Genomic DNA, 57,671 nt, shown 5'->3' with positions numbered 1-57,671 from the left:
CGTTGACCAGCGAGGCGGTGTCGTCGGCGGGGCGGCGGGCGAGCAGCCAGGTGTAGCCGTACGCGTCCTGGCTGAACTCGACCGGCCGCCCACCGCCACCGCGCCGGCTATCCGCGTCGAGGAGTTCCCGTACGTCCTCCTGGAGCCCGGCGAAGGCACCGCCTTCGACGCTGGCGAAGCACACCGAGCCGACGCCGGTCGGAGTGAACCCGGCACCCGCCTCAAGGGTGATCGCGGCGGTGGGCAGGCCGAAGAGCCGGTCGAGGTCGGGTGGTACCGGCTTGCTGCGGCCGAGGATGGTGTCGAGGAGTCCCACGGGAAGAACCTCCGCGTACCCGGTCAGGGACGGCCGAGCTGCGCCGCGATCCGGCCCAGCCGGTCCAGCCGCTCCTCCAGTGTGGGGTGGGAGGAGAGCAGCCTGCTCAGGCTCTCCTTCGAGGAGAACGCGGGCGCGAACCAGAACGCGTTGAACGGCTCCGCCTTGCGCAGGTCCCGGCTCGGGATCCGCGCCATCTCACCGGTCACCTTGGTGAGCGCGGAGGCGAGCGCCGAAGGACGGCCGGTCAGCAGTGCGGCGGCGCGGTCGGCGGACAGCTCGCGGTAGCGGGACAGCAGCCGGGTCAGCAGGAAGCTGATCACGTAGACGACGGCGCTGACCAGGGGGATCAAGAGCGCCACGACGGCGGCGTTGCTGTCGCGGCTGTTGCGGCCGAGTCCGCTGTACAGCGCGATACGGGTCATGACTCCCGCGAGGACACCGAGGAACGACGCGATGGTCATCACCGCCACATCGCGGTGGGCGACGTGCGACAGCTCGTGCGCGAGCACACCCTCCAGCTCCTCCGGCTCCAGGCGGCGCAGCAGGCCGGTGGTGACGCAGACCAGTGCGGTGCGCTCGTTCCGGCCGGTGGCGAAGGCGTTCGGTACGTCACTGTCGGTGATCGCCACGCGCGGCTTGGGCAGGTCGGCGAGGGCGCAGATCCGGTCCACGGCGCCGTGCAGCTCGGGCGCCTGCTCCGGGGTGACCTCGCGGGCGCCCATGCTGAAGGCCGTGATCCGGTCGCTGAACCAGAACTGCGCGATGAACAGGCCGCCCGCGACCACCAGGATGGTGGGCCACGAGCCCCGGAGAAGGGCCAGCAGCGCGCCGACGAAGACGACGTAGAGCAGCCCGATCAGGAACATGGTCGTCACCATGCGGGTGGTGAGTCCCCTGTCGGGGACATAGCGGGAACGAGACCGGGTCCCGGGCATCTGTCCGCCCTCCAGCCGGAGCACGGACGCCGCGCTCCTCACCCTCGATTGTGCCGCCTTCCCCCCCGCTGTGCGGAGGGTGCCGTCCTCGTCGAGGGTGATGCGGGTGCCGAAACAGAGGCGGGGGAGCGCCGCGGGCCGCCGCGCCTCGTCGAGGTCCCGTCCGGCGCCGGCCGTCGCCGGCCCCGCGGCGGCGAGCGAGTCGAGGGTCTCGGCCAGTCCGCGTCAGCCATGCCCGGCGTGCCCGCGTGGTGTGTGTGGGGGCACCCTGGAGGCATGGCCCGCGCGATATCCCGGGCGTCGGCAGGTCGGTCGCCGACAAGATCCTTGAGTACCTGAGGACCGGCCGCATGTCCGTCGTCGACGAGGCCAGGGCCTCCGTACCGGCCGGAGTGCGCGAGCTGATCGCGATCCCGGGTCTCGGTCCCCGCAAGGCCATGATCCTCTACGAGGAACTGGGCATCACCTCCGTCGACCAGCTGCGGGACGCCATCCACGAGGAACGGCTGCGCGACCTGAGGGGCTTCGGCGAGCGGACCGAGGAGAGCGGCGAGAGCATCACCTCCGAGACCGAAGAGGCGATCTACGCCAGGCTCGGACTGCCCTGGTGCGACGTCACTGAGCCTGGGCGGTTTGACCAAGCCGGGGGACGCGCTGGCGGAGGATCCCGGCGCGCTGGTGAGTCGTACGTTCCACATCGGTCAGGAGGACGTGGAGGTCCACACCATTGCTACGCGCAAGCCGCAGGCAAGCGCTCCGCTCGCACCAGTGGTCCAGCATCTGGCCGGTCCAGCTTCCCAACCGGGGCCCTGGAACGGCCCGCACACAGGATGAGGAACCCCAGCCGATGCGCGGCCGGGGTTCCTCGGTGCGGTGAGTGTCGGTCAGAAGACGGAGTTGCCCACGCCGTAGACCGCTCGTCTACGCGTCGGCGGACCGCATCACATCGCGATCACCGTGGATCAGGCGGGTCAGCGCTGCAGGGTCAGCACGCCTGGCCGGTAAGGCAGGAGGCCGTAGTCCATGCCGTCGGTGCTGGGGTCGCGCCCCTGGTACAGGAACTGGAGGTTGCAAGGGTCGATGGTCTTGGTCTGGTCGGGGTTGGTGCGCACCAGATCGCCGTGGCTGATGTCCTTGGTCCAGGTGGCGCCACTGTTGGCCTTGCCGGCGAAGGGGTTGCTCTCGGTGTCGGCCTGCGGTGTCCACATGCCGTCCAGGCTGGTGGCGGTGAACGAACGGAAGAAGCGCCCGTTGCCCTGCGCCTCGACGATCATGAGGTACTGGTTCTGACCCTGGACCTTGTAGACCTCCGGCGCCTCGAACAGGTTGGCCGCCGAGTCGCTCATGATCTTCGTGGACGACGAACCGAAGCTGCTCGGGAAGTTGCCGATGGGCATGCTGGCGCGGTAGATGCCGCCGTTGTCGTCGGCGAAGAACATGTGCATGTTCGTGTCGTCGCCGATGAGGGTCACGTCAAGGGGGCCCCCGACCGGGAGGGTGCCCGTGAACAGCTCCTGCTGCGCGGACCAGCCGTTGGGGTTGGTGGGGTCGCTCGACGTGCGGTAGGAGAAGGTGTATGGCCAACCCCCGTTGTAGGCGAGCACCCAGATGTTCTTCGGGGCGAAGTAGAACAGCGTCGGCGCGATGGCAGCGAAGGGCATCGCGTTCTGGGGGGCGGTGGCCATGTCGGACCAGTTCGTGAAGGGGCTGAAGCCCATCACTCCCCAGTCCCCGTTGACGCGGGTGTCGTGCGTCGTGCCGTAGACGAGGTGCCGGCCGTTGTAGTCGACGCTGGTGAAGTCCTTGAGCGAGACCCACCCCGACTTCGGCTGCGCCAGCGGGCCAGTCGATGTCCACCGGTAGGTCGACGGAAGAGCACACGCGTTGCTCGCCCCGGACAGGCCGGTCCACTTCTGGTTGCTGCCACCGTGGCACGACCAGATCTGCACCCCCGTGCCGTTGGCCGTACCCCAGCCCGAGACCTCCAGGCACAGCCCGGACCGCACGCCGACGATCGTGCCGTCGGAGTTCACCCGCCACTGCTGGTTCTCACTGCCGTTGCACGTCCAGATCTGCACCGGGGTCCCGGGCGCGGTGGCGCCGCCCCGGACGTCCAGGCACTTGTTGCCGTACACGGTCAGCTGGTTGCTGTTCGTCAACGTCCACTGCTGGTTGATTCCACCGTGGCAGTCCCAGATGTGCACGTTCGCGCCGTCGGTCTGGCTGAAGCCCGCCACATCGAGACACCGGCCGGAAGCAACACCGCGCAAGTCGCTGGTGGTGGCCGCCTGAGCCGGGCTGGCGACGAGCAGCGCCGCCAACGCGGCCAGGGCCGCAACCGCGGCGGCGAGCACCGCGGACAGGCGTCCGCGGCTGGAACTTCGTCTGCGCATTGAGATCTCCTTTGTGACCGGATGAGCCGTCACACGGTTCAGGCAGGGGCGACCCGTCCTCGGCACCCGCGGATCCGGCTGGATCGGGCACGGCGCGTCGGAGCGGCGACAAGGTGTGGCCCCTGTGGCGGTGGGGGACGCCGGAGTGTTGTTAGCGCTAACAATTCGCAGCTGGTACATCGGCGTTGGAGGCAGGAGACCAGGGGCCTGAGTGACTGTCAAGATCTTCTGCAAGATCCGTCGGACCGCACTGGCGGCGCGCTGTGCGTCGCGGTCGGCCAGGGCCCGCCAGTGTGCGGCTTCAGCCGCTCGGCCGCCGTGGGGGTGGTGCGCGACCGGGTCTCGGCGAAAAATGATTGAGATGGCAACCTTTTCGCTCTGAGTGGCCACTTGGGGGTGTACCGACGAGGGCGAGCCGTGATCAGCGGCGCTTCGCCCTCCGCGCCAGCACCCGATCGGAGCCCCACGTGTCACCAGACGACCCGAGATCCGCCGAGCAGCCGATGCCCTGGGATCGCACGCACCGACGTAGCCGGATGCGCCGGCGCTTTGTCGCGGGGGCGGTGGCGGTGCTGGCCGCCTCGGTCGGCCTCGGCGCCCTGGCGCCCAGCGCGGGCGCCGCGCCGACCGTCGACATCAGTGTGAATGCCGGTGCCTCCCTGGGCACGGTGCCCAGCAGCGGCGTCGGCCTCAACACGGGTTTCGGCGACGAGCACATGGGGGACGCCAAGGTCACCTCGCTGATGAAAGCCGCGGGAGTCCGGCAGCTGCGCTATCCCGGCGGCTCCGGCGCGGACGACTACCACTGGAAGACCCACACCTCCGGCGACGGCAAGGGCTGGATCCCCTCCAACACCGACTTCGACCATTTCATGGCCACCGCGAAGACGGTCGGCGCCCAGCCGATCCTGACCGCGAACTACGGTTCCGGCACCCCCCAGGAGGCCGCCGACTGGGTCAAGTACGCCAACGTCGACAAGGGCTACGGCGTGAAGTACTGGGAGATCGGCAACGAGGTCTACGGCAACGGGCACTACGGCGACGGCAAGGGCTGGGAACTTGACAAGCACGCTGACAAGAGCCCGACGGCGTACGCGAAGAACCTGATCGCCTACGCGAAGGCGATGAAGGCCGTGGACCCGAAGGTGAAGATCGGAGCGGTGCTCACCACCCCCGGCGGCTGGCCGGATACGGAGAAGGCTCCCGGTGACAGCGCCGACTGGAACAACACGGTGCTCTCCATCGCGGGAAGCTCGATCGACTTCGTCATCGTCCACTGGTATCCGGGCGGCGCCACCACGGCAGACCTGCTGAACACCCCCTCCCGGATCGCCGGTGTCACGTCCTGGCTGCGCTCGCTGATCGCCAAGTACGCCGGCTCGCGCGCCGCTTCGGTGGAGATCGCGGTCACCGAGACCGACGCCGTCGGCTCGCCCGCCCTGACCAGCCAGGCCGCAGCCCTGTTCGCGCCGGACACCTACATGACCTGGTTCGAGCAAGGCGCCACCCACGTGGACTGGTGGAACCTGCACAACGGCACGGACCAGGCACCCACCACCGTCAACGGCCAGACCGACTACCAGGACGGGGGTGTTCTCTCCGCCGCAACCTGCGCCGGAGGCAAGTGCCAACCGCCGCGCGAGACACCCTTCCCCACCTACTGGGGCATCCGCTCGCTGACCGCACTGGCCCAGCCCGGCGACACCATGGTCAAAGCGTCCTCGGGCAACCCGTCGGTCGCCGTGCACGCGGTGCGCAGCACCAACGGCGCTCTGAACGTCATGCTGATCAACAAGAGCCCGCAGAACGCGGCGCAGGTGTCCCTCTCGTACGCCGGATACACCCCGGCCGCAGGGCCGGTCACGACCGTTTCGTACGCCACCGGAGGCACCGCCCTGACGACGGCGGAGCGGGGCACAGCGGTCGCACAGACGCTGCCGCCGTACTCGATCACGACCCTTCAGCTGAAGCCCGCGTCGGGCACCGCGGGCGCTGACAAGCCGACGCCCGTCCCCACGCCGACCGCCACCACGCCGGTTGCCTCCGCCTCCGGCACGACCGGCACCCGCGCGCAGGCGGAGATCGGCGCACGCGTCGGCCAGCCGGCCCCGAGCAGCACGTCCGGCGGCCTGGCTTCCACCGGGGTGAGCAACGCTGCCATGTACAGCGCCCTCGGCGGCCTGCTGGTCCTCGCTGCCGGCGTCGCGCTGGTGCTTCGCGGACGTCGCCGCAAGGCGTTGCACGGGAAGTGAGACCGCGTGAGTAATTGACGGCCCGGCAGCAACACCACCCACCCGTGGCGTGCGCACCGGGCCGTCGGCCTCCACCTCGGCCTCCACCTCGGCCTCCACCTCGGCCTCCACCTCGGCCTCCACCTCGGCCTCCACCTCGGCCTCCACCTCGGCCTCCGCCTCCGCCTCCGCGTCGGCGTCGGCGTCGGCGTCGGCGGTGAGGAAGGGACGGGGTCAGGGAGCCCTGCCGGAATTGCATCCGCGCGCTGGGCCAGGCCGTCGGTGGGCCGAGGAGGGCTTCGGCGGTCGGCAACCTTTGGCGGAGCTGCGGCGACTGAGGGGCGACCCCAAGACGATCACACCCACGGATCGTCCGATCACACCGCCGCGTACTGCTGCGCACCGCTGACCTGAGCGGGTGTGCGAGGCAGGTCCGGAGCAAGGAGCACCCCCCCCATGAACGAGACGGATCCCACCGCGCACGGTCGCGGTCGGCGCACGCACGCGGCCGGTGGCGAGCGGCGTACGCGGGGACGCCACCGCCGGCGCTGGACGACGATGGGTCTGGCGCTGGGCGTGCCCGGTGTGCTCGGCCCCTACCTGCTGTTCGTGCAGGCCGACTCGGAGGCCGCGACATTGGATACCGACGCCTACTACGAGGTGGTGTCCGTGCGCAGCGACAAGGTGCTGGACGTGCCCGGGGCGGACACGTCGGACGGCGTCTGGACCCGGCAGCAGAGCCGCGTGGCCGGCGCGGCGAGTCAGCAATGGCGGCTGAGGCCGACGCGGGACGGCTACTACGAGCTGGAGAACCGCAGCAGCAAGAAGGTCCTCGGAGTGCGGGGTGCTTCCGGACAGTCGGCGGCCGCCGTCGAGCAGCAGTCCGACCACGGCGGCGCCGCGCAGCAGTGGAAGATGGACGACGTCGGCGGCGCGGCGGTGAAGATCGTCTCCCGGAGCAGCGGCATGGTGCTGGACGTGTGGGGCGGCTCCAGCGGCGACGGCGTGCCGCTCGTCCAGTACGCGGACCAGGGCGGCACCAACCAGCGGTGGAAGCTGGTGAAGGCGGGCGGCTCGGGCAGCAGGTACACCTGGCACAACGCGCAGATAGTCGGCGGCGGGTTCGTCACCGGGCTGGTCTTCAACCCCGCCCGCAAGGACCTGCTGTACGCACGGACCGACATCGGCGGTGCCTACCGCTGGGACGCGACCGCCGCCCGCTGGACCTCCTTGACCGACTGGATCGGCGGAGCCGACTGGAACCTGCTGGGGACGGAGAGCCTGGCGACCGACCCGGTCGACCCGAACCGCCTGTACCTCGCGAGCGGCACCTACACCAACGACTGGGCGGGCAACGGCGCGATCCTGCGCTCCACCGACCAGGGCAGGACGTTCCAGCGCACCGACCTGCCGTTCAAGCTGGGGGGCAACGAGGATGGCCGGTCCATGGGTGAGCGGCTGGTGGTGGACCCGTCCGACCACCGCACGCTCTACCTGGGTACCCGCAAGAACGGGCTCTGGCGCAGCACCGACTACGGCGTGACCTGGAGCCAGGTCGCCGGTTTCCCCGTGAAGGACGGTGCGAGCAGCGGCGTAGGCCTCTCCTTCGTGACCTTCGGTCCGTCCGGCAGCCGGACGATCTACGTCGGGGTGGCCGACAAGACCACCTCGCTGTACCGCTCCACCGACGGCGGCAGCACCTGGCAGGCCGTGCCCGGCCAGCCGAAGGGGGAGCTGCCGCAGCACGGTGTGCCGTCCGGCGACGGCTCGCTGTACCTGACGTACACCAACGCGCCGGGCCCGAACGGGGTGACGGCCGGTTCGGTGTGGAAGTACACCCCGTCCAGCGGGGGCTGGAAGAACATCTCGCCGTCCAGCGGCGGTTACGGATTCGCCGGCCTGGCGGTCGATCCGAAGCACCCGTCCACGGTCATGGTCACCACGCTGGACCGCTGGTGGCCCTCGGACGAGATCTACCGGTCCGCCGACGGTGGCGCCTCCTGGAAGGCGCTCGGCGCGACCTCGGTGCGGGACAGCTCCGCAGCGCCCTACGTGGGCACCGGCATCGGTCACTGGATGGGCGCCCTGGCCATCGACCCCTTCGATTCGGGGCACGTGCTGTACGGCACCGGATCGGGGATGTGGGGCAGCAACGACGTGACCGCGGCGGACACCGGTCGGGCGACGCACTGGACCGTCCCGGCCAAGGGCCTGGAGGAGACCGCGACCCTCGGGCTGATCAAGCCCCCCGGTCTTCCCCTGATCAGTGCCCTCGGCGATGTCAGCGGGTTCCGGCACGAGGACCTCACCAAGGTGCCCGCCAAGGCGTTGTCCGGACCGCTGTTCACCAACACCACGGGTATCGACTTCGCCCAGTCGCAGCCGCGGTTCATGGTGCGGGTCGGTCTCGGCGGGGCGCAGCACGGCGCCTATTCGACGGACGGCGGAGCCGACTGGGCACCCTTCGCCGCGGCGCCGGTGCGCGAAGCGGGCGGCGGTTCCGCGGCCGTCTCGGCGGACGGCGGCACGGTGGTGTGGACCCCCGACGGGCAGGTTCCGTACTCCTCGACCAACCGCGGGTCGTCCTGGACGGCGGCCTCCGGTCTCCCCAAGGACACGGCCGTGGTGGCCGACCGTTCGGCGGCGGACACCTTCTACGCCCTCAGTGGCGGCACCCTGTACGCCAGCACCGACGGAGGGAAGCACTTCGGCGCCCGGGCCACCGGCCTGGGCGACGGGCAGCTGAAGGCGGTTCCGGGCATCGCCGGTGACCTGTGGATCACCGGTGGGGGCAACGGACTCCTGCACTCCACCAACGGTGGGACGAGCTTCGGCAAGCTCGGCGGCGTGGAGCGGGCGAGCGCCGTCGGCTTCGGCAAGCCGGCCCCGGGTGCCGGGTACCAGGCGCTCTACCTCAGCGGGAAGGTGAAGGGCGTCGCCGGGCTGTTCCGTTCCACCGACGGCGGCTCGGTCTGGGTCCGGATCAACGACGACCAGCACCAGTTCGGTGGGAACGCCGTCAACGTCATCAGCGGCGACCCCGACGTGTACGGCCGGGTCTACCTGGGCGGCTACGGCCGTGGCGTGGTGTACGGCGACCTGTCCTGATGCTCCTGGCCCGTGGGCGGGCGGCGGTCCACGCCGTTCCACCCACGGGCCGGCCTCGTGGCACGGCCTCATCGTGGCGGGGTGAATCCGCCCCAGACCGAGAGGGCGCCGCGGGGACCGCCGGCGTCGACGCGGTAGCCGTCGTGCCCGGCCTCGCGTGCGCCGGTGGCGTGGTTGTACTGGCCGGCGAAGACATGCTGTCCGGCCGGTACCGTGCGGCCCGGCTTGAGGATCCAGCGGTAGACCACTGCCCCGCCCTCGTTCTGCACGGTGACGGTGAAATCCTCGGCCGGCAGCGTCCGCCAATTGCCGGTGCTCTGCACCGCTCCGGTCTGCGCGATGCGCAGTTCCACGGTGAGCGCGCTGAGCGGCTCCGTGGACGTGAGGGTGACGTTGCTCTGCGCCCAGAAGCCGTTGCTGTTCGCGCCCAAGGCGCCGGCCGACGACAGAGGCCCGTCCTGGACGTGCGCGCTGCCGGGCGGGGCCGAGTCCGCGGGGCTCGGCGCCGAGGGGCTGGGGCCCGGCGGGGACGAACGGTCCGGCGTGGTCGGGCGGCCGGTGGCGGGCGCCGATGGTGTCGGCGGTGTCGCCGGTGTTGGTCCGGGGGGCCTGGACGGCGCCGACGGCGCGGCGGGGGTGGCCGAGACCTCCGGCCGGGCCGGCGGTGACTGGACGATGGCGGCCACGGCGAAACCACCGACCGCCAGAGTGCCGACCGCGGTGAGGGAGGCGAGCGCGACCCTGGGCCAGGGCCTCACGCCGGACCGCTCGCGGTGGCGGGCGGGGGCGCCGGACATGCCGCGTTCCACGCGTGCCAGGATCCGGGCGCGGTCGGGCTGGTGGGCCTCGGCGGCTGCGCGCAGCCGCTCGGCGAGCTCCTCGTTCAACGACTCCTCCTCCCCGCCAGAAGTTCCCCGGCTGATCCCGTGCCGTCCAGCATCCGTTCCAGTTCGGCCAACCCCTTCGAGGTCTGGCTCTTCACCGTACCGACCGATATCCCGAGCGCCAGCGCGGTGTCCTTCTCCGACAGGTCGAAAGCGTGCCGCAGGACCACGCACGTCCGCTTCCGGAACGGCAACCGGGCGAGAGCGGTCCGCACGTCCACCACTGCGGCCACGTCCGGACCGTCCAACGGCTCCGCGCCACGGGACCAGAACAGGGCGATCCGGCGGCGCTCGCGCACCGCGCTGCGGATCCGTGACCGTGCCAGGTTGGCGACCACGCCACGGGCGTAGGCGAGTGGGTGTTCGGCCTGGCGCAGCCGGTCCCAGCGCTGCCACAGCGCGGTCAGGGCGTCCGCGGCCAGATCGTCGGCGCCGTCCGCCTCGCCCGTCAGAAGATGGGCGAACCGGGCGAGTTCCGCGTAGTGGCGTTCGAAGAAGTCGTGGAACTCCGCGGACGCGTCATCGAGGACCATGTCCGACGGTCGCCCCTTTCGAAAATGTGTGCGCTAACATCCGGGCGGCAGCGTATCAGCGCCCGGTACGGCCCAGGACGCTCCGATCCGCCGAACCGGAGCGGCCACCCGGCCGCCGTGTGGTTTCAGTGCGGGGCGAACTGGACCCGGGTCGGTTGTGCGACGTCCGGGAGCAGCGCGGTGCCCTCGACCGTCAGCTGCTCTCCGTAGATGTCGGTGATCCTCATCGCGCCGCCGCACCCGCTGCCGTCGGCGGAGAGGAAGTAGTTGTAGTCGGTACGGGGCAGTCTCCGCCAGCCCGCGGCGGTGCGTACCTCCAGCCGCGCGACCGGATTGCGGTGGTCGATCACCTGGATGCCGCACCAGTGCGGGCTGGACCCGGTCTTGTACCGGATGGAGAGAGCTCCGGACGTCTGGGGACTCAGCAGGCTCCAGGTGATCGGGATGCGGCCGAGCGTGGGGTCGGCCAGTTTCGCGAAGGCCTGCTGACTGAGGTCCAGTTGTCCGGGCGCGCAGGGCAGCGGGCATTCGTTGGTGATCCGGACCGTGATCGAAGCGCCGTTCGCGGCGCGTACGCGCACGTACGCGCCGCACGCCCTGGACGACTCGTAATCGGTGGTGTTCATCGCCGCGACCATGAGGTCGTCGCTCGGGCCGAACAGGCAGGCGCCGTTGCCGTCGCCGGCGGCGTAGGCGGTGGCGACGCCCTTGTAGGTGGTCCCGGGCTGGATGCGTCCTGCCGACAGTGCCGGGGTGGACGCCGCTGGTGGGGTTTCCTTCGCCGAAGGCTGTGGTGTCCGCGTGGTGGCCGTCGCGCCGGCCGCGCTCGGGGTCGCCGAGGCGGGCGAGCTGTCCGCCGGGGACGGGCTCGTCAGGGCCGAGGGCGCGGCTCCCGCCGGGGTGGCGGCGGAGGCGGCCACGTGGGCCGGGGACCCGGCCCCGGCCTTGGGGCCGGGGAGCATGGCCGTCACCAGGCAGAAGAGGACGCCCGCGGCGGTCAGTACCACTGCCGTCCCCAGCATCAGCCTGTGTCTACGCCTGCGCTGCCGCGCGGCCTGCCGTGCAGTCTGCATGTCCGTCCGTTCGGAGATTCGAGTCGAGGTGCACTGCCTGGTCGCCGCAGGACGCGAAAAGGTTGCCGCCGTTGTGGGAAACGGGCTGGGCGCCGCGGATGCCGCGCGGCGAAGCTCCGAGCGCGCGGCGACACGCCTTGTTGAACACCTGGAGGTCGGGAATGCCGACCGATGCGGCGACGGCGGGGATGGAGAGGGTGGTGGCCTGCAGGAAGTGGCGCGCCCGTTCCATGCGCCGGGCCCGGATGTAGCCGACGACCGTTTCCCCCGTCGCGGCGCGGAAGAGGCGCGTCAAGTGGTTGTGGGAGACACCGGCCGCCGCCGCGATCTCCGGGACCGTCAGGGGTTGCCCCAGCCGCGCCTCGATGAGGGCCACGGCGGCTGCGACCGCCGGATGGCCGGCCTGTGTGTTCCGCTCCCTCGCGGGCGCGAGCTGGGCGACCCGCCACAGGGCGGCCCACACCTCGGCCGCGGCCCGTGCGGGGGTGTTCGGCCAGGCTGCCAGTGCCTGTCGCAACTGGGCTGTGAGCCAGGTGAGTTCGGGGCCGACGTGCTGGATCACCGGAATGCTGCGGGGGGTTCCGCCCGAGCCCAGGTGGAGGTGGACGTAGAGGTGTGAGGACCGGCCCCGGTAGCGATAGCGGACCTCGGCGCCGGGCGGTACGAGGCTGACCCGGCCGGGGCGGATCGCGTACTCCGTGCCGTCGACCGTCACATCGGCCTCGTAGTCGTACAGATGGAGCTGCCAGAGGTCCGGCAGGGAAAACACGTCCACGTGGCCGGCAGGGCCGTGCACGCCGATGCCGACGGCGGCGAGCGTGGGCGGCTCGTCAAGATGGGCGAGTGTCGTGTGCACGGTCACCTTTCCTGTCGGCGCGTCAGTGAGCCGCTCCAGGACCACCACCCTCCCACCCCGCGTGCCGGGCACGGTGGTGAGAATCGACCAGAGGAGGGTGAACGTGGCCCACGCGGCGCGCGGCCGCCGGGCCTAGCGTGGCCGCCGTGGAGAACACGCGAGAACTACTCGATTCGGTGCGGATGGCGCGGTTCGTGGCACGCGGGTCGCTGCGACTGGACGCGGTGGTCCCGGCGGAAATGAACACCGAGGGTTTGGCGGTACTGGCCGACGGGGTGCCGCCCGTGCCGTATGGGACCCCGCTGTCCGAGGCCTACGCTCGGGCGTCCTTCGTCCGTCGGCTGCTGGAACTTCCCCAGGTGGCGGGGGCCCTGCACAGCCTCGTGGGCCCGGAGCCGTGGGTGGACCACCACTTCGTGCACACCCGCGAGCCCCACGGCGGCGACGCGCAGCCGCTGCACGGGGACGCCATCATCGACGTCCGGCCGGACGCCTTCGACGTGCAGCTGATGTACTTTCCGCAGGCGGTGACGCTGGAGATGGGCGGAACGCTCACCGTGCCGGGCAGCCACCTGCGGCGGATCAACGAGTCCGACACCGGCCGCTACCAGAACCTGCGCGGCCAGGACCGGCTGGTCTGCCCGGCCGGGACGGTGGTGTTTCTGCACCACGGCCTCTGGCACGGGGGCCGGCGCAACGACAGCGGCACGATGCGCTACATGTTCAAGATCCGCTTCAATCCCAGGGTGCGCCAACAGCGCCTGTGGAACACCTCGGATCTCGAAGACCCGCAGGTGGCCGTGGAGTTGGACACCATGTTCCCGTGGTACGAGGGGGCGACCGGCCGGCTGGAGCGGTACAACCGCATCCTGTTGTGGCGGGTACTGACCGGCGACGACCACTTCGACCTCGACCACTGGGTGACCAGGGTGTCCAACCGCCCCGCGGAGGTACGGGCATGACGACCGAAGCAATCCACTCCGAGCGGGCGGAAGGCGCCGCGTCGGTGCCGCGGCAGCAGGTGCTGGTCCTGTACTCGGCCACCTCGGCGCTGGATTCCCCTGTCGTGGGCTGGTCGCTGTACGACGGCACGGGCCGCACCTCGCCGACCACGGGCGACAGCGACGAGCCGCCGTACGCGTCGGGGGTGGCGGCGCTCCGGGCGGGCTGGCGGCTGATCCAGGCCGCGCAGCTGCTCCCGCCCCACCCGGGTCATGAGTACGACGTCTCCTTCCTCAAGCACGAGTTCTTCTTCGAGCGGATCGTCGACGCGTGAGCGGAGCCGAGGAGGGGCAGGGTCAGCCTCCGGCCTTGCGCTTGTTGTAGACGTCGAAGCCGACGGCCGCCATCAGCACCAGGCCCTTGATCACCTGCTGGTAGTCGGTGCCCACGCCGACCAGCGACATGCCGTTGTTCAGCACGCCCAGCACCAGACCTCCGGTGAGCGCACCGAGGACGGTACCCACACCGCCGCTCGCGGAGGCGCCGCCGATGAAGGCCGCGGCGATCGCCTCCAACTCGAAGTTGACGCCGGCCTGCGGCGTACCGGCGTTGAGCCGGGCGGCGAAGACCATCCCGGCCAGGGCCGCGAGGACGCCCATGTTCACGAAGGCCAGGAAGACGACCCGCTTGCTCTTCACCCCGGACAGCCGCGCCGCCGCCTCGTTGCCGCCGATGGCGTAGGTGTGCCGGCCGAGGATCGAGTTGCGCATCACGTATCCGAAGCCGACCAGCAGGACGCCGAGGATCAGCAGGACGATCGGCACGCCGTGGTAGCTGGCCAGCAGCAGCGTGAACGCCACCACGGCCGCGGTGATCGCGCCGAGCTTCACCAGGAACAGCCCGGCCGGGAGCGGTTCCAGCCCGTACGAGGCGGCCTGCCGCCGTCCGCGCACCTCCTGCAGGATCGCGACGGCCAGCACCGCGAGGCCCAGCAGGAGGGTGAGGTTGTGGTAGTTGGTGTGGGGGCCGACGGCGGGGAGGAAGCCGCTGCTGATGTTCTGGAAGCCCTTGGGGAACGGCGCCACCGACTGGCCCTGCAGGAGGATCTGGGTCCCGCCGCGGAACAGCAGCATGCCGGCCAGCGTGACGATGAACGAGGGGATCCCGAGATAGGCGATCCAGAAGCCCTGCCAGGCTCCGGCGAGGGCCCCGATCAGCAGCGCGGCCACCAGCGCCACGGGCCACGGCGCGTGGTGTTTGACCATCATCACCGCGGCGGCGGCCCCGACGAAGGCGGCGAGCGACCCGACCGACAGGTCGATGTGCCCGGCGATGATGACGATCATCATGCCGATGGCCAGGATGAGGATGTAGCTGTTCTGCTGGATCAGATTGGTGATGTTGAGCGGCTGGAGCAGGATGCCGTCCGTCCAGAACTGGAACAGCAGCACGATCAGCGCCAGCGCGAGCAGCATCCCGTACTGGCGCAGGTTGCCGCGCAGCGCTCGGGCCAGTACGGCACCGGCCGACGCACGTCGGCCGGTCTGCGGTGTGCCGGGCGTGGTCTCTGGGGTGGTCTTGGTCTGGGCCATGCCTCACACCTGCTTGTCGGGGTATGCCGCGCTCATGGTCATGAGCCGCATGAGGGATTCCTGGGTGGCTTCCGCGCGGTCGACCTCACCGGTGATCCGGCCTTCGGCCATGGTGTAGATCCGGTCGCACAGGCCCAGGAGTTCGGGGAGTTCGGAGGAGATGACGAGTACCGTCTTGCCCTGGGCGGCGAGTTCGGCGATGACGGTGTAGATCTCCGCCTTGGCGCCGATGTCGATGCCCCGGGTGGGTTCGTCGAGGATCAGCACCTCCGGCTCGGCGAAGATCCACTTGCTGAGGACGACCTTCTGCTGGTTGCCGCCGCTGAGCTTGCCGGTCTCCGCGAACACCGAGGGGGCCTTGATGTTCATGGTCCGCCGGAACGATTCGGCGACCCGGGCCTCCTCGTGCCGGTCGACCCAGCCCCGCCGGGCGACCTTGCCGAGGGCGCTCAGCGAGATGTTCCGGCTGATGTCGTCGCCCAGGTTGAGGCCCAGCTGCTTGCGGTCCTCGGTCACGTAGGCGATGCCGTGCCCGATCGCCTCCGGCACCGTCCGGGTACGGATCTCCCGGCCGTCCAGCCGCACCCGGCCGCCGGTCCACCGTCCGTACGAGCGGCCGAAGACGCTCATGGCCAGTTCGGTGCGGCCGGCGCCCATGAGGCCGGCGATGCCGACGATCTCGCCTCGACGGACGTTGAGCGAGACGCCGTCGACCACCTTGCGCCGGTGGTCGATCGGGTGCTGGACGCTCCAGTCCTCGATCTCGAAGGCGACCTCGCCGATCTCGGGGGCGCGCTCGGGGTAGCGGTGTTCCAGGTCGCGGCCGACCATGCCACGGATGATCCGCTCCTCGGAGATGCCCTCGGGACCGATCGCGATGGTCTCGATGGTCCGCCCGTCGCGCAGGATGGTGACGGAGTCGGCGACCCGGGCGATCTCGTTCAGCTTGTGCGAGATGAGGATGCAGGAGATGCCCTGGGCCTTGAGTTCGAGGATCAGGTCGAGCAGCTTGCGGCTGTCCTCGTCGTTCAGGGCGGCCGTCGGCTCGTCCAGGATGAGCAGCTTGACCTTCTTGGCGAGCGCCTTGGCGATCTCGACCAACTGCTGTTTGCCCACGCCGAGATCGGCGATCCTGGTGTGCGGGCTCTCGTCGAGTCCGACCTGCCGGATCAGCGCGGCGGCGTGGGTCAGCGTCTTGTGCCAGCTGATGACGCCCCGGGTGGCGTGCTCATTGCCGAGGAAGATGTTCTCGGCGATGGACAGGTAGGGCACCAGCGCGAGTTCCTGGTGGATGATCACGATGCCGCGCTGCTCGCTGGCCCGGATGTCCCGGAACCGGCAGGGCTCGCCCTCGAAGTAGATCTCGCCCTCGTAGTCGCCGTGGGGGTGGACCCCGCTGAGCACCTTCATCAGCGTGGACTTGCCGGCGCCGTTCTCGCCGCAGATGGCGTGCACCTCACCGGCGGCGACGGTCAGGTTGACCTCGGAGAGGGCCTTGACACCGGGAAACGTCTTGCTGATCGACCGCATTTCGAGAACGGGTCGGGCCATGATTGTGCATCCGTATCGTCGGGGCGGTGCGGTGGCGTCCGGTCTCCCGGACGTCGCACCGCCGTTTCGTCGTCGCCGGACCCGCCGGTCGGGCTCCGCGGGCTACTTCAGCTGGTCCGCGGTGTACTGGCCGCTGTCCACCAGGACCTTCTGGTAGTTCTCCTTGTCGACGCTGACCGGCTGGAGCAGCTGCGCCGGCACGACCTTGACGCCGTTGTTGTACTGGCTGGTGTCGTTGACCTCGGGCTTGCCGCCGGTCAGCAGCGCGTCGCCCATCTGGACGGCGGCCTTGGCCAGTTGGCGGGTGTCCTTGTATACGGTCTGGGTCTGCTCGCCCGCGATGATCGACTTCACCGAGGCCAGCTCGCCGTCCTGGCCCGTGACGACGGGCAGTGGCCGGCCGGCGCCGTAGCCGACGCCCTTGAGCGAGGAGATGATGCCGATCGAGATGCCGTCGTACGGCGAGAGCACGGCGTCGACGCGGGCGGCTGTGTACGACTTGCTCAGCAGGTTGTCCATCCGGGACTGGGCGAGACCGCCGTCCCAGCGCAGTGTGGCGATCTGGTTGAGGGAGGTCTGGCCGCTCTGCACGACCAGCTTCTTGTCGTCGATGTACGGCTTGAGGACGCTCATCGCGCCGTTGTAGAAGAAGGCGGCGTTGTTGTCGTCCGGCGAGCCGGCGAACAGCTCGACGTTGAAGGGGCCCTTGCCGTCCTTGAGGCCGAGCTTGTCGACGATGTAGCTGCCCTGGAGAACGCCGACCTTGTAGTTGTCGAAGGTCGCGTAGTAGTCGACGTTCCCGGTGCCGCGGATCAACCGGTCGTAGGAGATGACGCGGACGTGGGCGTCCGCGGCCTTCTGCAGCACGTTCGTGAGCGAGGAACCGTCGATGGCGGCGATCACCAGCAGCTTGGCGCCCTTGGTGATCATGTTCTCCACCTGGGAGACCTGGTTCTCCACGACGTTGTCGCCGTACTGGAGGTCGGTCTTGTAACCCTTGGCCTGGAACTCCTTGACCATGTTGTTGCCGTCGTTGATCCAGCGCTCCGACGACTTGGTCGGCATCGCGATGCCGATGAGGCCGCCCTTGGCGTCCCCGCCGGTCCCGCCGGCCCCGGCGTCGCCCGTTCCGTTGGCGCTCTGGCCGCAGGCTGCCAGCGACAGCGTCAGGCCCAGAGTGACAAGGCCCGCTGAAAGCTTCCGCACAGTTCCTCCAGTGATGTTCCGCGACCGGCACAGTGCGACCCGGCTGGGAGAACCGGAAGCGGTCGAGCGGGGTGGCCGGGAGTCGTTCCTCGCGCTGTTGCGAAGTTCAGGTTTGCAGCGGCTCCGGCCTGGCGATACCTGAGTGTTAACGCTCACAAGTGTGTCGTCAAGGGTCTGTTCAGATCACCATTGGGCAACATCGCCGCAGGCGGGCAGCCTCCTCGCCGGGGCGGCTCCTCAGCGGGACGTCCGGGCGCGCCGACCGCGGACGGCTTCCGCGGTTTCTGCGGCTTTGTCGAGCGCGGTGACATGGTGGAGTCCGCCTGCCTCACTCGCCTCCAGGGTCCCTTCACGGCAAGATTGTGAACGCCCACAATTTGCCTCATCGAGAGAGGTGAAGCTTCAACTCCGCAGGAGCGAACGCCGGTTCCCGTGTGAGGGCCGAGGAAGCGACCTGATCCCTGCCGTCCGGCGCACCGTTTCTTCCGGCGGTCCTCGCCGTCGCCGTCGTTGATCCCACCCCAGGCCGACTGTCGAAGCGCTTGGACACCTTGGACCGGGCGAACGGCGTGTGGCGCGTTCGGGGGGAACCTGAACAAATACGGAAACTGGTTTCACGAGGGACAGTTGACACTGGCAGTGGTTCATGTCAGCGTCGAAGCGCTTCGACAAATGATCGTAACGCCCGACCCGCCGAGGGGTGTCCACGTGAGTTCCCTGCTGCTCGAACGGCTCACGCTCGACGAGCGGCTCGCGATGCCGCACCAGTGCCTACCAACCGTCCCGCGCCTCGGCATCGGCTCCTTCCGAACCGGCGGCGAGGCCCTGCTCGGGGCCTCCTGGGCGGGGGTGGCGACCCGTCTTCCCGCAGGTCGTCGGTCTCGGCGCCGCCTGGGGCCAGGGCCTGCTTCCATCTGGCCGCCTTCGGCTTCACCGCGTCCAGCGGGACCGGCTGAGGTCAGCGGGACCGGCTGAGGCCCGCACCCGCGAGACCGGCGGCCCGCCGCAGGGGGGCGGGCCGCCACCCCCTTCCCCGTGCCCGCTCCCGCACCACCGCCCGGACCTGCGAGGCAAGGCCCCCTGGGGCCGCCGAGCTCCGCCACCCCGTCACCTCTCCGACCGGAGGAAGCCCCCATGCCGCTCACAGACCTCGGCGAGGACGAACTCATCAGCTACCGCCCCGAGTTGTCCGATCCGACGGATTTCGACGACTTCTGGCGGCGGACCCTCGCCGAAGCCCGGTCGCACGACACGGCGATCAAGGTGGAACGGGTCACCGCCCAGCACCTGCTGCACACCGTCGAGGTCGACGACGTGCGCTTCCCCGGCTGGAACGGCGAACCGGTGGCCGCCTGGCTGCTGCGCCCGCGCGACGCGGCCGGACCGCTGCCGGTCGTCATCACCTACATGGGCTACGGCGGCGGTCGCGGACTGCCCACCGAGCACCTGCTCTGGTCCGCCGCGGGCTACGCCCAACTCGTCGTCGACAGCCGGGGCCAGGGCCACGACACCCCGGACCGGGGCGTGGGCGACGGCACGCAGTGGGTCGAGGGCTTCATGACCCGCGGCATCGACTCTCCCGACACCTACTACTACCGGCGGTTGATCACCGACTGCGTGCGCGCCGTGGACGCGGTCGCGGAGCTGCCCGGACTCGACAGCCGCCGGATCGTGGTGGCCGGAGGAAGCCAGGGGGGCGGTCTGGCGCTCGCCGTCGCCGGTCTCGCCGGGGACCGCGTGGCGGCCGCGATGCCGGACGTTCCGTTCCTGTGCCACTTCCGCCACGCCACCGCGATCTGCGGCGAAGGCCCGTACCAGGAGATCGCCAAGTACCTGCGCCGGCACAGCCCTCACCGCGTGGAGCCGGCCTTCGCCACCCTCGACCACTTCGACGGCGTCCACTTCGCCCGGCGGGCCACCGCGCCGACGCTGTTCAGCGTGGCCCTGATGGACCCGGTCTGCCCGCCCTCCACGGTCTACGCCGCCTTCAACCGGTACGCGGGCGAGGACCGCACCATGACCGTGTGGCCGTTCGGCGACCACGGCGGCGGCTACGGCTCCAACCCGCCCGTGCAACTGGCCTGGCTGCGCGAGCGCGGCCTGGGACCGGAGCTCTGACCGCCCTGTACGCCCAGCCCGACAAACCCATGAGGTACCGCCCATGAGCACCCCGGACTTCCCGGAACTGCCCGCCGGGTTCCGTTTCGGTGCCGCGACCGCCGCCTACCAGATCGAGGGTGCCCACGACGAGGACGGCCGCGGCCCGTCCATCTGGGACACCTTCAGCCACACCCCCGGCCGTACGCTCGACGGTGCCACGGGCGACACCGCCTGCGACCACTACCACCGCTACGGCGAGGACGTCGCCCTGCTGCGCGGGCTCGGCGTCGACGGCTACCGCTTCTCGATCGCCTGGCCCCGCCTGCTGCCCGGGGGCACCGGACCGGCCAACCCCAAGGGGCTGGACTTCTACGACCGCCTGATCGACGAGCTGCTGGCCGCCGGAATCGCCCCCGCCGTCACCCTCTACCACTGGGATCTGCCCCAAGCCCTGGAAGACCGCGGTGGCTGGCGCGTCAGGGAGACCGCCGAAGCGTTCGGGCAGTACGCAGCCCTCGCGGCCGAGCGCTACGGGGACCGGGTGGAGCGCTGGATCACCCTCAACGAGCCGTACTGCTCCGCATTCGTGGGCTACGGCGAGGGTCGGCACGCACCCGGCGGCGAGGAGGGCCGCGGCGCGCTGGCGGCCGCACACCACCTGCTGGTCGCCCACGGTCTCGCGGTACGGGAGCTGCGCGCCGCGGGCGCCCGGGAGGTCGGGATCACCCTCAACCTCGACCGCATCCATCTCGCCTCCGCCCTCCCCGAGGACCGGGCCGCCCTGCGCCGTGCCAAGGTCCTCCACAACGAGGTCTGGACCGAGCCGCTCCTCGCCGGCCGCTACCCCGCGCACGAGACCGAGACCTGGGTCGGCCTCGCCGACGGCCCCTGGAGGCTGCCGGGCGACCTGGAACTCATCGGAGTCCCGCTGGACTTCCTCGGCGTCAACTTCTACCGCCCGGTGACCTTCGCCGCCGCCCCCCACCGCGAGGCCGACCCCGAAGCGCGCACCGCCGTGGACATCGGCGTCACCGAGGTGGACCGGTACAGGGTCCGGCACACCACCATGGGATGGCCCGTCGTCCCGGACGCACTCACGGAGTTGCTGCGCGAACTCCACGCCCGCCACCCGCGGCTTCCGCCGGTCTGGATCACCGAGAACGGCTCCGCCGAGGCCGACACCATCGGCCCCGACGGCCGGGTCCGTGACGCCGCGCGCATCGGCTACCTCACGGACCACCTCTCCGCCGTCGCCGACGCCATCTCCGCAGGGGTGGACGTGCGCGGCTACTACGTCTGGTCGCTGCTGGACAACTTCGAGTGGGCGCGCGGCTACGGCCAGCGCTTCGGCCTGGTCCACGTCGATTACGACACGCTGACCCGAACGCCCAAGGACAGTTACCACTGGTTCCGGGCCCTGATCACCGCGCACCGCGCGCGGACGGAGGAAACCACCCGATGAAGTTCACCGATGGCTACTGGCTGATGCGCCCGGGCGTCACCGCGCGCTACGCCGCCGAGGTCGCGGACGTCCGGGCCGACGAGCACCGGATGACCCTCCACGCGCCGGTGAAGCACGTGCTCAGCCGTGGCGGCACGCTCAACAGCGCGCTCCTGACGGTCGATTGCTGGTCGCCGGCCGAGGGTGTGATCGGGGTCCGCGTCACCCACCACGCCGGTTCGGTGCGGCGGGGGCCGGAGTTCGCGCTGCCCGGCGCCGGGCCGGACGCGGGGAAGGTCCACCGGGACGGCGCGGTGGTCGAGCTCCATGCGGGCGAGCTGTCGCTGCGGGTGGACACCTCCCGGCCGTGGCGCCTGGAGTTCACCGCCGGCGGGCGGACGCTGACCTCCGTGGACGAGCGCGGCACCGGCTTCGCCACCGACGGCGACGGTCGGCACTTCATGCTCGGGCAACTCTCCCTCGGGGTCGGCGAGTCGGTGTACGGGCTGGGGGAGCGGTTCACTCCGTTCGTCAAGAACGGGCAGGTCGTGGACATCTGGCAGGCCGACGGCGGCACCAGCAGCGAGCAGGCGTACAAGAACGTCCCCTTCCACCTGACCAACCGGGGCTACGGCGTCTTCGTCAACCACCCCGGCAAGGTCAGCTACGAGGTCGGCTCCGAGTCGGTCGGGCACGTGCAGTTCAGCGTCGAGGACCAGTCGCTGGAGTACTTCGTCGTCCACGGCCCGACCCCGAAGCAGATCCTGGAGCGCTACACCGCGCTCACCGGCCGCCCCGCCCTGCCGCCGGCCTGGGCGCTCGGCCTGTGGTTGACCACCTCTTTCACCACCGACTACGACGAGGTCACCGTCAACCGCTTCGTCGACGGCATGGCGGCCCGCGGCATCCCGCTGAGCGTCTTCCACCTGGACTGCTTCTGGATGCGCGAGTACCAGTGGTGCGACTTCGAGTGGCACCCGGACACGTTTCCCGACCCGGCCGGCATGCTCGCGCGCCTCAAGCAGCGGGGACTGCGGATCAGCGCCTGGATCAACCCCTACATCGCGCAGAAGTCGGCGATGTTCGAGGAGGGCATGCGCGAGGGCCACCTGGTGCGGCGCCCGGACGGCAGCGTGTGGCAGTGGGACCTGTGGCAGCCCGGCATGGCCCTGGTGGACTTCACCAACCCGGCCGCCCGCGACTGGTACACCGGCAAGCTGAAGACGCTGCTGGACCAGGGCGTGGACTGCTTCAAGACCGACTTCGGCGAGCGCATCCCCACGGACGTCGTCTGGCACGACGGCTCCGACCCCGAGCGGATGCACAACTACTACACCCACCTCTTCAACCAGGCCGTCTTCGACCTGCTCCGAGTGGAACGCGGCGAGGGCGAGGCGCTGCTCTTCGCCCGCTCCGCCACCGCCGGCGGCCAGCAGTACCCCGTGCACTGGGGCGGCGACTGCGAATCCCATTTCAACGCCATGGCCGAGTCGCTGCGCGGCGGGCTCTCCCTCGGCATGTCCGGCTTCGGCTTCTGGAGCCACGACATCGGCGGCTTCGAGGGCACCCCGACCCCCACCGTCTTCAAGCGCTGGGTGCAGTTCGGCCTCCTCTCCTCGCACAGCCGCCTGCACGGCAGCAAGTCCTACCGCGTCCCGTGGGACTACGGGGAGGAGGCCGTCGAGGTCACCCGGGAGTTCACCCTGCTCAAGCACCGCCTCGCCCCGTACCTCCAGCGGGCCGCCCAACAGGCCCACGCCACCGGCATCCCCGTCATGCGCACCATGGTGCTGGAATTCCCCGACGACCCCGCCGCCGCCGTGCTCGACCGGCAGTACATGCTCGGCGACGACCTGCTCGTCGCCCCGGTCTTCACCGACGACGGCACGGTCGAGTACTACGTGCCGGAAGGGACGTGGACGAACGTTCTGACCGGTGCTCAGATCACGGGTCCCCGCTGGGTCCGCGAACAGCACGGCTTCCACACCCTGCCGCTGCTGGCACGCCCCGACTCCGTCATCCCGCTCGGCGCCGACGACCAGCGCCCGGTCTCCGCCTGGGCGGACGGCGTCGAACTGCGGGTGCACGCCTTCGCCGACGGCGCCGAGCGCACCGTGGTGATCCCGCGCTCCGACGGCCCCGGCGAGGTGGCCCGCTTCCATCTGCGCCGCCAGGGCGACCGCCTCCACGTGACCACCGACAGCCCGCATCCCTGGCAGCTCCGGTCCGGCGGGCCGGCCGGAACCGTCCACGCCTGGTCCGCCGGCACCCTGGAGGCCGGCCTCGCCTTCCCGGCCTGAGCGGGGCGAAGCCTTCGGCCACCTTGTGGCGGAGCCGGGCCGTGGAACCCCACGGCCCGCCTGCGCACTCCGGCTCAGCGGGCGCCGAGGAGGTGTTCGAGGGCGAGCTGGTCCAGCTGCTCGAAGGCCATGCCGCGGCGGGCGGCGGCATCGACGTCGAACTCGTCGAAGGCGGACCGGTCGGCCAGGAGACCGGCCAGGCCGTCCTCGGCGGTGGGCAGGGCCAGCTCGGGCAGCCGGGAGGCGGCGAGCGCGGCCCGGACCTGCGGATCGGACCGGAAGGCGCGGGAACGCTCCGCCAGGAGCAGGTAGTTGCGCATGCAGGCGGCTGCCGAGGCCCAGACGCCGGCGGAGTCCTCGGTGCGCGGCGGCTTGAAGTCGAAGTGGCGGGGGCCGTCGTAGCCGGCCGACTCCAGCAGGTCGACCAGCCAGAAGGCCTGGCGCAGGTCGCCCGCGCCGAAGCGCAGGTCCTGGTCGTACTTGATGCCGGTCTGGCCGTTGAGGTCGATGTGGAACAGCTTGCCGTGCCACAGGGCCTGGGCGATGCCGTGCGGGAAGTTCAGCCCGGCCATCTGCTCGTGGCCGACCTCCGGGTTGAGACCGACCCGGTCGGGCCGGTCCAGCTCGTTGATGAACGCCAGGGCGTGGCCGATGGTGGGCAGCAGGATGTCGCCGCGCGGCTCGTTGGGCTTGGGTTCGATCGCGAAGCGCAGGTCGTACCCCTGGTTCTCGACGTACTCGCCCAGCAGATCGAAGGCCTCCTTCAGCCGGTCGAGGGCGGAGCGTACGTCCTTGGCCGCGCCCGACTCGGCGCCCTCGCGGCCGCCCCAGGCGACGTAGACCGAGGCGCCGAGTTCCACGGCCAGGTCGATGTTGCGGATCGTCTTGCGCAGCGCGTACCGGCGCACGTCCCGGTCGTTCGCGGTGAAGGCGCCGTCCTTGAACACGGGGTGGGTGAAGAGGTTCGTCGTGGCCATCGGCACTTTGAGCCCGGCCGTGTCGAGTGCGGTGCGGAAGCGCTTGACCGTCTGCTCGCGGGCGGCGTCGCCGGCGCCGAAGGGGATCAGGTCGTCGTCGTGGAACGTGACGCCGTAGGCGCCGAGTTCGGCCAGCCGCTCCACGCTCTCGACGGGGTCGAGGGCGGGCCGGGTGGCGTCGCCGAAGGGGTCCCGGCCCTGCCAGCCGACGGTCCACAGGCCGAAGGTGAACTTGTGCGCGGGGGTGGGGACGAGCGGGTCGCTGGTCATGAGGCGCTCCGGATCTGGGCCGAGGGCTATTTGTAATGACGAAAAACAAATTAGTATGCCGAGACGCCAGAAGGAACCCCACCGGAGGAACGCATGTCTGCTCAGCGTGTCGTGATCGGTGTCGACAGCTCGACCCAGTCCACGAAAGCCCTCGCCGTCGACATCGACACAGGCGCCGTCGTGGGCGAGGGCCGCGCCGCACACACCGTCAGTGAGGGCGTCGGACGCGAGAGCGACCCCGAACAGTGGTGGCGGGCGCTCGGCGAGGCCATGGCCGCCACCGGCTGGGCGGACCGCGCCGCCGCCTGCTCGATCGCCGGCCAGCAGCACGGCCTGGTCACCCTCGACGCGGCCGGACGGCCGGTGCGCCCGGCACTGCTCTGGAACGACGTCCGCTCCGCCCCGCAGGCCGCTGGACTCGCAGCCGCGTTCGGCGCGGCAGAGCTGGCCCGCCGCACCGGAAGCGTCCCCGCGGCCGCCTTCACGGCCGCCAAGTGGGCCTGGCTGCGCGCGAACGAGCCTGCCGCCGTCGACCGCGTCGCGGCCGTCCGGCTTCCCCACGACTTCCTGACGGAGCGGCTGACCGGTGAGCCGGTGACGGACCGCGGCGACGCCTCGGGAACCGGCTGGTGGGGCCCGGACGGCTACGACCAGGACGTCCTCGACCGGATCGGCCTCGACTACGGGCTGCTGCCGCGGGTCCTCCCGCCGGGAGCCCGGGCGGGCGTCGTCCGAGCCGGGATGCCGTTGCGCGAGGGCGCACTGGTGGCGACCGGGACCGGTGACAACATGGCCGCCGCCCTCGGGCTGGGCCTGACCCCCGGGCGTCCGGTGCTGAGCCTCGGTACCTCCGGCACCGTCTACGCCGTCGGCCGGACCCGGCCCGCCGACCCGAGCGGAACCGTCGCCGGCTTCGCCGACGCCCTCGGCGGCTGGCTGCCGCTCGCCTGCACGCTCAACTGCACCCTCGCCGTCGACCGCTTCGCCGCCCTCGTCGGCCGCGACCGCGAGGACGTCGAGGCGGGCGGCACGGTGGTGGTCCTTCCCTACCTGGACGGCGAGCGCACCCCCGACCTCCCGGGTGCTTCCGGGCTGGTCCACGGCCTGCGCCACGACACCACACCGGGACAGCTGCTCCAGGCCGCCTACGACGGCGCCGCCCACGCCCTGCTCGCGGCCCTGGACGGCGTACTGCGCGCCGGAGGCGAGAGCCCCGCCCCCGACGAACCACTGCTGCTGATCGGCGGCGGTGCCCGCGGCGGGGCCTGGCAGCGGACCGTCCTGCGGCTGTCCGGCCGGGCGGTCCAGGTGCCCGAGGCCCGGGAACCGGTCGCGCTCGGGGCCGCCGCCCAGGCCGCCGCACTGCTCACCGGCGAGCCCGCCGACGCCGTCGCCCGGCGCTGGGGGACCGCCGGGGGCCGGGTGCTGGACCCCGTACCCCGTGACGACGACACGCTCGAACGGATCACCAGTACGCTGCGGCGGGCGCGGGCCTTGCAGGAGGTTTCGCCGGAAGAACGATAGGAGGGCCGGGCCAATGACGGGGATCGGCAGGGCGGGCGGGGGCGTGGAGACCGCGCCCGCCTCGCAGCAGGGGATGCGTCGGCAGAACCTCGCGGCGGTGATCGGCGTGGTCGCCGCGCACGGCCCGCTCTCCCGGGCGGACGTCGCCGGGCACACGGGCCTGACCAGGCCTGCCGTCTCCTCCATGGTCGACGAGCTGATCGGCCGCGGGGCGCTGACCGAGACGGAGACCGCGCCCAGCGGTCGCGTCGGCCGCCCCGGGCGGGCACTGGCCCTCAACGACCGGGGTCCCGCGGGCCTCGGCCTGGAGATCGGCGTCACCCATCTCGCCGCATGCGTCGTGGACCTGCGCGGTGAACCCCGCGTGTGGCGCCGGGTGGAGCGGGCCAACGCGGGCCGGCCGGCCGGGCTGGTGCTGGCGGAGGCCGCCGCGCTGGGCGCCGAGGCGGAGTCCGAGGCCGCGGCCCTCGGCCTGCGCGTCGAGGGACGCGTCCTGGCCGTGCCGGGGGTGGTGCCGAACACGCCGAGCGGGCTGGTCGCGAACGCGCCGAACCTCGGCTGGCAGGCAGTGCGCCCCGCCGACCACTGGCCCGACCCCGACACCGCGCCCGAGCCGGAGAACGAAGCCAACCTCGGGGCGCTGGCCGAGCAGTGGCACCGGGGCAACCCCGCCGAGACCTTCGTACACGTCTCCGCCGAGGCCGGAATCGGCGCCGCACTGGTCATCGGCGGGCAGCTGTTCCGCGGCGCCCGCGGCTTCGCGGGCGAACTCGGCCACCTGCCCGTCCACCCGGAGGGCGCCCGCTGCGCCTGCGGGGCACGCGGCTGCCTGGAGCAGTACGCGGGCGAAGCGGCGGTGCTGCGCGAGGCCGGGCTCGCGCACGTCGGCGACCCGGTGGCCCTGCTCGCCGAGCGGGCGGCCGCCGGGGACGCCGCGACCCTGCGCGCCCTGGACCGCGCGGGGCGGGCCCTGGGCCTCGCCCTGACCTCGGCGGTGAACCTGATCGACCCGGACGGCCTCGTCCTGGGCGGCGCCTACGCCGAACTCGCCGACTGGCTCCTCCCTGCCATCCGCGCCGAACTCGCCGCCCGGATCACCGTCCGGCCCTGGACCCCGGAGGCGGTACGCCCCTCCGCCCTGGGCCGGCGCGGACCGGTGCTGGGCGCGGCGTGGTCGACCGTCCGGCAGATCATCGCCGATCCCGCCCGCCTGCCCGCACGCTAGTGCTGTGGCCGGAAAGGTTTGCCGGGTCGCGGTGTTCGGTGCGGTGCATCGCAAGGCGGAGGGCCGCGACTCGTACTGGACGTACCGTCGTGGTCCGACAACGCGGCGAGGTGCCGTGCCGGGCGCCGTGACACGGTGAACCTTTCCGGCCACAGCACTAGTGCTGTGGCCGCCAGGGCGACCGGGTCAGTCGTCGATCGCTCGCAGCGGGTCGTCGCTCAGGCTGGCGGCCAGCCACTGCTCCACGGCCGTGATGTGGACGGTCGTGGCGGCGGTGGCCAGCAGGGCGTCGCGTGCCTGGAGCGCGCCGAGGATCTGCTCGTGGTCCTGGTGGGCGTTGTCCAGTGCGTGACGGGTCCGGCTGCCGCGGACGATGCGGACGCGCTGGGTGCGGGTGGAGAGCACCTGCAGAAGCATCGACAGCACGGGGTTGCCGACGGCTTCGACGATCCTGAGGTGGAAGGCGATGTCGTGGGCGACGAACTCCTCCACGGTGGTGGCGGCCCGGGACCTGTCGAGGATGTCGCGCAGTTCCTGGAGGTCCTCCTGCGTCAGCAGGGCAGCGGCCAGCCCGGTCGCCTGCGGTTCCAGCAGTCGGCGTACCTGGAGCAGTTGCAGTGCCGTGCGGCCCTGGGAGACATCGGCGGCGAAGGACAGGCTCTCCAGCAGGAGATGGGGCTCCAGGCTGGAAACGTAGGTGCCGTCGCCCTGACGGGTGATCAGGATCCGCATGGCCGTCAGCGCCCGGACGGCCTCGCGCAGCGAATTCCGGGACAAGCCGAGCTGTCCGGCGAGGACCTCCTCCTTGGGCAGACGGGAGCCGGGCGCGAGTTCTCCGTCGAGGATCATCGCCTTGATCTTGTCGATCGCCTCGTCCGTCAGTGCCACTAACGTGCCTCTCCGTGCCGGGTGCGTGCGGGGTGGTGGCTCCGCCGGACCCGGACCGGGGCCTGCGGAGCCGCTTGCGGGACGAGGCTATTCCTGCTTCTCACCGGACGCGAACCGGGAGATGACCAGGGCGACAATGATGATGGCGCCGTTCAGGAACTGGTTCCACAGGGGCGGAACGCCCGCCAGCGTCATGACGTTGACGACGAGCTGGAGGGTGAGGATGCCGGTGAGGGCGCCGAAAACGGAACCCTTGCCGCCGTTGAGGCTGACTCCGCCGATGACGGTCGCGGCGAAGACCTGGAAGATCCATCCGCTGCCCTGTGTGGCGGAGATGGAGCCGTAGTGCCCGCTGTAGAGGATACCGGCGAACGCGGCCAGTACGCCGCCGAGGACGAGGACGACCCACACGGTGCGGTCGACGCGGATGCCCGCGGTGCGGGCGGCCTCGGCATTGCCGCCGATCGCGTACAGCGCCCGGCCGTGCCGGAGCCAGGCCAGGGCACTGCCGCCGATCGCGAAGAGCAGCGCGCACACCCAGATCGCGGCGGGCACGCCCAGCCAGGACGCCCTGCCCAGGTAGGTGAAGGACGAAGGCAGCTCGACGATGGACTGGCCTTCTGAGAGGGCGACTTGCAGTCCGCGGAGCATGGTCAGGGCGCCGAGGGTGACGATGAAGCCGTTGAGGCGCAGCTTGAGGATGAGGAAGCCGTTGACGGCGCCGATCAGCGCCCCGACCAGCAGGCAGAGCGGGATCGCCATCCACTCGGGGAAGAGGCCGAGTCCGGTGAACCGGCCCCCACTGGCGGGCAGGATCAGCCACACGGCGATGACGGGCGCCACGCCGATGGTGGACTCCAGGGACAGGTCCATCCGGCCGGAGATCAGGACGAAGGTCGTGGCGAGCACCAGCAGGCTCAGCTCGGTGGACTGCTGGGCCACACCGATCAGGTTGTCGGCGGTGAGGAAGGCCGGCGAGACGATGAACCCGATCAGGCCCAGGACGAGGATCGCCGGGACCAGGGACAGTTCACGCAGGCGCCCGAGGCCGGCTCCGCGGCGGGCGGTGTCCGCCGCGGCCGGCGCCGCCGTGCCCGGTGCGTGCTCGGTGAGATCTGAGGTGGCGGACATGACTACCTTCCGTGCTCGTCTGCGCCGGATGAGGCGCAGGAGGCGGGTAGGGCGGACGGGGGAGACGGGGTGGCAGGAGCCGGGTGGCCGGCGACGCCCTCGATGGCGGCGACGACGTCCTCGTCCTTCCATCCGTGGGCGAACCCGGCCACCACCCGCCCGTGGAACATGACGACGACCCGGTCGCAGACCTTGAGGTCGTCCAGCTCGTCGGAGACGATCAGCGCGGCCCTGCCGCCGTCCGCGACCTGCCGGATCCTGCCGAGCAGGAACTCCTTGGACTTGACGTCCACACCGTTGGTGGGGCGGATGGCCACGAGCACGTGCGGATCGGTGGCCAGGGCGCGGGCGACGACGACCTTCTGCTGGTTGCCGCCGGAGAGGGCGGAGACCGGGGTGGCGCCGCCGGGGGTCTTGATGTCGAGGTCCCTGATCATGCGCTGCGCGAAGGCCCTGGTACGGGCGGGCAGCACGATGCCGAACGGGCCGAGCTGGTCGGTGACGGTGAGCGTGGCGTTCTCCGCCACGCTGCGGTTGTTGACCAGCCCCTGGTGGTGGCGGTCCTCGGGGACCAGGCCGACGCCGGCGGTGAGCGCGGAGGGCACACTGCCGGTGCGCACGGTCTTGCCGCCGACCGAGATCCGTCCGGCCTTGGCGCGGTGCAGACCGGCGACCGCCTCGCCCACCTGCACGTTGCCGCTGGCTGTGGCGCCGGCGAGCCCGACGACCTCGCCGGAGCGTACGGAGAGGGAGATGTCCTCGCAGGCACCGGGGAGCGTCAGGCCGTCGATCGCCAGCAGTTCCGTCGCGTCGGCCCGCGTGGCCGGGGGGCGGCCCGCGGTGGCGGTGACCGTGGCGGAGGACTCGCCGGTCATGGCCTCCACCAGCGCCGCACGACCGAGTTCGGCGACGGGCGCGGTGAGGATGTGGGCCGCGTCGCGGTAGACCGTGACCGTGCTGCAGAGGTCGTACACCTCTTGCAGGTGGTGGGAGATGAAGAGGAAGGCGACACCCTGGCGCTGGAGGTCGCGGAGTTTGCCGAAGAGGCGGCCGATGCCGCGGCCGTCGAGCTTCGCGGTCGGCTCGTCGAGGATGATGAAGCGGGCGCCGAACGACAGGGCCCGGGCGATCTCCACGAACTGCCGCTGCTCGACGGTGAGGTCCCCCGCCCGGGCGGCGGGGTCGACGTCGACCCCGTATTCGCCGAGGAGTTCCCCGGCGCGGTGGCGCAGCCGCTTCCAGCGGATGGGCCGCAGCGAGCCGCCGCTCTGCCGGTTCAGGAAGAGGTTCTCGGCGACGGTCAGCTCACCGATGATCGTGGAGCGCTGGTAGACGCAGGCGACGCGGGAGCGCCAGGCGTCGATGTCGCCGAAGGCGGGGGCCGGCGCGCCGGAGAAGTGCAGCGCTCCGGTGTCGGGCTGCGAGAGGCCGGTGAGGACGGACACGAGCGTCGACTTGCCGGCGCCGTTGCGGCCGACCAGGGCGTGCGACTCGCCCGGGGCGATGGTGATGCGGGCGTCGCGCAGCGCGACGGTCGCGCCGAACCGTTTGCTGATGCCGGTCGCCTCGGCCACGGGGGCCGGGGTGCCGGGGCCGGCCGCCGGGGCGGTCGCGGTGTCCGCCATGGTGGATACCGTCCTTCGTGTACGGGGGGAGGCTGGGGCGCCGAGGTGCGCGGGGGCGCGCCCGGGCTGTGGGGGAGGGGCCGCGATCGGGGGACGGGGGGTGTCCGTTCCCGACCGCGCGCGGGGTGGGCCCGGCGGACATCAGCCGACGTTGTTGCCCCACAGGGTCTTGTCGTCGACGTTCTCCTTGGTGACCAGCGGAGCGGGGAGCTGGTCCTCCAGGCCGTTGGGCAGCTTGATGATCGTCGAGTCGTGGTCGGTCGTACCCGGCTGGAAGGTCTTGCCCTCGGCGGCGGCCTTGGCGTAGTACAGCGCGTACTTGGCGTAGAGGTCGGCGGGCTGGGAGATGGTGGCGTCGATCCGGCCCTTGCGGATGGCGTCGAACTCCTGCGGGATGCCGTCGTTGGAGACGATGCTGATGTGGCCCTTCTGCCCGGCGGGCTGGAGCAGGCCCTTCTGCTCCAGCAGGGCGAGGGTGGGCTGCAGGAACACACCGCCCGCCTGCATGTAGATGCCGTTCAGGTCCGGATGCTGCGCGAGCAGGCTCTGCAGTTTGGCGGAGGCCACGTCGCCCTTCCAGTCGGTGGGCAGCTCGAAGACCTGGATGTTGGGGAACTTGGTCTTCATGCATTCCGCGAACGCCTCGGAGCGGTCGCGGCCGTTGATGGAGTCGAGGGCGCCCTGCATCTCCGCGACCTTGCCCTGGCCGCCCAGCTGCTTGCCGAGGAACTCGCACGCCTTGGTGCCGTACGCCCTGTTGTCGGCTCGGACGACCATGTAGACAGCGCCCTTGTCGGGTCTGGTGTCGACGCTGACCACCGGGATCTTCTTCGACGCGAGGGTGTCCAGGGTCGAGGCGATGGCACCGGTGTCCTGGGGTGCCATGACGACGGCCTTGGCGCCCGTGTTCTGGAACACCTGCACGTTGGCGACCAGCTTGGTGACGTCGTTCTGCGAGTTGCTCAGCGGCAGCGCGTTGATGCCGTCGGTCTTGATGCCGTTCTTCACGTACTGCGCGTAGGAGTTCCAGAAGTCGGAGTCGGCGCGGGGCAGGTCGATGCCGATGGCGGACGTGGCGCCGCCCGGGGCGGCCGCGCCGGGGCTCTCGCGGTTGCACGCGGTGGTGAGACCCAGCAGCGCGAGGACGGCGGTGGCGGTGGCGGCTGCGGCGGTGGACCGGGTGCGAGTGTGCTTCATGGCCGTGTTCTCTCCTTAGCCGGGGGGCGCGGCGAGGGTCAGGGGACGTACGCGCCGTGTGGAAGGCGGCGGGGGCGCCGGGCGGCGCACCGAATGATCCGGCCATTCCTCCGATGTATCTCGGACGGGACGTTACGACGACGTTGCCGAGGTTGACAAGAGCGCGGGCCTGACTTGATGGGCCGGGCCCTCGTGTCGCGGGACGTCGTCATAGCGCCGGACTCCATCTGACCCCGTGTTATGTCCGATTGCTCGCGGGTGATGGTGCTTCAGGAGGCGTGCCTCGGACGGCTTCGGAAGGGTCGCCCCAAGAGAGCGTCTGCCGACAATGGCGGGGAAATACATCCGAGGAATCCATTGTCAGGTGCGATCTCCGCGTCTATGTTCGCTGTGGCCCGCGATACATCCGATGACTGACCATGCGGATGGCCGGAGCCCTGGCGAACGGCCCGTACCGGCGCACCTCAGGTGGCCCGCCCGTACGGCCGGTCCCCCACACGAAACCGAAACCCGTCCGGCAAGGGAGCTGCCCGGTGAAACTGCTACGAGTCGGATCCCCAGGTGAAGAGCGGCCCGCGGTGCGCGTCGACGACGGCCGGCTGCTGGACCTGTCCTCCGTGACCCGGGACATCGACGGTGCCTTCCTCGCCTCCGGAGGGATCGACCGGGCCCGCGCGGCGGTCTCGGCGGGGGAGCTGCCCGAACTGGACCGGGACGGCCTGCGCATCGGGCCGCCCGTCGCCCGCCCCGGCAAGGTCGTCTGCGTCGGCCTGAACTACCGCGATCACGCCGCCGAGACCGGCGCGGCGATTCCCGCGCGTCCGGTGGTGTTCATGAAGGACCCGGGCACGGTCGTCGGCCCGTACGACGAGGTGCTGATCCCCCGTGGATCGGTGAAGACCGACTGGGAGGTCGAACTCGCGGTCGTCATCGGCCGCCGGGCGCGCTACCTGGACGGACCGGATGCCGCGCGGGCCGTGATCGCCGGGTACACGATCAGCAACGACGTATCGGAGCGGGAATTCCAGCTGGAGTACTCGTCGCAGTGGGACCTGGGCAAATCCTGCGAGACCTTCAACCCGCTCGGCCCGTGGCTGGTCACCGCCGACGAGGCCGGCGACCCGCAGGACCTCGGCCTGCACCTGAGCGTCAACGGTGCGAAGCGGCAGGACGGTCACACCAGCGACATGATCTTCACGGTCGGCCACATCGTCTGGTACCTGAGCCGGTACATGGTCCTGGAACCGGGCGACGTGATCAACACCGGCACGCCCGCGGGCGTGGCCCTCGGTCTTTCCGGCACCCCCTACCTCCGCCCCGGCGACACGGTCGAGCTCTCCATCGACGGCCTCGGCAGCCAGCGCCAGATCTTCGCCCCAGCGTGAAAGGCAGCACCACCTTGACTGCAACCTCCGCTCGGATCACCGCCGTCGACACCTACGACGTCCGCTTCCCCACCTCGCGGGAACTGGACGGCTCCGACGCGATGAACCCGGACCCCGACTACTCCGCCGCCTACGTCGTACTGCGCACCGACGCGGGCGACGGGCACGAAGGACACGGCTTCACCTTCACCATCGGACGCGGCAACGACGTCCAGGTCGCCGCGATCGACGCGCTGCGGCCCCATGTCATCGGCCGCTCCGTCCAGGAGCTGTGCGCCGATCCCGGATCGGTCAGCCGCGACCTGATCGGCGACAGCCAGCTGCGCTGGCTCGGCCCCGAAAAGGGCGTCATGCACATGGCGATCGGCGCCGTGGTCAACGCCGTGTGGGACCTGGCGGCCAAGCGGGAGGGCAAGCCGCTGTGGCGACTGCTCGCCGACGCCTCACCGGAGTGGCTGGTCTCCCAGGTCGACTTCCGCTACATCGCCGACGCCCTCACCCCCGAGGACGCCCTCGCGCTCCTGCGCGAGGGCCGCACGGGGCTCTCGGAACGCGAGGCCGGCCTGCTGGAGCGCGGATACCCCGGCTACACCACCTCCCCGGGCTGGCTCGGCTACACCGACGACAAGCTCACCCGGCTGGCCAAGCAGGCCGTCGCCGACGGCTTCACGCAGATCAAGCTCAAGGTCGGCGCCGACCTGAGCGACGACATCCGGCGGCTGCGCACCGCCCGCGCCGCCGTCGGTGACGGCATCCGCATCGCCATCGACGCCAATCAGCGGTGGAACGTGGACGAGGCGATCACCTGGACCAACGCGCTCGCCGAGTTCGACCCGTACTGGATCGAGGAGCCGACCAGCCCCGACGACGTACTCGGCCACGCGACCGTACGGCGGGCCGTCGCCCCCGTGAAGGTGGCCACCGGCGAGCACGTGCAGAACCGGATCGTCTTCAAGCAGCTCCTCCAGGCCGGCGCGATCGACGTCCTCCAGATCGACGCGGCGCGGGTCGGCGGGGTCAACGAGAACCTCGCGATCCTGCTGCTCGCCGCCAAGTTCGGTGTCCCGGTGTGCCCGCACGCCGGCGGAGTGGGGCTGTGCGAGCTGGTGCAGCACCTGTCGATGTTCGACTACCTGGCCCTCTCCGGAAGCACCGAGGACCGCGTCATCGAATACGTCGACCACCTCCACCAGCACTTCGTCGATCCGGTGGTGATCCGGGACGGCCACTACACCGCCCCGCTCGCCCCCGGCTTCTCCGCCACCATGCGTGCGGAGTCCATCGCCGAGTACCTCTACCCGGACGGCACGTTCTGGGTGGCCGACCGCGCCGCGCAGGAGGATGTGGCATGACCGAACTGACCGGCCTCAGGGCGCTCGTCACGGGCGGCGCGTCCGGTATCGGGCTCGCCACGGCCCGCGCGCTGGCGGCGCGGGGCGCGGCCGTCGCCGTGCTCGACCTCGATCCGGAAGGCGTGGGCGAGCCGTTGCTCGGCCTCAAGGCCGACGTCAGCGACGACGCCTCCGTACGCGCCGCCGTGGAGGAGGCGGCCACGCGGCTCGGCGGCATCGACATCCTCGTCAACAACGCGGGCATCGGCGCCGTCGGCAACGTCGAGGACAACCCCGACGAACAGTGGCACCGCGTCCTGGACGTCAACGTCCTCGGCGTGGTCCGCACCACCCGGGCCGCCCTGCCCCACCTGCGCCGGTCCGCACACGCCTCCGTGGTCAACACCTGCTCCATCGCGGCCACCGCCGGACTGCCGCAGCGCGCCCTGTACTCCGCCAGCAAGGGCGCCCTGCTGTCCCTCACCCTGGCCATGGCCGCCGATCACGTCGGCGAGGGCATCCGCGTCAACTGCGTCAACCCCGGCACCGCCGACACCCCGTGGGTCGCCCGGCTGCTCGACGCCGCCGACGACCCCGAGGCCGAACGGGCCGCGCTTAACGCCCGCCAGCCCATGGGCCGTCTGGTGACCGCCGACGAGGTGGCGGCCGCCATCGTCTACCTGGCCGGTCCGGCCGCGGCGTCCGTCACCGGCACCGCCCTCGCGGTGGACGGCGGCATGCAGGGACTGCGGCTGCGCCCGGCGGCCCGGTCGTGAGGAGCGCCCGGCTGGGCGGCGGCGCGGTGACGGTCTCGGAGCTGGCCCTGGGCTGCGCGGCCCTCGGCAACCTCTACCGCCCGGTCACCGACGAGGCCGCCCACGCCACCGTGGACGCGGCCTGGGACGCCGGGGTCCGCACCTTCGACACCGCCCCCCACTACGGACTGGGCCTGTCGGAACGGCGGCTCGGTGCCGCCCTGCGGGGCCGCGCCCGCGACAGCTACACCCTCTCCACGAAGGTGGGCCGGCTCCTGGAGCCGGACCCGCGGGGCATCCCCGGAAACGACCTCGACCACGGCTTCGCCGTCCCGGCCACCCACCGCCGGGTCTGGGACTTCAGCGCCGACGGAGTGCTGCGCTCCCTCGAAGCGAGCCTGGAACGCCTCGGCCTCGACCGCGTCGACATCGCCCTGCTGCACGACCCCGACGACCACGCCGAGCAGGCGCTGCGCGAGGCGTACCCGGCGCTGGAACGGCTGCGCGGCGAAGGCGTGGTCGGGGCGATCGGCATCGGCATGAACCGGTCCGCCCTGCCCGCCCGCTTCGTGCGCGAGACCGACATCGACGTGGTGCTCCTGGCCGGCCGCTACACCCTCCTCGAACAGGACGGGCTTGGCGAGCTGCTCCCGGAGGCGGCCGCCCGCGGCCGCAGCGTCATCATCGGCGGAGTCTTCAACTCCGGGCTGCTGACCGCCCCCCGGCCGGGTGCCACCTACGACTACGCGCCGGCCCCGCAGCCGGTGCTCGACCGGGCGCTGCGGCTGCTGGCGGTCACCGAGCGCCACGGTGTGCCGTTGCGGGCCGCCGCGCTGCGCTTCCCGTTCGGTCACCCGGCCGTGGCGAGCGTCCTGACCGGTGCCCGTTCCCCCGAGGAGGTGCGCGACACCGTGGAGCAGCTGCGGCGCCCGGTCCCGGACGCCCTGTGGGACGAGCTGCGCGCCGAGGGCCTGCTGGACCCGGACACCCCCGTCCCCGTCACCGCGCCCATCGGGGGAACCCCGTCGCCGAAGGAGCCGAAGGAGCCGTCATGAAGGTCGCCCTGCACACCAAGGTCCGCGCCGACCGCATCGAGGAGTACGACGCCGCGCACCGGCAGGTGCCCGAGGAACTGACCGCCGCCATCCGCGCCGCGGGGGTGAGCGAGTGGACGATCTGGCGCAGCGGCACCGACCTGTTCCACGTACTGGAGGTCCAGGACTACCGGGCGATGATCGCCGCACTGGAGAAGCTGCCGGTCAACATCGCCTGGCAGGCACGGATGGCCGAGCTGCTGGACGTCGTCCACGACTACTCCGCGCAGGGCGCGGACACCACGCTGCCGGTGGTGTGGGAGCTGTGACCGGGGTGGACCACGGGCCGGGAATCGTGGACGCCCACCACCACGTGTGGGACCTGTCCGTCCGCGACCAGGACTGGATCACCGGGCCCGAACTCGCCCCGCTGCGGCGGGACTTCACCCTCGCCGACCTGGCGCCTGAGGCCCGCGCGGCCGGCGTCACCGCCACCGTGCTGGTGCAGACGATCACCGCGGCGGAAGAGACCCCGGAATTCCTGGCCGTGGCCGCACACAGCGACCTGGTCGCCGGGGTCGTCGGCTGGACCGACCTGACCGCACCCGACGTCGCCGACACCCTCGCCGGGCTGCGCGCCGTCCCCGGTGGAGAGCACCTGGTGGGGATGCGCCACCAGGTGCAGGGCGAGCCGGACCCCCGCTGGCTCGTGCTCCCGGAGGCACTGCGCGGCCTGACCGCGATCGCCGGGGCCGGACTCGTCTACGACCTCGTGGTGCGGCCGCACCAGCTCGCGGCCGCCATCGACGCCGCGCAGCGCCTTCCCGGCCTCACCTTCGTTCTCGACCACCTCGGCAAGCCGCCCATCGCGTCCGGCGAACTCGCCCCCTGGGCGGAGCGGATCAGGCGCCTCGCCGCCCTCCCCAACACCGTCTGCAAACTCTCGGGCATGGTCACCGAGGCCGACTGGAACTCCTGGACGGTCGATGACCTCAGGCCGTACGCCGACACCGTCCTGGACGCCTTCGGCCCCGGGCGGCTGATGTTCGGCTCCGACTGGCCCGTCTGCCGGCTCGCCGCCACCTACGCCGAAGTCGTCGCCGCCGCCCGAGAGATGACGGCAGGACTCAGCCCGGCCGAGCGCCACGACGTCTTCACCGGCACGGCGGTGCGGACCTACGGCCTGACCCTCACGGCACCCCCGGACCCGCCCCAGGACACCCCGCCCCAGGACACCCCATGCGCATAGCCCTCTTCATCACGTGCTTCAACGACACGATGTTCCCCCGCACCGGCCAGGCGGTGACCGCACTGCTGGAACGCCTCGGCCACACCGTCGAGTTCCCGCAGGGCCAGACGTGCTGCGGCCAGATGCACTTCAACACTGGCTACCGGCCCGAGACCCTGCCCATGGTGCGCCGCTTCACCGAGGTCTTCGCGGGCTACGACGCCGTGGTCGTCCCCTCCGGGTCCTGCGCGGGCATGGTGCGCGACCACCACCGGGTGGTGGCCGCCCAGTACGGGGACGCCGCCCTCACCGAGGCGGTCGGGCGAGTGGCGCCGACGGTGTACGAGCTGTCGGAACTCCTCGTCGACGTCCTCGGCGTCACCGACGTCGGCGCGTACTTCCCGCACCGCGTCACCTACCACCCGACCTGCCACTCGCTGCGCATGCTCCGCGTCGGCGACCGGCCGCTCGCGCTGCTGCGCGCCGTGAAGGGCATCGACCTCGTCGAACTGCCCGCCGCCGAGTCCTGCTGCGGCTTCGGCGGCACCTTCGCGCTGAAGAACGCGGACGTGTCCAACGCCATGCTCGCCGACAAGATGCGCCATGTCCTCGGCACCGGGGCCGAATTCCTGACCGCGGGCGACAACTCTTGTCTCACGCACATCGGCGGCGGCCTGTCGCGCCTGCGTACCGGCGTCGGAACGATGCACCTGGCCGAGATCCTGGCCTCGACGGAAGGAGACCCACGGTGAGCGGCGCCGACAACGTCGTATGGCTGGGCAGCCCGGCCTTTCCCCAGGCGGCGCGTACCGCGCTCGCGGACACCCAACTGCGGGCGAACCTGCGGCGGGCCACCGGCACCATCCGGGACAAGCGGCTGGCGGTCGCCGCCGAACTGGAGGACTGGGAGGACCTGCGGGAGACGGCTGCGGCCGTCAAGCGGCACACCCTGCGCCACCTCGACCACCATCTCCTGCGCCTGGAGAAGAGCGTGACCGCCGCGGGCGGAGTGGTCCACTGGGCGGCGGACGCCGCCGAGGCCAACCGCATCGTCACCGATCTGGTGCGGGCGACCGGCGGCAGTGACGATGAAACGCGTGAGGTCGTCAAGGTCAAGTCGATGGCGACCCAGGAGATCGGCCTCAACGAGGCGCTCGCCGACGCCGGCATCCGCGCCTACGAGACCGATCTCGCCGAACTCATCGTGCAGTTGGGCCGCGACCGCCCCTCCCACATCCTGGTGCCGGCCATCCACCGCAACCGCTCCGAGATCCGGGAGATCTTCCGGCGCGAGATGGGGGAGTGGGGAAGGCCGGCTCCCGAAGGGCTCTCCGACGATCCCCGCGATCTCGCCGAAGCGGCCAGGCTCCACCTGCGGGAGAAGTTCCTGCGGGCCAAGGTGGCCATCTCGGGCGCCAACTTCGCCGCCGCCGACACCGGAACGGTGGTGGTGGTCGAGTCGGAGGGCAACGGGCGGATGTGCCTGACCCTGCCCGAGACCCTGATCACCGTGATGGGCATCGAGAAGGTCCTGCCGTCCTTCGCCGACCTGGACGTCTTCCTCCAGCTCCTGCCCCGCTCGTCGACGGGCGAGCGCATGAACCCGTACACCTCCCTGTGGACCGGTGTCACCGAGGGCGACGGCCCGCGGAACTTCCACCTGGTCCTCCTCGACAACGGCCGCACCGCGACGCTGGCCGACGAGGTCGGCCGCCAGGCCCTCGCCTGCATCCGCTGCTCGGCGTGCCTGAACGTCTGCCCGGTGTACGAGCGCACCGGCGGCCACGCCTACGGATCCGTCTACCCCGGCCCGATCGGCGCCGTACTGACCCCGCAGCTCGTCGGCATCGGCAGTGACACCAAAAGCGGGGCGGCCTCCCTGCCCTTCGCCTCGACCCTGTGCGGCGCCTGCTACGACGCCTGCCCGGTGAAGATCAACATTCCCGAGGTGCTGGTCCACCTGCGCGCGGAGGCCGTGGAGGCGGGGCGCCGCAAGAGGGTCCTGCCCACCGCCGAGGCGCTCGCCATGAAGGCCGCCGGCGCCGCCCTGTCCTCCCCGGGACGACTGGCCGCGGCCCAGAAGCTCGCCGCCCTCGGGGCCCGGCTGGTGGCCCGCGACGGCCGGATCGGCGCCCTGCCGGGTCCGTTCGCCCGCTGGTCCGCCAGCCGCGACACACCCCTGCCGCCCAGGGAAACCTTCCGCGCCTGGTGGCGCCGGACGAGAACACCCGCGAACGAAGACGACCCGGCGACGGGGGAGCGGAAGGGACGAGGATGAGCGACCGCGAGAGCGTACTGAGCGCGGTGCGGGCAGCCCTGGCCGGAGTGCCCGGATCGGAGGACCCCGACGGCATACCGCTCCCGGACACCCCGCGCGCCGACCACGCGGGACCGGACATCGTCGGGCTCTTCGCCGAACGCGCCGCCGAATACCGCGCCACGGTGGTCCGGGTTCCGGCGGCCGGCGCGGCGGCGGCCGTCGGGCGCGCGCTGGCCCGCACCGGGGCCCGGTCCCTGGTGGTGCCGCCCGGGTTTCCCGAGGACCTGCTCCCCGAAGGGCCCTGGTCGCGGCTGGAAGACGCTCCGCCGCTGACGGTGGGACAACTCGACCGGGCGGACGCCGTGGTCACTACGGTTGCCACCGCGATCGCCGTCACCGGCACCGTGACCCTCGACCACGGATCCGGCCAGGGGCGCAGAGCCCTCACCTTGCTGCCGGACCAGCACATCTGCGTGGTCCGGGCGGACCAGATCGTCCCCGACGTGCCCGAGGCGCTGAGCCTGCTCGATCCTCGCAGGCCACTCACGCTCATCTCCGGCCCCTCGGCCACCAGTGACATCGAGCTGGAGCGGGTCGAGGGCGTACACGGGCCCAGGACGCTGGACATCGTCCTGGTCGTGGACGCGTAGCGCCAGCACCCAGTGCGGTGCCCCGGCGCCCGCTCACCGAACAGATCGCCTTCCCCTGCCCCTCACCCTCCAGGAGTCGAACGATGTCCTCGTCCCCCCTCAGCCGACGCTCCCTGATCAAGGCCGCAGCCCTCGCCGGCGGCGCCGTGGCGTTCGGTCTCCCGCAGGCCGTGTGGCCCGCCACCGCCCAGGCGTACGGCGTCCCCTCGAAGCTGGACTGGTGGTACCAGGCCAGGTTCGGCATGTTCATCCACTTCGGGTCCTACTCCTACCGCGGCCATGGCGAGTGGGCGTTCTCCAGCGAGAACTGGAACAAGGCCGACTACCAGGCCCAGGTGACCACCCCGTTCGACCCGGCGGGCTTCAACGCCGCCACCATCGCCGAACTGGCCAAGAACGCCGGCATGAAGTACCTCGTGATCACCGCCAAGCACCACGAGGGATACGCGATGTGGGACTCCAACGTCGCGGGCTTCACCGACGCCACCGGCACCAAGCAGTACAACCTGCACGACTACAAGGGCTTCCAGCCCGACCTGCTGGCCCAGCTGAAGACCGAGTGCGAGAAGCGGGGCGTCAAGTTCGGGCTCTACTACTCGATCCTGGACTGGACCCACCCCTCCCAGACCATCAACCGGAGCACCCTCTTCTCCGACATGTCCTCGCAGGCCGCCCGCACCGCCTACATCGACGACATGAAGGCCCAGCTGCAGGAACTGCTGGACCGCTACGACCCGGCGGTCCTGTGGTTCGACGGCGACTGGTGTGCCAACCCGGCCGCCCCCACGCTCACCGACTGGTGGACCAAGGCCGACGGCGAGGACCTCTACAGGTGGCTGATGGCCCGAAAGCCCGGACTCGTCGTCAACGAACGCGTCAAGCGGGACCTCGGTCTGGGTGACTTCGCCTGCCCGGAGCAGACCGTGCCCGCGGCGCCGCTGGACCGGCCGTGGGAGACCTGCGCCACGATGAACGGTCAGTGGGGCTACACCGACTGGGCCGAGAACAACTACAGGCCGGTGAAGGACATCGTCCAGGAGATGGTCACGGTCGTCTCCCGGGACGGCAACTACCTGCTCAACATCGGCCCCAAGGGCGACGGCGCCGTGACCGCCGGAGCGACGACGGTACTGACCGGGCTGGCTTCCTGGATGGCCACCCACGCCGACAGCATCCACGGGACCAGCGGCAGCCCCTTCGCCGTCGAGCCGTCGTGGGGCAGGATCACCAAGAAGAACGGCAAGCTCTTCGCCCACGTCTTCACATGGCCGACGGGCGGCACCCTGCAGGTCCCGGCGGTCCAGAACACCATCAGCCGCGTCTACTTGATGAGCAATCCCTCGGTTTCGCTCGCCTACACGGTCAGCGGCGGCCAGATCAACGTCAGCGTGCCGGCCACGGCGCCCAACGCGAACGACTCCGTGGTCTGCGTGGAGGTCAGCGGTATGCCGGCGGTCCTCGCGGGCGGCGTCTACCGACTGGTCAGCGCGCAGAACGGCAAGGCCCTCGACAATGCCAACACCACCACCGAGGGCGGCCAGGTCGCCCAGTGGGCCCCCAACGGCGGCACTCCCCAGCAGTGGACGGTCACCGACCTGGGCCACGGCTACTACAAGCTGGTCTGTGTCCGCAGCGGCAAGGCCCTCGACGACAACGGCAGCACCTCCGACGGCACGGTGCTGGTCCAGCGCACCGATGGCGGCGGTCAGGGCCAGCAGTGGGCGGTCACCGCGCTGGGCGGGGGTGCGTTCCGGCTCACCAACCGGCACAGCGGAAAGGTCCTGGACAACGGCTATGCGAGCGGGGACGCAATCCCGGTCATCCAGTGGTCCTCCAACGGCGGCCCCGCGCAGAACTGGAACCTGACCAAGATCGGCTGAAAGCGCGCCCGGGGTGGCGTGCCGAGGGCACGCCACCCCGCCTCACACCCCGCCTCACACCCCGCCTCACACCCCGCCTCACACCCCGCCTCACACCCCGCCTCACACCCCGCCTCACACCCCGCCTCACACCCCGCCTCACACCCCGCCTCAGACGGAGAAGGTGACGCGCGCGAGCCGCACCGGGCCGCGCAGTCCGAGGCGGACTTCGTGCACACCGGCCGCCACGGGGACGGGGGCGCTCACGGTGGCGTAGTCGTAGGGCCCGGCCGTGCCCGGGGACAGCGCGAGCACGGCCAGCACCGGACCGTCACCCAGTGAGAGTTCGACCGTGCCCTCACCCGCGGCCTCCACCGTGATCCCGGCAGCCCCCTTCGCGAAATCACAGTCACGGAACACCAGTTCGCCCGCACTCCGGCCGGCCACAGGGGCGACGGAGTCACCCGAGGTCTTCGTGCGGTCCACGATCTCGGTGCCGCTCTGGTCGTCGAAGTCCACCGCGTCCAGGCCGGCCGCCATGACCGGCCGGGGGAGGGACGGCTCGCCGTCGAGCTCGACGGTCCGGGTGAGGCGGATGTCCTCGCTGGAGGCTCCGACGAGGATCTCGTAGGGGCCCGGTGCCACCCGCTGACGCCCCTGCGCCACGTCCCAGAACGCGAAGGCCGACATGGGTAGGCTGAAGGCGACCTCCGTGACCTCGCCGGGCGCGAGCGTCATCCGCCGGTGCGCGGCCAGTTCCCTGCGGGGCCGTGGCACCGAGGGCTCCACGGCCCGGGTGTAGAGCTGGGCGACCTCGTCCGCGGTGACGTCACCGGTGTTGGCGACCGTGAAGGACACGTGCAGCGTCCCGCCCTCGACGCGGGTCGTGAGGCCTTCGTAGGAGAAGGACGCGTACGACAGGCCGTGGCCGAAGGGGAAGTGCGGCGTCCCCTCGAAGTAGAGGTACGTCTGGCGGCCGCCGATCACGTCGTAGTCGAGGAGGCCGGGAAGATCGGAATCGCCGGCGTACCAGGTCTGCGGGAGGCGGCCGGCGGGGGAGACGTCGCCGGCCAGGATCCGGGCCAGGGCGCTGCCGGCCGCCTGGCCGCCGTGGGCCGTCCACAGCAGCGCCGGCACCTCGGCGTGATCGACCGCGTACGGGTACGCCGACACCAGCGCCAGCACCGTGTTCGGGTTGGCCGCGCGGGCCGCGCGCAGGAGGCGCTCCTGGTGGGCCGGGAGGGCCAGGGTCGTACGGTCCTCGGTCTCGCGTCCGTTGATGTGCGGATCGTTGCCGGCGACCACCAGGACCACGTCCGCCTGCGTAGCGGCCCGGTGCACCGCGTCCTCGCCGCGTTCGACGACGACGACCTCGAAGATCTCCCCGCTCCCGACGGCAACCTTCAGGCCGTCGGCGGCGACAGAGACGGGGAGGCCCGTAGCGACGTGCCGGAGGAGGTGCCCGTTCCCGTGCGGTTCCAGGCGGAACGTCTCCTGGACGACCCAGCCTCCGGGCTGGTCGGCGGAGGCCCGGACACGGCCGTCCTCGGCGACGGAGAGGTAGCGGCCGTCGGAGGCGCGCAGGGTCGCCGCGCCCTCGCCCCAGTCGACGAGGGAGAGCTCGGTGCCGGTCGGGCCGGTGGTGAGCGGGGGCAGGTCCGTCCGGCCCGCGAGCAGGGCCGGGTCGAGGGCGCCCGCGGCGCCGCGCACCTCGTCGTCGGCGACCGCCTCGGGTACGTGCAGGAAGGTTCCGGCCGAGGTCTTGAGCAGGATCCGGTCCGCGCCCTCCGCGAACCGCACCTCTTCCGGGCCGAACCGCTCGTACAGGCCCGCCAGCGGCGTGGAGCGGTGCAGGAGCGTACCGCTGTACCAGTCGAGCTTGCACTCGTCGGCGAGCGGGCCGACCACCGCGATCCGGGTGCCGGACGCGAGCGGCAGCAGGCCGCCGCTGTTCTTGAGCAGCACGACGGCCTGCTCGGCCGCCTCCTGGGCGAGCGCCCGGTGGGCCGGGGTGTCGAAGTCCGCGGTGAGCGCGTGGGGGTCGTGTGCCGGGTCGAACTCGCCGAGGCGGAAGCGGACCGAGAGCTGGCGGCGGACCGCCACGTCGATGTCCGGCTCGGTCAGCAGGCCCCGCGCGAGTGCGCCGCGGATCCGTGCGGTGATCTGCGAACTGTCGGTGCCGTGGTCGGTGAAGCTGTCGACGCCGGCCAGCAGCGCGGCGGCCGTAGCCTCCTCATGGGTGTCGAAGTAGTGCTCGGAGTCGACCAGGTTGGAGGGCGCGCCCGCGTCCGAGCAGACCAGCAGCTCCTCGTCGGTCCAGGTGCGCAGATGCTCGCGCAGATACGGCGAGACGTGGTTCGGGCGGCCGTTGACCAGGTTGTACGCCGGCATCACACCGGCCACCGCGCCCGCTTCGACCGTCTCGCGGAAGGCGCGCAGGTCGTATTCGTGCAGCACGCGCGGGCGGACCGAGGAGGACGTGATGTCGCGGCCCGTCTCGTTGTTGTGGGCCAGCCAGTGCTTGAGGACGGGCGCGGTGCGCCAGTACGCCGGGTGCTCGCCGCGCAGCCCGCGCGTGTAGGCGGTGGCAATGGCCGAGGTGAGCTTCGGGTCCTCCGAGTAGCCCTCCTCGTTACGGCCCCACAGGGGGTGGCGCAGCAGGTTCACGGTCGGGGCCCAGACGTTCAGCCCCACGCGGTCGTCGCGGGCGCGCATCGCGCGGACCTCCCTGGACACCGCCTCGCCGACCCGTCGTACGAGATCCGTGTTCCAGGTCGCGCCCAGGCCCACCGCCTGCGGGAAGACGGTGGCCGGGCCCATCCAGGCGACGCCGTGCAGGGCCTCCTGACCGGTGCGGAACGCGGCGACGCCGAGCCGCTCCACGGCGGGCGCGAACTGGTGCAGGAATCCGATCTTCTCGTCGAGCGCGAGCCGCGACAGGAGGTCGTCGATGCGCTTCGCGAAAGGAAGCGTCGGGTCGCGGAAAGGTGGTGGTGTGTGCGGCGTATGTGCGGACACGCGGGATCCCCTTGAGGTGGAGCGGCAGGTGTTTTCGAAGCGCTTCGATGCTCGTCAGGCATCAGGGTGGGTGTCAAGGGATCCATGCCCTTGCCTCAAGCAGCGCATACGAAGAGTCTCTTCCCGGCCACGAGGGAATCTTGGAAGCCACCCTTGTGCGCCCCTGGGTGTTCACTTAACCTCACTGCAACATCGAAGCGCTTCGACTGTAATGCGCGTCGCAGTGGTCGGATGTCCGCTTCAGCTGAGTCAGTTCCAGTCACGACACCGCAGCCGACGGCCCCACCGCCGGGTGACCAGGTGCGCCATGAAGGGTTGACGCAATGACGCCGAATGCCGCCTCCTCCGGACCGAGCCGGAGAAGCTTCCTCGCCTCCACGGCGGTCGCCACCGCGGCGGTGGCCGGGGGAATGCCGCTGCTCACCGCCTGCGGCGGCTCGGGCAGCGGGACGCCCAACGGGACCACGGCGGGCAAGGGCGCCGTCAAGCTGCTCCCGACGTACGTCGCCAGCACGGTCGCCAAGCCGGACCTTCCCTCGAAGAACGGTTCGTCGGACGGCTACATCGCCAAGGTCGACCTCGCGGCCCTCGCCGCCTCGGTCCCGGCCAAGCTCGGCACCGGCGCTCCCCTCAAGATCATGTCCCCGCTCTGGGGCACCCCGCCGAAGGCCGGGTGCGCGTACTACGAGGCGGTCGACGCGGCGGCGGGCACCAAGGTCACCTGGCAGAACCAGGACGGCAACACCTACGGCGAGAAGCTCGGCGCCGTCCTCGCCTCCAGCTCCGTACCCGACATGGTGGTCGTGGCCAACTGGCACCTGGTCGGCAAGATCGCGAACGCGGTCACCGCGAAGTTCATGGACCTCGGCCCCCACCTGGCGGGCGACAAGGTCAAGAAGTACCCGAACCTGGCCGCGATTCCGTCCGACGCCTGGCGCATGGGCATCTTCGGCGGCGCGCTGCGCGGTATCCCGATGCCCGCCGCCTCCGCGAACTTCATCGTGCCGTACTACCGCAAGGACCTCTTCGACACGAAGGGCTGGTCCGTACCCAAGTCGGCCGACGAGTTCCTCAGCTGGGCCAAGGACGTCACCAGCGCCAAGGCCAAGGTGTGGGCCTGCGGTGACATGAGCTGGCTCTCGGGGAGCATCTTCGGCGCCTGTCCCAAATGGAACATCGATGACGACGGCAAGCTGAGGTACGCCATCGAGCGGCCCGAATACCTCGAAGCCCTGGAGTGGACCCGCAAGCTGTTCGAAGCCGGCGTGGTCCACCCCGACGACATCGCGCGCTCCGGCGACGCGGGCCAGCGCTTCACCGCCGGAGAGATCCTGGTCTACAACGACGACATGTCCGCCTGGTACCAGAGGACGGCCGAACAGGCCCAGGCCAACCCGGGCTTCCGGATCGACGCCATGGACATCTTCGGCGCCGGCGGCGGCAACCCGACGCTCTGGGCGTCCTCGCCCGCCATCATCTGGTCGCTGATCAGCAAGGACGCCTCGAAGGAGACCGTGGAGAACGCGCTGGCCGCCGCCAACTTCTCGGCCGCTCCCTACGGCACCAAGGAGCGGATGCTCGTCGACTACGGCGTCGAGGGCACCCACTACACGGTCAAGGACGGCGTCCCCGTCAAGACCGACCAGGGCAACTCCGAGCTGATCAACGCCTGGACGATGCTGGCGGCCCCGGCTCCCTACTACGCCCACCCCGACTTCCCCGAGGTCGCCCGCAAGCAGGTCGAGTGGCAGCAGCGGATGGGGGCCTTCATGAAGAAGACGTCCATATACGGCATGACCATCGTCGAGCCGACCCGCTACGCCAACCTCGCCAGCCAGCACGAGCAACTGCAGATCGACTACGTGCGGGGCAACAAGAAGCTCTCCGACGTGCAGGCCGCCATCTCCACCTGGAGGTCCTCCGGCGGCGACGAGCTGCGCGACTGGTACAAGAAGCTCCTCGACGAGAACGGCAGCGGGAACTGATGTCCCTCACGGCCGGGAGCAGGCCCGACGGGACTCGTTCCCCCACGGCCGTCGAGAAGCCGACGCCGGTCGCGCTCGCCACCGCGGGGACGAAGGCCGGGGCCGCCACCGCGGGGACGAAGGTGCGGGCGCCGGGCGGGAAGAGCAAGGGCGGCACGGTCGCGTTCCGGATCCGGCTGCGCCGTGACCGTGCGCTCATCCTGATGACGGTGCCCGTCATCCTGCTGCTGTCGCTCTTCAACTACCTCCCGCTGCTCGGCAACATCGTCGCCTTCCAGGACTACGACCCGTACGTCTCCAGCAACGGCATCACGGCGATCTTCCACAGTCCCTGGGTCGGCTTCGAGCAGTTCTCGCGGATGTTCGAGGACCCGCTGTTCTGGAGCGCCACCAAGAACACCCTCCTCCTGTTCGCGCTCCAACTGGTGCTGTTCTTCCCGGTCCCCATCGCCCTCGCGCTGCTCATCAACAGCGTGATCCGGCCCCGGGTGCGGGCCGTGGCGCAGGCGATCATGTATCTGCCGCACTTCTTCTCGTGGGTCCTCGTCGTCACCGTGTTCCAGCAGCTCTTCGGCGGCGCGGGCGTCATCGCCCAGACCCTGGAGCAGCACGGGTGGAGCGGCTTCGACCTGATGACCAACGCGGACCTCTTCAAGTACCTGGTCACCGCGCAGTCCGTGTGGAAGGACGCAGGCTGGGGGATCATCGTCTTCCTCGCGGCCCTGTCCGCCGTCAGCACCGACCTGTACGAGGCCGCCGCCATGGACGGCGCGGGGCGCTGGCGCCGCATGTGGCACGTGACGCTGCCCGCGCTGCGCCCGGTGATCGCCCTGCTGCTCGTCCTCAGGGTGGGCGACGCGCTGAGCGTCGGATTCGAGCAGTTCCTGCTCCAGCGGGACGCGGTCGGCGCGGGGGCCAGCGAGGTCCTCGACACGTACGTGTGGAACATGGGCATCCAGAACGGCGACTTCAGCTACGCGGCCGCGGTCGGCCTGGCCAAGGGGCTCATCGGAATCTGCCTCGTCCTGGGCGCGAACAAGTTCGCGCACCTGCTGGGCGAGCAGGGGGTGTACAAGAAATGAGCCTCAACACACAGCTCGTCCGCAGCCTCAAGGCTCCCGCCCGCCCCGTGTGGGAGGAGTCGCCGAGCAAGGCGGGACTCGCAGCCAAGAGCGGCTTCCTCCTGCTCTGCTGCCTGGGGGTGCTCGCTCCGCTGTGGATCGTGATCGTCACCAGCCTCTCGCCCAAACCCGTGATCGACCGGGCCGGCGGCCTCGTCGTGATCCCCCGGGGCATCACCTTCGTCAACTACACCGAACTGCTCGGCGGTGGCCAGGTCAGCCGGGCGATCATGGTCTCGGCCGGTGTCACGCTCTTCGGCACGCTGTTCTCGATGACGGTGTCGGTGCTGGCGGCCTACGGCCTGTCGCGGCCGGGGAGTCTGGGCCACCGGTTCTTCCTGATGAGCATGATGGCGACCATGTTCTTCGGGGCCGGCCTCATCCCGACGTATCTCCTGGTGCAGTCGCTGGGCCTCACCGACACCTATCTGTCGCTGGTCCTGCCGAGCGCGGTCAGCGTCTTCAACATCCTCGTCCTGCGGGCCTTCTTCATGGGGATCTCACCCGAACTCACCGAGTCGGCCCGCATCGACGGGGCCAGTGACCTGCGCATCCTGCTGACCATCGTCATGCCGCTGTCGCGCGCGGTGCTGGCCGTCATCTCCCTGTTCTACGCGGTCGGTTACTGGAGCTCCTGGTTCAACGCCTCCATCTACCTCTCCGACCAGGAGATGATGCCGCTGCAGAACGTGCTCATCCAGCTGGTCCAGAAGCACACCGAGGCGCCGACCGGCCTCCAGCAGGCGGTCCGCACCGGACAACTCTCCGCACTGGGACTGCAGATGGCCGTCATGGTCCTCGCGCTGATCCCCGTCGCGATCGCCTCCCCCTTCGTCCAGCGGCACTTCAAGAAGGGCATGCTCACCGGCGCCGTCAAGGGCTGAAGCCCTCCTTCGGTCCGCCGTGCCGCCAACCGGCGCCGCCCGCACCACGAGGAGCCCATCTGATGCCCGATCTGAGTGATGTGACACGAGGCTGCCTGCTCTTCGGTGGCGACTACAACCCGGAGCAGTGGCCCGAGGAGACCTGGCGCGAGGACGTGCGGCTGATGAAGGCGGCCGGGGTCAACTCGGTCACCCTCGGCGTCTTCTCCTGGTCGACGCTGGAACCGGAGCCCGGCGCCCGGGAGTTCGGGCGGCTGGACACGTTGATGGACCTGATGCACGACAACGGGATCGGCGTCGTCCTCGCCACCCCGACCTCCTCGCCCCCGCCCTGGCTGGGCCGGCTCCACCCGGACACCCTGCCCGTCACCGAGGACGGCCGGACCGAGTGGTGGGGCGGCCGGCAGCACTTCTCGCACTCCAGCGCCACCTACCGGCGCTACGCCGCCGCCATCACCGAGGACCTCGCCGCCCGCTACGGCGGCCACCCGGCCCTGACGATGTGGCACATCAACAACGAGTACTGCACCTTCGACTACGGGGACGAGGCAGCGGCCGCCTTCCGCCGCTGGCTCCGCGAGAAGTACGGCACCCTCGGCGCCCTCAACGAGACCTGGGGCACCGCCTTCTGGAGCCAGGGCTACGACACCTGGGACGGCATCCTGCCGCCCCGCCTGCCCCACTACATGCGCAACCCCACCCAAGTGCTGGACTTCCGGCGCTTCACCTCCGACATGCTCCTGGAGTGCTACGCCGCCGAGCGGGACATCGTCCGCCGCCACACCCCGCACCTGCCGGTCACCAGCAACTTCATGCCGCTGTGGGTGGGCCAGGACGCCTGGCGCTGGGCCGAGGAGGAGGACGTCGTCTCGGTCGACATCTATCCGGATCCGCGCGACCCGCTGGGCGCCCAGAGCGGCGCCCTCGTCCAGGACATGACCCGCTCCCAGGCGCGCGGGCCGTGGATGCTCATGGAGCAGGCCGCCGGGCCCGTCAACTGGCGGGGCGTGAACCACCCCAAGCCCCGGGGACTGGGCCGGCTCTGGTCCCTCCAGGCCGTGGCCCGGGGCGCCGATGCCGTCTGCTACTTCCAGTGGCGCCAGTCCCGCCAGGGCGCGGAGAAGTTCCACTCCGGCATGGTCAGTCATGCCGGGGAACAGGGCCGTACCTTCCAGGAGGTCAAGCAGCTCGGAGCGGATATGGAGCGGATCGCCTCCGGGGTGAGCGGCCGGAACGTCACCGCGGACATCGCGGTCCTGCACGACTGGAACGCCTGGTGGGCCGGAGCCCAGGACGGCCGACCGTCCAAGCTGGTGGACTACCCGGACATCCTGCGCGCCTGGCACCGGGCGCTGTGGCAGGCGCACTTCACCACGGACTTCGCCCACCCCGAGCACGACCTGACGCCGTACGCCGTGGTCGTCGTGCCGCAGCTGTACGCGCTCACCGAAGCGGCGATCGACAACCTCCTCGCCCACGTCGGCCGGGGCGGCACCCTCGTCTGCGGCTTCCAGACCGGCGTCGCCGACCAGGACGACCGGGTCCGCCCCGGCGGCATGGATCCCCGGCTGCGCGAGCTGTTCGGCATCCGCACGCTGCACGAGTGGTGGCCGCTGGACGCGGGGGAGACCGTCACCTGCGAGGGCTTCAGGGGGTCCTTGTGGTCCGAGGAGCTGGAGGGCGACGGCACCGCCGAGGAGGCCGTGGCGTACAAGGGCGGCGAACTGGACGCACTGCCCGCCGTCCTGTGCAAGGGCCGGGCCTGGTACGTCTCCACGCTCCCCGAACCGGAGGCGCTGCGCGACCTGCTGGCCCGGATCGCCTCCGGCGCGGGCGTCCGGCCGGTGCTCGACGGCCTCCCCGAGCAGGTCGAGGCGGTCCGCCGGGGCGAGGCGCTGTTCGTGCTCAACCACGGCCGCGAGCCGGTGACCGTCGAGGTGCCCGGCACCCACCACGACCTCCTGACCGGGACGGCCGTCACCGACCGGGTGACCCTCGGCCGCCACGGCGTGGCGGTGCTCCGGTCGTCGAAGCCATGACTTCTTCCGGTGGCGCCCACCCGATCGATCGCGTCGCCGGAGAGGATCGCGTCCCCCGCCAGGGGGCGCAGTAGCACTCCCGCAATTTCCCCCCACCCATGGAAGGGACACCATGGTCAAAAATGCGATGCGCAAGATCGCCATGGCGGTGCTGGCGCCGGCGATGGCTCTCGGTGCCACCGTCGGCCTGGCCTCCGCCCCCGCTTCGGCAGCAGTCTGGAACTCCTGCGACCAATGGGGCAGCACCAGCCTGAACGGCTACGAGCTCTACAACAACGTCTGGGGCTCCGGTACCGGCAGCCAGTGCATCTGGGCCAACTCCGGGACCGGCTGGGGTGTCTGGGCCAATCACCCCAACACCGGCGGCATCAAGTCCTACCCCAACTCCACGAAGACGATCAACAAGACGATCGACTCCCTCGGCTGGCTCACCAGCAGCTACAACGTCAGCGTCCCGTCGTCCGGCGCCTACAACACCTCGTACGACATCTGGGACACCGGCCACCGGTACGAGATCATGCTCTGGGTCAACTACAACGGGGCCGTCGGCCCGATCGGCACCTGGCAGGCCACCGTCTCGCTCGGCGGACACAACTGGAACGTCTACAAGGGCACCAACGGGTCGAACCAGGTGTTCTCGTTCCTGCGGACGTCCGACTCCCACTCCGGAACCGTGGACGTCAAGCCGATCCTCCACTGGATCGCGCACACCAAGGGCTGGATGCCCGGCAGCGAGACCATCGGCGACGTCCAGTTCGGCTATGAGATCACCTCGTCGTCCGGTGGCCTCAACTTCACCACCAACAACCTGACCGTCAGCGGAGGCTGACCCGAGACCTCAGGGCCGAGGCCGGTCCGCGCCTTCCCCGGGCGCGGACCGGCCTCGGCCCGCAGGCGTTTCGGCCCCGCAGGCGTGTCGGGTCAGGAGGCGGGGGAGGGCGCCGACCCCGTGCTCTCCCGTACGGTCAATTCGGGTGCGATGAGCACGACTTCATCGGTTCCGCGGCCGTCGAGCTTGGCGACCAGACGGTCGACCGCGTGCCGGCCCATCTCCTGTGCGGGGATGGAGACCGACGTCAGCCGCACCGAGGCCTGAACGGCCACCTGGTCCGGGCAGATCGCGACCACCGACACGTCCTCGGGCACGGCGCGGCCCTGGCGGCGCAACAGGGCGAGCAGCGGCTCGACCGCCTGCTCGTTCTGTACGACGAACCCGGAGGTGCCCGGACGCTCGTCGAGGATGCGGGCGAGGGTGACGGCCATCGCGTCGTAGCCGCCCCCGCACGGCCGGTGCAACATCCTCATGCCCAACTCCCGGGCCCGGGAGCGGAGTCCGTCGAGAGTGCGCTCGGCGAAGCCGGTGTGCCGTTCGTAGACCGCGGGGGCCTCGCCGATGACGGCGATGTCGCGGTGGCCGAGCGTCGCCAGGTGCTCGACGCACAACGCGCCGGTGGCCTTGAAGTCGAGGTCGACGCAGGTCAGCCCCGAGGTGTCGGCGGGCAGCCCGATCAGTACGGACGGCAGGTCGGTGCCGCGCAGCAGCGGCAGCCGCTCGTCGTCGAGTTCGACGTCCATCAGGATCATCGCGTCGGCGAGCCCACTGCCGGTGACGCGGCGGACGGCGTCGGGCCCCTCCTCGCCGGTCAGCAGCAGCACGTCGTACCCGTGGGTCCGGGCCGTCGTGGCGACCGCGATGGCGATCTCCATCATCACCGGCACGTACATGTCGGTGCGCAGCGGAACCATCAGCGCGATGATGTTCGACCTGCTGCTGGCCAGGGCACGCGCACCGGCGTTCGGGTGGTACCCCAGCTCGCGGATGCTCTGTTCGACCCGCAGCCGGGTGGTCGCGGAGATGGACCGCTTGCCGCTGAGGACATAGCTCACCGTGCTCGCCGACACTCCGGCGTGCTGGGCGACCTCGACGAGGGTTACCATCTAGCTCTCCCAGTCTTGTGAAACGCTTCGACAGTCCGCGTCATACCATATATGTGGTGTTCCGCATGCCGACACTAGCTCCAGCACGGACGCGTGTCCAACCCTGAGTCGAAGCGCTTCGACGATCTGGGTGGGGTGCCCCGGCCGCCCGGGGGAGCGGGCGGCCGGGGCGCGGGCGGGGGCGTGGCGCGTCAGGAGACCGTGCCGGTGACCGCGCTTGCGGACTTGGTGACGTGGTAGGTGGCGGTGGCGCCGCTGTAGAAGTGGAAGACCAGCGTCGCCGGCTGCCCGTCGTGGAGCGCGCTCAGGAACTCGGGGGTCAGGATGATCGTGCCGTTCGGGTAGTCGGGCGAGAACGCCTTGTTGAACTCCTGGTAGGGGTTCCAGTCGATCGGACCGGCGTTGGTGCCGTCGGCGTACGTGGCGTGCATGGCCGCCAGGTCGTTGCCCCGGTACTGGGTGGGGACGGCGAACGAGTCCGTGGTGCCGGTGGCGGCCGCCACCGACGGAGCGTCGTTGGTGACGATGTCGATGTTCCAGGGCAGCCCACTGGCGAACCGGGCCTGGAGCGTCGAGTTGACGCCGTAGGCGCGGTTGCCGACCAGACGGGTGAGCGCCTTGGCGGTGAAGGTCAGCCGGTTCCCGGTGACGGTGTAGTCCCGTCCGGCGACCAGCCTGGTGTCGCCCTGCCACAGCCCGCGGAAGAAGGTGCCGTTGAGGTTCAGGGTGAGCGACTTGTCCGTGACCGGGCCGGACTTCGGGACGAAGACCTTGTCGAAGGATGCCGTGCCCGAGCGGGTGGTCCAGCTCGACTTGATCGCGGCGAACAGGGCCGGGTCACGCCACTGGAGGGTGTCGCGGTTCAGGTAGCCGAACGCGTCCCACAGGGCGGTGGTGAAGCCGTACTTGCGGGCCCCGTAGCCCACGTGCTCGTAGTACTTCAGCGCCTCGCCCCGCTCGATGCGGGAGGGATGGAACTGATCGGGAAAGCCCAGCAGGCCGTACTCGCCGAGGTAGAGCGGGATGCCCCTGGCGACGAAGGTGCGGTACATCGCGGCGAAGGAATCCTCCAGGTGCTTCTGCGCGACGTCGTCGTACAGGGTGCCGCCCGCCACGTTCACGCTGAACGGGTACCAGCTGTAGAAGTGCACCTGCGCGATGAGTTGACGGTCCTTCAGTGAGGTGATCGTGGTGTACAGGTTGTCCAGGTGGACCTGGTCACCACTGCCGCCCGGCGTGGTCAGCGACAACATGCGGTTCGCGTTCGCGCCGCCCGAAGCGCGGACCACGGAGTGGAACGAGGTCTGCAGCTCCTTCAGGTAGGAGGCCTTCTGCGCGTCCGTGGCGTTGGCGAAGCTCGGCTCGTTGATGCCCTCGAAGATCAGGGTGCGCGGCGCGGCACGGAAGGTCGAGGAGATCTGGGACCAGGTGGAGTTGAACCGGGCCATCACCTTGTCGTGGTCGCTCGTGATCTTCTCGACCCACATCCACGAGTCGTGGTGGACGTTGAGCACCACGTACAGGCCGTCGGCCAGCGCCCAGTCGACGATCTGCTCGACCCGGGCCATGTAGGCGGCGTCGATCGTGTACGGCGCGGTGGCGGACTGGTGGTCGGTCCAGGTCACCGGGATGCGGACGCTGCGGAACCCCTGGCCGGCGATGGTGTCGAACGTCGCCTTGGTGGTCTGCCCGTTGCCCCAGGACCCCTCGTCCGGGATGGCGTCCAGGGTGTTGCCCAGGTTCCAGCTGGGCTGCATCCGCGCGACGGCGTCCATGGGGTTGTCCGGAACCCGGACCACCGGCCGCGACGGCTTGCGGTGGTCGTCGGGCCCGGCCAGCGCGGTGCCGGCGCTCAGCCCCAGCATGACGACCAGCGTCAGCAGCAGGGCGGCGAGGCGGCCCGGGCCGCGGCCGCGGTGCTGCGCGCGGCGCCGTATGTCCTTCATGTGTCGTGCCTTTCGGTCGGTCGTACGGATGGGGGGCCTGGTTCAGCCGTCGAGGGGCTCGTACTCGAACCAGTCGAAGTGGACGGTGCCTTCCGCGGCGTACATGCCGATGACGCGGCCGGTGAAGCCGCCGGCCACCTCGGTCGACAGGTAGCGGCCGTCGAGGGTCGCGAGTTCGGCGAGCGTGCCGTCGGGCTGTTCGACGCCGAGGGAGACGAGGTCGGGGCCGGTGCACGGCCCGTGCGGCGGCGGCTGCGTGATCGTGACGGCGAGGACCACCGGCCCGGCGGGCACGGAGCGTGCGGCCACGACCGTGCGCAGCGGGCCGACGCGCGCGACGACCCGTACCTCCGTGCCCGACGCCTCGATCGCGTAGTGGTGCTGCTCGTCGAGACGGACGGCAAGGCCGCCGCGCCCTTCCGACGGGTCGGTCAGCGTCCGTGCCCGGCACGTGAGGTGCTGCTGGCGCCGGCCCGTGAACACCGCGTCGGGTTCGTCCAGGGAGCCGCCCCGCGCGCGCAGCGTCAGCCAGCCGGGGCGCTCCTTGGTGGTGCAGTGTTCGGCGGGCCGGTCACGCAGGGAGATCCAGGACGGTCGCAGCTCGGCGAGTTCGAAGTCGTCCCGCCGCTCCTCGACGGGGCCGGGGGAGAGCGGCCACGGGAGTTCGGGCAGGTCCAGGGTGACCTCGCCGACGACCGGCCAGTCGTCCACCCAGCTCACGGGGGTCAGGAAGGTCTCCCGGCCGAGCACGTGCCAGCCCGGAGTGCCGCCGCCCGGCCGTACGCCGAGCAGCACCATCCACCAGGAGCCGTCGGGGCCCTGGACCAGGTCGGCGTGCCCGGTGTTCTGGACGGGATGGTCGGTGCCGCGGTGGGTGAGGACCGGGTTGGCCGGGCACGGCTCGAACGGGCCGGCGGGCGTGGGGCCGCGGGCGATCGACACGGCGTGGCCGCGTTCGGTGCCGCCCTCGGCGATGAGCAGGTACCAGTGGTCGCCGATCCGGTACAGGTGCGGCGCCTCCGGGGCCTTGGCGCCGGGCCCGCCGGACCACAGCTGGCGCGGGATACCGTACGTCCGCCCGGTGGACGGGTCGAGACGGACCTGCGAGCCCCCGGCGACCGTGCACCAGCAGGTGCCGTCCTCGTCCCAGACCAGGTCGGGGTCGATGCCGGGGACACCCGGCGCCCAGATGGGGTCCGACCACGGCCCGGCCGGGTCGGTGGCCGTCACGAGCAGGTTGCCGCCGCCCTCGCTGCAGTTGGTGACGATCAGCCAGAAACGGCCGTCGTGGTGGCGCAGGGTGGGGGCGTAGATCCCGCCGGAGGACCACGCGTCCGACAGACGCAGTTGCTCCGGCCGGTCCAGGGCGTTGCCGATCTGCGTCCAGTGCACCAGGTCACGGCTGTGGAAGAGGGGAACGCCGGGGAAGTACTCGAAGCTGGAGCAGGCCAGGTAGTAGTCGTCGCCGACCCGGCAGACGCTGGGGTCGGGGTGGAAGCCGGGGATCACGGGGTTGGCGGAGCGTCCGTCCGGCCGGTGCGATGGGGGCACCCGATGGGTCCTCTCGTCGATGCGTGATGCGTGATGTGGGCGTGGGGTGGGGTGGTTCAGGAAGTGCCGTGGTCCGCGGGGGTGATGCGCAGCAGGACGGCGCAGGGCGCGGTGGGCAGGGTCAGCCTCAGCTCGGCCGTGCCGGGCATCCAGTCGGGAACGGCCCGGCTCGCCGAGGGGTAGAGCGTGTCCACGCGGGCGGCGGTGTCCCGCAGGTGCGGCAGGCGGAGCGTCGCCGTGGCGTCGGTTCCGGGGCGGCGCCAGGCGGTGAGGTAGGTGGTGTCGGGAGTGCGCAGGGCCAGGGCGATCCAGGGGTCGTCCCAGGCGGGAAGGCCCAGTGGCCAGGACGGCACGGCCTGCGGCAGGTCGGCGCGGATGGCCTTGTA

Annotated in this window: 44 protein-coding genes and 1 pseudogene (2 of these 45 running past the window's edge); 25 read left to right on the top strand and 20 right to left on the bottom strand. The window is 71.0% G+C overall.

The window, feature by feature from the left end; translation table 11 throughout:
* Nucleotides 1-316, bottom strand: the 5' portion of a protein-coding gene (gene pspAB, locus OHS33_RS03610) for a PspA-associated protein PspAB (protein WP_330328915.1). Its footprint begins 290 nt before the window's first position; 316 of the gene's 606 nt are visible here — the first part of the coding sequence; it begins with the start codon at nucleotides 314-316; its stop codon lies beyond the left edge, outside the window.
* A gap of 23 nt (nucleotides 317-339) precedes the next feature.
* Nucleotides 340-1,254, bottom strand: a complete 915-nt coding sequence (gene htpX, locus OHS33_RS03605; RefSeq protein ID WP_330334891.1) for a zinc metalloprotease HtpX — start codon at nucleotides 1,252-1,254, stop codon at nucleotides 340-342.
* A gap of 278 nt (nucleotides 1,255-1,532) precedes the next feature.
* Here htpX and OHS33_RS03600 point away from each other — a divergent pair.
* Nucleotides 1,533-1,802: pseudogene (locus OHS33_RS03600) on the top strand (helix-hairpin-helix domain-containing protein); the annotation flags it as partial.
* 423 nt (nucleotides 1,803-2,225) lie between these two features.
* Here the strand turns inward: OHS33_RS03600 and OHS33_RS03595 are convergent.
* Entirely contained in the window at nucleotides 2,226-3,647 is a 1,422-nt protein-coding gene (locus OHS33_RS03595; protein ID WP_330328914.1) for a non-reducing end alpha-L-arabinofuranosidase family hydrolase, read from the bottom strand.
* Between the two features lie 536 nt (nucleotides 3,648-4,183).
* Between OHS33_RS03595 and OHS33_RS03590 the strand changes: the two genes are divergently transcribed.
* Together OHS33_RS03590 and OHS33_RS03585 are read left to right on the top strand one after the other, a co-directional pair.
* Nucleotides 4,184-5,899, top strand: coding sequence for an LPXTG cell wall anchor domain-containing protein (locus tag OHS33_RS03590; RefSeq protein ID WP_330328913.1), 1,716 nt, complete (start codon nucleotides 4,184-4,186; stop codon nucleotides 5,897-5,899).
* A 537-nt stretch (nucleotides 5,900-6,436) separates the two neighbouring features.
* On the top strand, nucleotides 6,437-8,986 hold the full coding sequence (locus tag OHS33_RS03585; RefSeq protein WP_330334890.1) for an RICIN domain-containing protein: 2,550 nt from the start codon (nucleotides 6,437-6,439) through the stop codon (nucleotides 8,984-8,986).
* 68 nt (nucleotides 8,987-9,054) lie between these two features.
* On the opposite strand, the gene OHS33_RS03580 is transcribed toward OHS33_RS03585, so the two are convergent.
* The 4 genes from OHS33_RS03580 to OHS33_RS03565 all read right to left on the bottom strand — a co-directional run bounded on the left by OHS33_RS03580 (nucleotide 9,055) and on the right by OHS33_RS03565 (nucleotide 12,332).
* Nucleotides 9,055-9,873 (bottom strand): hypothetical protein, encoded by an 819-nt coding sequence (locus OHS33_RS03580; RefSeq protein WP_330328912.1) that lies wholly within the window; start codon nucleotides 9,871-9,873, stop codon nucleotides 9,055-9,057.
* Nucleotides 9,870-10,403, bottom strand: a complete 534-nt coding sequence (locus tag OHS33_RS03575; RefSeq protein WP_330328911.1) for a SigE family RNA polymerase sigma factor — start codon at nucleotides 10,401-10,403, stop codon at nucleotides 9,870-9,872. Before OHS33_RS03575 ends, OHS33_RS03580 begins: the two co-directional genes overlap by 4 nt.
* Before the next feature lie 125 nt (nucleotides 10,404-10,528).
* A complete protein-coding gene (locus OHS33_RS03570; RefSeq protein WP_330328910.1) occupies nucleotides 10,529-11,425 on the bottom strand; it encodes an expansin EXLX1 family cellulose-binding protein in 897 nt (298 codons plus the stop codon).
* A 10-nt stretch (nucleotides 11,426-11,435) separates the two neighbouring features.
* On the bottom strand, nucleotides 11,436-12,332 hold the full coding sequence (locus OHS33_RS03565) for an AraC family transcriptional regulator (RefSeq protein WP_330328909.1): 897 nt from the start codon (nucleotides 12,330-12,332) through the stop codon (nucleotides 11,436-11,438).
* 182 nt (nucleotides 12,333-12,514) lie between these two features.
* Between OHS33_RS03565 and OHS33_RS03560 the strand changes: the two genes are divergently transcribed.
* Nucleotides 12,515-13,294, top strand: coding sequence for a phytanoyl-CoA dioxygenase family protein (locus OHS33_RS03560; protein WP_443065411.1), 780 nt, complete (start codon nucleotides 12,515-12,517; stop codon nucleotides 13,292-13,294).
* On the top strand, nucleotides 13,291-13,608 hold the full coding sequence (locus tag OHS33_RS03555; RefSeq protein ID WP_330328907.1) for a hypothetical protein: 318 nt from the start codon (nucleotides 13,291-13,293) through the stop codon (nucleotides 13,606-13,608). Before OHS33_RS03560 ends, OHS33_RS03555 begins: the two co-directional genes overlap by 4 nt.
* Nucleotides 13,609-13,630: 22 nt before the next feature.
* On the opposite strand, the gene mmsB is transcribed toward OHS33_RS03555, so the two are convergent.
* The 3 genes from mmsB to chvE all read right to left on the bottom strand — a co-directional run bounded on the left by mmsB (nucleotide 13,631) and on the right by chvE (nucleotide 17,623).
* Nucleotides 13,631-14,866: a multiple monosaccharide ABC transporter permease gene (gene mmsB, locus OHS33_RS03550; RefSeq protein ID WP_330328906.1), complete on the bottom strand. Its 1,236-nt coding sequence runs from the start codon at nucleotides 14,864-14,866 to the stop codon at nucleotides 13,631-13,633.
* A 3-nt stretch (nucleotides 14,867-14,869) separates the two neighbouring features.
* Nucleotides 14,870-16,417 carry a multiple monosaccharide ABC transporter ATP-binding protein gene (gene mmsA / locus OHS33_RS03545; protein ID WP_330328905.1) on the bottom strand — a complete coding sequence of 516 codons (1,548 nt, stop codon included), beginning with the start codon at nucleotides 16,415-16,417 and terminating at the stop codon, nucleotides 14,870-14,872.
* Nucleotides 16,418-16,519: 102 nt separating this feature from the next.
* Nucleotides 16,520-17,623, bottom strand: coding sequence for a multiple monosaccharide ABC transporter substrate-binding protein (gene chvE / locus OHS33_RS03540; RefSeq protein WP_330328904.1), 1,104 nt, complete (start codon nucleotides 17,621-17,623; stop codon nucleotides 16,520-16,522).
* Nucleotides 17,624-18,757: 1,134 nt separating this feature from the next.
* On the opposite strand from chvE, the gene OHS33_RS03530 reads away from it, so the two are divergent.
* Genes OHS33_RS03530 through yicI form a run of 3 tightly spaced genes read left to right on the top strand, consistent with a single transcriptional unit; the run spans nucleotide 18,758 to nucleotide 23,464 of the window.
* On the top strand, nucleotides 18,758-19,741 hold the full coding sequence (locus OHS33_RS03530) for an acetylxylan esterase (RefSeq protein ID WP_330328903.1): 984 nt from the start codon (nucleotides 18,758-18,760) through the stop codon (nucleotides 19,739-19,741).
* A gap of 43 nt (nucleotides 19,742-19,784) precedes the next feature.
* Nucleotides 19,785-21,185, top strand: a complete 1,401-nt coding sequence (locus tag OHS33_RS03525) for a GH1 family beta-glucosidase (protein WP_330328902.1) — start codon at nucleotides 19,785-19,787, stop codon at nucleotides 21,183-21,185.
* Nucleotides 21,182-23,464 carry an alpha-xylosidase gene (gene yicI, locus OHS33_RS03520; protein WP_330328901.1) on the top strand — a complete coding sequence of 761 codons (2,283 nt, stop codon included), beginning with the start codon at nucleotides 21,182-21,184 and terminating at the stop codon, nucleotides 23,462-23,464. Before OHS33_RS03525 ends, yicI begins: the two co-directional genes overlap by 4 nt.
* Before the next feature lie 74 nt (nucleotides 23,465-23,538).
* Here the strand turns inward: yicI and xylA are convergent, their stop codons facing one another.
* The gene (gene xylA / locus OHS33_RS03515) at nucleotides 23,539-24,711 is read right to left on the bottom strand and encodes a xylose isomerase (protein WP_330328900.1); all 1,173 of its coding nucleotides are present in this window, start codon (nucleotides 24,709-24,711) and stop codon (nucleotides 23,539-23,541) included.
* 93 nt (nucleotides 24,712-24,804) lie between these two features.
* On the opposite strand from xylA, the gene xylB reads away from it, so the two are divergent.
* Entirely contained in the window at nucleotides 24,805-26,235 is a 1,431-nt protein-coding gene (gene xylB / locus OHS33_RS03510; RefSeq protein WP_330328899.1) for a xylulokinase, read from the top strand.
* A 13-nt stretch (nucleotides 26,236-26,248) separates the two neighbouring features.
* Nucleotides 26,249-27,460 carry an ROK family protein gene (locus OHS33_RS03505; protein ID WP_330328898.1) on the top strand — a complete coding sequence of 404 codons (1,212 nt, stop codon included), beginning with the start codon at nucleotides 26,249-26,251 and terminating at the stop codon, nucleotides 27,458-27,460.
* A gap of 186 nt (nucleotides 27,461-27,646) precedes the next feature.
* On the opposite strand, the gene OHS33_RS03500 is transcribed toward OHS33_RS03505, so the two are convergent.
* The 4 genes from OHS33_RS03500 to OHS33_RS03485 all read right to left on the bottom strand — a co-directional run bounded on the left by OHS33_RS03500 (nucleotide 27,647) and on the right by OHS33_RS03485 (nucleotide 32,301).
* The gene (locus OHS33_RS03500; protein ID WP_330328897.1) at nucleotides 27,647-28,348 is read right to left on the bottom strand and encodes a FadR/GntR family transcriptional regulator; all 702 of its coding nucleotides are present in this window, start codon (nucleotides 28,346-28,348) and stop codon (nucleotides 27,647-27,649) included.
* Between the two features lie 87 nt (nucleotides 28,349-28,435).
* Nucleotides 28,436-29,479, bottom strand: coding sequence for an ABC transporter permease (locus tag OHS33_RS03495; RefSeq protein ID WP_330328896.1), 1,044 nt, complete (start codon nucleotides 29,477-29,479; stop codon nucleotides 28,436-28,438).
* A 2-nt stretch (nucleotides 29,480-29,481) separates the two neighbouring features.
* Entirely contained in the window at nucleotides 29,482-31,104 is a 1,623-nt protein-coding gene (locus OHS33_RS03490; protein ID WP_330328895.1) for a sugar ABC transporter ATP-binding protein, read from the bottom strand.
* A 141-nt stretch (nucleotides 31,105-31,245) separates the two neighbouring features.
* Entirely contained in the window at nucleotides 31,246-32,301 is a 1,056-nt protein-coding gene (locus tag OHS33_RS03485; RefSeq protein WP_330328894.1) for a sugar ABC transporter substrate-binding protein, read from the bottom strand.
* Nucleotides 32,302-32,834: 533 nt separating this feature from the next.
* Here OHS33_RS03485 and OHS33_RS03480 point away from each other — a divergent pair.
* The 10 genes from OHS33_RS03480 (at nucleotide 32,835) to OHS33_RS03435 (ending at nucleotide 42,824) form a co-directional block, all read left to right on the top strand.
* Nucleotides 32,835-33,686 (top strand): fumarylacetoacetate hydrolase family protein, encoded by an 852-nt coding sequence (locus OHS33_RS03480; RefSeq protein ID WP_330328893.1) that lies wholly within the window; start codon nucleotides 32,835-32,837, stop codon nucleotides 33,684-33,686.
* A gap of 14 nt (nucleotides 33,687-33,700) precedes the next feature.
* Entirely contained in the window at nucleotides 33,701-35,038 is a 1,338-nt protein-coding gene (locus tag OHS33_RS03475; protein WP_330328892.1) for an L-fuconate dehydratase, read from the top strand.
* The gene (locus OHS33_RS03470; RefSeq protein ID WP_330328891.1) at nucleotides 35,035-35,793 is read left to right on the top strand and encodes an SDR family NAD(P)-dependent oxidoreductase; all 759 of its coding nucleotides are present in this window, start codon (nucleotides 35,035-35,037) and stop codon (nucleotides 35,791-35,793) included. The genes OHS33_RS03475 and OHS33_RS03470 overlap by 4 nt, the downstream gene beginning before the upstream one ends.
* Nucleotides 35,790-36,827, top strand: a complete 1,038-nt coding sequence (locus OHS33_RS03465) for an aldo/keto reductase (RefSeq protein ID WP_330328890.1) — start codon at nucleotides 35,790-35,792, stop codon at nucleotides 36,825-36,827. Before OHS33_RS03470 ends, OHS33_RS03465 begins: the two co-directional genes overlap by 4 nt.
* Nucleotides 36,824-37,135, top strand: a complete 312-nt coding sequence (locus OHS33_RS03460; protein WP_330328889.1) for an L-rhamnose mutarotase — start codon at nucleotides 36,824-36,826, stop codon at nucleotides 37,133-37,135. The genes OHS33_RS03465 and OHS33_RS03460 overlap by 4 nt, the downstream gene beginning before the upstream one ends.
* A complete protein-coding gene (locus OHS33_RS03455) occupies nucleotides 37,132-38,055 on the top strand; it encodes an amidohydrolase family protein (protein WP_443065410.1) in 924 nt (307 codons plus the stop codon). Before OHS33_RS03460 ends, OHS33_RS03455 begins: the two co-directional genes overlap by 4 nt.
* Nucleotides 38,046-38,786, top strand: a complete 741-nt coding sequence (locus tag OHS33_RS03450; protein ID WP_330328888.1) for a (Fe-S)-binding protein — start codon at nucleotides 38,046-38,048, stop codon at nucleotides 38,784-38,786. The genes OHS33_RS03455 and OHS33_RS03450 overlap by 10 nt, the downstream gene beginning before the upstream one ends.
* Nucleotides 38,783-40,312, top strand: coding sequence for a LutB/LldF family L-lactate oxidation iron-sulfur protein (locus OHS33_RS03445; RefSeq protein ID WP_330328887.1), 1,530 nt, complete (start codon nucleotides 38,783-38,785; stop codon nucleotides 40,310-40,312). The genes OHS33_RS03450 and OHS33_RS03445 overlap by 4 nt, the downstream gene beginning before the upstream one ends.
* A complete protein-coding gene (locus tag OHS33_RS03440) occupies nucleotides 40,309-40,944 on the top strand; it encodes a LutC/YkgG family protein (RefSeq protein WP_330328886.1) in 636 nt (211 codons plus the stop codon). Before OHS33_RS03445 ends, OHS33_RS03440 begins: the two co-directional genes overlap by 4 nt.
* An 83-nt stretch (nucleotides 40,945-41,027) precedes the next feature.
* The gene (locus OHS33_RS03435) at nucleotides 41,028-42,824 is read left to right on the top strand and encodes an alpha-L-fucosidase (protein WP_330328885.1); all 1,797 of its coding nucleotides are present in this window, start codon (nucleotides 41,028-41,030) and stop codon (nucleotides 42,822-42,824) included.
* Between the two features lie 150 nt (nucleotides 42,825-42,974).
* Here the strand turns inward: OHS33_RS03435 and OHS33_RS03430 are convergent, their stop codons facing one another.
* The gene (locus OHS33_RS03430) at nucleotides 42,975-45,821 is read right to left on the bottom strand and encodes a glycoside hydrolase family 3 C-terminal domain-containing protein (RefSeq protein WP_330328884.1); all 2,847 of its coding nucleotides are present in this window, start codon (nucleotides 45,819-45,821) and stop codon (nucleotides 42,975-42,977) included.
* 323 nt (nucleotides 45,822-46,144) lie between these two features.
* Here OHS33_RS03430 and OHS33_RS03425 point away from each other — a divergent pair, with 323 nt between their 5' ends.
* The 5 genes from OHS33_RS03425 (at nucleotide 46,145) to OHS33_RS03405 (ending at nucleotide 52,679) form a co-directional block, all read left to right on the top strand.
* Nucleotides 46,145-47,806 carry an extracellular solute-binding protein gene (locus OHS33_RS03425; RefSeq protein WP_330328883.1) on the top strand — a complete coding sequence of 554 codons (1,662 nt, stop codon included), beginning with the start codon at nucleotides 46,145-46,147 and terminating at the stop codon, nucleotides 47,804-47,806.
* Complete coding sequence (locus tag OHS33_RS03420; RefSeq protein ID WP_330328882.1) at nucleotides 47,806-48,888, top strand: ABC transporter permease; 1,083 nt, start codon at nucleotides 47,806-47,808, stop codon at nucleotides 48,886-48,888. Before OHS33_RS03425 ends, OHS33_RS03420 begins: the two co-directional genes overlap by 1 nt.
* Nucleotides 48,885-49,811 (top strand): carbohydrate ABC transporter permease, encoded by a 927-nt coding sequence (locus tag OHS33_RS03415; protein ID WP_330328881.1) that lies wholly within the window; start codon nucleotides 48,885-48,887, stop codon nucleotides 49,809-49,811. Before OHS33_RS03420 ends, OHS33_RS03415 begins: the two co-directional genes overlap by 4 nt.
* A 62-nt stretch (nucleotides 49,812-49,873) precedes the next feature.
* Nucleotides 49,874-51,850 (top strand): beta-galactosidase, encoded by a 1,977-nt coding sequence (locus OHS33_RS03410; RefSeq protein ID WP_330328880.1) that lies wholly within the window; start codon nucleotides 49,874-49,876, stop codon nucleotides 51,848-51,850.
* A 112-nt stretch (nucleotides 51,851-51,962) separates the two neighbouring features.
* Nucleotides 51,963-52,679 (top strand): glycoside hydrolase family 12 protein, encoded by a 717-nt coding sequence (locus OHS33_RS03405; RefSeq protein ID WP_330328879.1) that lies wholly within the window; start codon nucleotides 51,963-51,965, stop codon nucleotides 52,677-52,679.
* 92 nt (nucleotides 52,680-52,771) lie between these two features.
* Here OHS33_RS03405 and OHS33_RS03400 read toward each other — a convergent pair whose 3' ends face one another.
* The 4 genes from OHS33_RS03400 to OHS33_RS03385 form a co-directional block, all read right to left on the bottom strand.
* The gene (locus tag OHS33_RS03400; protein WP_330300543.1) at nucleotides 52,772-53,788 is read right to left on the bottom strand and encodes a LacI family DNA-binding transcriptional regulator; all 1,017 of its coding nucleotides are present in this window, start codon (nucleotides 53,786-53,788) and stop codon (nucleotides 52,772-52,774) included.
* A 191-nt stretch (nucleotides 53,789-53,979) separates the two neighbouring features.
* Nucleotides 53,980-55,734 carry a cellulase family glycosylhydrolase gene (locus OHS33_RS03395; RefSeq protein ID WP_330328878.1) on the bottom strand — a complete coding sequence of 585 codons (1,755 nt, stop codon included), beginning with the start codon at nucleotides 55,732-55,734 and terminating at the stop codon, nucleotides 53,980-53,982.
* Nucleotides 55,735-55,776: 42 nt separating this feature from the next.
* The gene (locus OHS33_RS03390) at nucleotides 55,777-57,285 is read right to left on the bottom strand and encodes a glycoside hydrolase family 43 protein (protein WP_330328877.1); all 1,509 of its coding nucleotides are present in this window, start codon (nucleotides 57,283-57,285) and stop codon (nucleotides 55,777-55,779) included.
* Between the two features lie 56 nt (nucleotides 57,286-57,341).
* On the bottom strand, nucleotides 57,342-57,671 hold the 3' end of the coding sequence (locus OHS33_RS03385; protein WP_330328876.1) for an alpha-galactosidase. The gene runs 1,806 nt beyond the window's last position; only the last 330 of its 2,136 coding nucleotides appear in the window; the start codon falls outside the window, past its right edge; the stop codon is at nucleotides 57,342-57,344.

This window comes from Streptomyces sp. NBC_00536 (assembly GCF_036346295.1).
Taxonomy (GTDB): domain Bacteria; phylum Actinomycetota; class Actinomycetes; order Streptomycetales; family Streptomycetaceae; genus Streptomyces.
This window is presented reverse-complemented; position numbering and strand designations above follow the sequence as displayed.

Excerpts from the sequence above, each read along its gene's own strand:
- htpX (WP_330334891.1), bottom strand. The coding sequence starts at position 1,254 with ATGCCCGGGACCCGGTCTCGTTCCCGCTATGTCCCCGACAGGGGACTC.
- OHS33_RS03595 (WP_330328914.1), bottom strand. The coding sequence starts at position 3,647 with ATGCGCAGACGAAGTTCCAGCCGCGGACGCCTGTCCGCGGTGCTCGCC.
- OHS33_RS03590 (WP_330328913.1), top strand. The coding sequence starts at position 4,184 with ATGCGCCGGCGCTTTGTCGCGGGGGCGGTGGCGGTGCTGGCCGCCTCG.
- OHS33_RS03585 (WP_330334890.1), top strand. The coding sequence starts at position 6,437 with ATGGGTCTGGCGCTGGGCGTGCCCGGTGTGCTCGGCCCCTACCTGCTG.
- OHS33_RS03575 (WP_330328911.1), bottom strand. The coding sequence starts at position 10,403 with ATGGTCCTCGATGACGCGTCCGCGGAGTTCCACGACTTCTTCGAACGC.
- OHS33_RS03570 (WP_330328910.1), bottom strand. The coding sequence starts at position 11,425 with ATGCTGGGGACGGCAGTGGTACTGACCGCCGCGGGCGTCCTCTTCTGC.
- OHS33_RS03560 (WP_443065411.1), top strand. The coding sequence starts at position 12,515 with ATGGCGCGGTTCGTGGCACGCGGGTCGCTGCGACTGGACGCGGTGGTC.
- OHS33_RS03555 (WP_330328907.1), top strand. The coding sequence starts at position 13,291 with ATGACGACCGAAGCAATCCACTCCGAGCGGGCGGAAGGCGCCGCGTCG.
- mmsB (WP_330328906.1), bottom strand. The coding sequence starts at position 14,866 with ATGGCCCAGACCAAGACCACCCCAGAGACCACGCCCGGCACACCGCAG.
- mmsA (WP_330328905.1), bottom strand. The coding sequence starts at position 16,417 with ATGGCCCGACCCGTTCTCGAAATGCGGTCGATCAGCAAGACGTTTCCC.
- OHS33_RS03530 (WP_330328903.1), top strand. The coding sequence starts at position 18,758 with ATGCCGCTCACAGACCTCGGCGAGGACGAACTCATCAGCTACCGCCCC.
- OHS33_RS03525 (WP_330328902.1), top strand. The coding sequence starts at position 19,785 with ATGAGCACCCCGGACTTCCCGGAACTGCCCGCCGGGTTCCGTTTCGGT.
- yicI (WP_330328901.1), top strand. The coding sequence starts at position 21,182 with ATGAAGTTCACCGATGGCTACTGGCTGATGCGCCCGGGCGTCACCGCG.
- xylA (WP_330328900.1), bottom strand. The coding sequence starts at position 24,711 with ATGACCAGCGACCCGCTCGTCCCCACCCCCGCGCACAAGTTCACCTTC.
- xylB (WP_330328899.1), top strand. The coding sequence starts at position 24,805 with ATGTCTGCTCAGCGTGTCGTGATCGGTGTCGACAGCTCGACCCAGTCC.
- OHS33_RS03505 (WP_330328898.1), top strand. The coding sequence starts at position 26,249 with ATGACGGGGATCGGCAGGGCGGGCGGGGGCGTGGAGACCGCGCCCGCC.
- OHS33_RS03495 (WP_330328896.1), bottom strand. The coding sequence starts at position 29,479 with ATGTCCGCCACCTCAGATCTCACCGAGCACGCACCGGGCACGGCGGCG.
- OHS33_RS03490 (WP_330328895.1), bottom strand. The coding sequence starts at position 31,104 with ATGGCGGACACCGCGACCGCCCCGGCGGCCGGCCCCGGCACCCCGGCC.
- OHS33_RS03485 (WP_330328894.1), bottom strand. The coding sequence starts at position 32,301 with ATGAAGCACACTCGCACCCGGTCCACCGCCGCAGCCGCCACCGCCACC.
- OHS33_RS03470 (WP_330328891.1), top strand. The coding sequence starts at position 35,035 with ATGACCGAACTGACCGGCCTCAGGGCGCTCGTCACGGGCGGCGCGTCC.
- OHS33_RS03460 (WP_330328889.1), top strand. The coding sequence starts at position 36,824 with ATGAAGGTCGCCCTGCACACCAAGGTCCGCGCCGACCGCATCGAGGAG.
- OHS33_RS03450 (WP_330328888.1), top strand. The coding sequence starts at position 38,046 with ATGCGCATAGCCCTCTTCATCACGTGCTTCAACGACACGATGTTCCCC.
- OHS33_RS03440 (WP_330328886.1), top strand. The coding sequence starts at position 40,309 with ATGAGCGACCGCGAGAGCGTACTGAGCGCGGTGCGGGCAGCCCTGGCC.
- OHS33_RS03435 (WP_330328885.1), top strand. The coding sequence starts at position 41,028 with ATGTCCTCGTCCCCCCTCAGCCGACGCTCCCTGATCAAGGCCGCAGCC.
- OHS33_RS03425 (WP_330328883.1), top strand. The coding sequence starts at position 46,145 with ATGACGCCGAATGCCGCCTCCTCCGGACCGAGCCGGAGAAGCTTCCTC.
- OHS33_RS03420 (WP_330328882.1), top strand. The coding sequence starts at position 47,806 with ATGTCCCTCACGGCCGGGAGCAGGCCCGACGGGACTCGTTCCCCCACG.
- OHS33_RS03415 (WP_330328881.1), top strand. The coding sequence starts at position 48,885 with ATGAGCCTCAACACACAGCTCGTCCGCAGCCTCAAGGCTCCCGCCCGC.
- OHS33_RS03410 (WP_330328880.1), top strand. The coding sequence starts at position 49,874 with ATGCCCGATCTGAGTGATGTGACACGAGGCTGCCTGCTCTTCGGTGGC.
- OHS33_RS03405 (WP_330328879.1), top strand. The coding sequence starts at position 51,963 with ATGGTCAAAAATGCGATGCGCAAGATCGCCATGGCGGTGCTGGCGCCG.
- OHS33_RS03400 (WP_330300543.1), bottom strand. The coding sequence starts at position 53,788 with ATGGTAACCCTCGTCGAGGTCGCCCAGCACGCCGGAGTGTCGGCGAGC.
- OHS33_RS03395 (WP_330328878.1), bottom strand. The coding sequence starts at position 55,734 with ATGAAGGACATACGGCGCCGCGCGCAGCACCGCGGCCGCGGCCCGGGC.